41 protein-coding genes are annotated in these 47,058 nt (G+C 39.0%); 26 read left to right on the forward strand and 15 right to left on the reverse strand.

Annotation, left to right across the window (positions count from 1 at the left end; translation table 11 throughout):
* The 7 genes from V6260_RS17115 to V6260_RS17145 form a co-directional block, all read right to left on the reverse strand.
* Window positions 1-153 (reverse strand): calmodulin (locus V6260_RS17115; protein ID WP_341595387.1); only part of this gene is annotated, 153 nt, incomplete at its 3' end.
* Window positions 154-216: 63 nt separating this feature from the next.
* Complete coding sequence (locus V6260_RS17120) at window positions 217-429, reverse strand: EF-hand domain-containing protein (protein ID WP_341595353.1); 213 nt, start codon at window positions 427-429, stop codon at window positions 217-219.
* Between the two features lie 465 nt (window positions 430-894).
* Window positions 895-1,548 carry a flagellar brake protein gene (locus V6260_RS17125; RefSeq protein WP_341595354.1) on the reverse strand — a complete coding sequence of 218 codons (654 nt, stop codon included), beginning with the start codon at window positions 1,546-1,548 and terminating at the stop codon, window positions 895-897.
* Between the two features lie 41 nt (window positions 1,549-1,589).
* A complete protein-coding gene (locus V6260_RS17130; RefSeq protein WP_341595355.1) occupies window positions 1,590-3,041 on the reverse strand; it encodes a TrkH family potassium uptake protein in 1,452 nt (483 codons plus the stop codon).
* A gap of 99 nt (window positions 3,042-3,140) precedes the next feature.
* Window positions 3,141-3,755: a YigZ family protein gene (locus V6260_RS17135; protein WP_341595356.1), complete on the reverse strand. Its 615-nt coding sequence runs from the start codon at window positions 3,753-3,755 to the stop codon at window positions 3,141-3,143.
* 85 nt (window positions 3,756-3,840) lie between these two features.
* Window positions 3,841-5,163, reverse strand: a complete 1,323-nt coding sequence (pepQ, locus tag V6260_RS17140; protein WP_341595357.1) for a Xaa-Pro dipeptidase — start codon at window positions 5,161-5,163, stop codon at window positions 3,841-3,843.
* 114 nt (window positions 5,164-5,277) lie between these two features.
* On the reverse strand, window positions 5,278-7,164 hold the full coding sequence (locus V6260_RS17145) for a transglycosylase SLT domain-containing protein (protein ID WP_341595358.1): 1,887 nt from the start codon (window positions 7,162-7,164) through the stop codon (window positions 5,278-5,280).
* Window positions 7,165-7,356: 192 nt separating this feature from the next.
* Between V6260_RS17145 and fadB the strand changes: the two genes are divergently transcribed.
* The 3 genes from fadB (at window position 7,357) to tusA (ending at window position 11,223) form a co-directional block, all read left to right on the forward strand.
* Window positions 7,357-9,516, forward strand: a complete 2,160-nt coding sequence (fadB, locus tag V6260_RS17150; RefSeq protein ID WP_341595359.1) for a fatty acid oxidation complex subunit alpha FadB — start codon at window positions 7,357-7,359, stop codon at window positions 9,514-9,516.
* Between the two features lie 4 nt (window positions 9,517-9,520).
* Window positions 9,521-10,690, forward strand: coding sequence for an acetyl-CoA C-acyltransferase FadA (gene fadA / locus V6260_RS17155; RefSeq protein ID WP_024597185.1), 1,170 nt, complete (start codon window positions 9,521-9,523; stop codon window positions 10,688-10,690).
* 293 nt (window positions 10,691-10,983) lie between these two features.
* Window positions 10,984-11,223, forward strand: a complete 240-nt coding sequence (tusA, locus tag V6260_RS17160; protein WP_004335190.1) for a sulfurtransferase TusA — start codon at window positions 10,984-10,986, stop codon at window positions 11,221-11,223.
* Window positions 11,224-11,412: 189 nt separating this feature from the next.
* Here the strand turns inward: tusA and V6260_RS17165 are convergent, their stop codons facing one another.
* The 7 genes from V6260_RS17165 to dnaA all read right to left on the reverse strand — a co-directional run bounded on the left by V6260_RS17165 (window position 11,413) and on the right by dnaA (window position 21,107).
* On the reverse strand, window positions 11,413-11,862 hold the full coding sequence (locus tag V6260_RS17165; RefSeq protein ID WP_341595360.1) for a hypothetical protein: 450 nt from the start codon (window positions 11,860-11,862) through the stop codon (window positions 11,413-11,415).
* Between the two features lie 75 nt (window positions 11,863-11,937).
* On the reverse strand, window positions 11,938-14,007 hold the full coding sequence (gene glyS / locus V6260_RS17170) for a glycine--tRNA ligase subunit beta (RefSeq protein ID WP_341595361.1): 2,070 nt from the start codon (window positions 14,005-14,007) through the stop codon (window positions 11,938-11,940).
* 1 nt (window position 14,008) lies between these two features.
* A complete protein-coding gene (gene glyQ, locus V6260_RS17175; RefSeq protein WP_341595362.1) occupies window positions 14,009-14,911 on the reverse strand; it encodes a glycine--tRNA ligase subunit alpha in 903 nt (300 codons plus the stop codon).
* A gap of 138 nt (window positions 14,912-15,049) precedes the next feature.
* Entirely contained in the window at window positions 15,050-17,476 is a 2,427-nt protein-coding gene (gene gyrB / locus V6260_RS17180; protein WP_341595363.1) for a DNA topoisomerase (ATP-hydrolyzing) subunit B, read from the reverse strand.
* A 12-nt stretch (window positions 17,477-17,488) separates the two neighbouring features.
* Window positions 17,489-18,583 (reverse strand): DNA replication/repair protein RecF, encoded by a 1,095-nt coding sequence (recF, locus tag V6260_RS17185; RefSeq protein WP_341595364.1) that lies wholly within the window; start codon window positions 18,581-18,583, stop codon window positions 17,489-17,491.
* Window positions 18,584-18,598: 15 nt separating this feature from the next.
* Window positions 18,599-19,702, reverse strand: coding sequence for a DNA polymerase III subunit beta (gene dnaN / locus V6260_RS17190; protein WP_341595365.1), 1,104 nt, complete (start codon window positions 19,700-19,702; stop codon window positions 18,599-18,601).
* Between the two features lie 13 nt (window positions 19,703-19,715).
* Window positions 19,716-21,107: a chromosomal replication initiator protein DnaA gene (gene dnaA, locus V6260_RS17195; RefSeq protein ID WP_341595366.1), complete on the reverse strand. Its 1,392-nt coding sequence runs from the start codon at window positions 21,105-21,107 to the stop codon at window positions 19,716-19,718.
* Between the two features lie 518 nt (window positions 21,108-21,625).
* Here dnaA and rpmH point away from each other — a divergent pair.
* The 21 genes from rpmH to glmU all read left to right on the forward strand — a co-directional run bounded on the left by rpmH (window position 21,626) and on the right by glmU (window position 42,514).
* Complete coding sequence (gene rpmH, locus V6260_RS17200; protein WP_004335215.1) at window positions 21,626-21,760, forward strand: 50S ribosomal protein L34; 135 nt, start codon at window positions 21,626-21,628, stop codon at window positions 21,758-21,760.
* Window positions 21,761-21,767: 7 nt separating this feature from the next.
* Window positions 21,768-22,190, forward strand: coding sequence for a ribonuclease P protein component (rnpA, locus tag V6260_RS17205; RefSeq protein ID WP_341595367.1), 423 nt, complete (start codon window positions 21,768-21,770; stop codon window positions 22,188-22,190).
* A gap of 131 nt (window positions 22,191-22,321) precedes the next feature.
* Complete coding sequence (yidD, locus tag V6260_RS17210; protein WP_341595368.1) at window positions 22,322-22,597, forward strand: membrane protein insertion efficiency factor YidD; 276 nt, start codon at window positions 22,322-22,324, stop codon at window positions 22,595-22,597.
* Between the two features lie 8 nt (window positions 22,598-22,605).
* Window positions 22,606-24,240, forward strand: coding sequence for a membrane protein insertase YidC (gene yidC / locus V6260_RS17215; RefSeq protein ID WP_341595369.1), 1,635 nt, complete (start codon window positions 22,606-22,608; stop codon window positions 24,238-24,240).
* Between the two features lie 158 nt (window positions 24,241-24,398).
* Complete coding sequence (mnmE, locus tag V6260_RS17220) at window positions 24,399-25,763, forward strand: tRNA uridine-5-carboxymethylaminomethyl(34) synthesis GTPase MnmE (RefSeq protein ID WP_341595370.1); 1,365 nt, start codon at window positions 24,399-24,401, stop codon at window positions 25,761-25,763.
* 358 nt (window positions 25,764-26,121) lie between these two features.
* Complete coding sequence (locus V6260_RS17225; protein WP_341595371.1) at window positions 26,122-27,300, forward strand: acyltransferase; 1,179 nt, start codon at window positions 26,122-26,124, stop codon at window positions 27,298-27,300.
* 1,076 nt (window positions 27,301-28,376) lie between these two features.
* On the forward strand, window positions 28,377-28,826 hold the full coding sequence (mioC, locus tag V6260_RS17230) for an FMN-binding protein MioC (protein ID WP_341595372.1): 450 nt from the start codon (window positions 28,377-28,379) through the stop codon (window positions 28,824-28,826).
* Window positions 28,827-29,254: 428 nt separating this feature from the next.
* Window positions 29,255-31,144, forward strand: coding sequence for a tRNA uridine-5-carboxymethylaminomethyl(34) synthesis enzyme MnmG (gene mnmG, locus V6260_RS17235; protein WP_341595373.1), 1,890 nt, complete (start codon window positions 29,255-29,257; stop codon window positions 31,142-31,144).
* A 15-nt stretch (window positions 31,145-31,159) separates the two neighbouring features.
* Window positions 31,160-31,780 carry a 16S rRNA (guanine(527)-N(7))-methyltransferase RsmG gene (rsmG, locus tag V6260_RS17240; RefSeq protein WP_341595374.1) on the forward strand — a complete coding sequence of 207 codons (621 nt, stop codon included), beginning with the start codon at window positions 31,160-31,162 and terminating at the stop codon, window positions 31,778-31,780.
* A gap of 14 nt (window positions 31,781-31,794) precedes the next feature.
* The gene (locus tag V6260_RS17245) at window positions 31,795-32,580 is read left to right on the forward strand and encodes a ParA family protein (protein ID WP_341595375.1); all 786 of its coding nucleotides are present in this window, start codon (window positions 31,795-31,797) and stop codon (window positions 32,578-32,580) included.
* Window positions 32,581-32,600: 20 nt separating this feature from the next.
* The gene (locus V6260_RS17250; protein WP_341595376.1) at window positions 32,601-33,527 is read left to right on the forward strand and encodes a ParB/RepB/Spo0J family partition protein; all 927 of its coding nucleotides are present in this window, start codon (window positions 32,601-32,603) and stop codon (window positions 33,525-33,527) included.
* Between the two features lie 142 nt (window positions 33,528-33,669).
* Window positions 33,670-34,050, forward strand: coding sequence for an ATP synthase subunit I (locus V6260_RS17255; RefSeq protein WP_341595377.1), 381 nt, complete (start codon window positions 33,670-33,672; stop codon window positions 34,048-34,050).
* 15 nt (window positions 34,051-34,065) lie between these two features.
* Entirely contained in the window at window positions 34,066-34,923 is an 858-nt protein-coding gene (atpB, locus tag V6260_RS17260) for a F0F1 ATP synthase subunit A (RefSeq protein ID WP_341595378.1), read from the forward strand.
* Window positions 34,924-34,982: 59 nt separating this feature from the next.
* Window positions 34,983-35,225 carry a F0F1 ATP synthase subunit C gene (gene atpE / locus V6260_RS17265; protein WP_008112128.1) on the forward strand — a complete coding sequence of 81 codons (243 nt, stop codon included), beginning with the start codon at window positions 34,983-34,985 and terminating at the stop codon, window positions 35,223-35,225.
* A gap of 41 nt (window positions 35,226-35,266) precedes the next feature.
* Window positions 35,267-35,737, forward strand: a complete 471-nt coding sequence (gene atpF / locus V6260_RS17270; RefSeq protein WP_341595379.1) for a F0F1 ATP synthase subunit B — start codon at window positions 35,267-35,269, stop codon at window positions 35,735-35,737.
* 16 nt (window positions 35,738-35,753) lie between these two features.
* A complete protein-coding gene (atpH, locus tag V6260_RS17275) occupies window positions 35,754-36,287 on the forward strand; it encodes a F0F1 ATP synthase subunit delta (protein WP_341595380.1) in 534 nt (177 codons plus the stop codon).
* A 14-nt stretch (window positions 36,288-36,301) separates the two neighbouring features.
* A complete protein-coding gene (gene atpA, locus V6260_RS17280; RefSeq protein WP_341595381.1) occupies window positions 36,302-37,843 on the forward strand; it encodes a F0F1 ATP synthase subunit alpha in 1,542 nt (513 codons plus the stop codon).
* Between the two features lie 60 nt (window positions 37,844-37,903).
* Entirely contained in the window at window positions 37,904-38,764 is an 861-nt protein-coding gene (atpG, locus tag V6260_RS17285; RefSeq protein WP_008112136.1) for a F0F1 ATP synthase subunit gamma, read from the forward strand.
* Window positions 38,765-38,797: 33 nt separating this feature from the next.
* On the forward strand, window positions 38,798-40,183 hold the full coding sequence (gene atpD / locus V6260_RS17290) for a F0F1 ATP synthase subunit beta (protein WP_008112138.1): 1,386 nt from the start codon (window positions 38,798-38,800) through the stop codon (window positions 40,181-40,183).
* Between the two features lie 13 nt (window positions 40,184-40,196).
* Window positions 40,197-40,616, forward strand: a complete 420-nt coding sequence (locus V6260_RS17295) for a F0F1 ATP synthase subunit epsilon (protein ID WP_341595382.1) — start codon at window positions 40,197-40,199, stop codon at window positions 40,614-40,616.
* 539 nt (window positions 40,617-41,155) lie between these two features.
* Complete coding sequence (gene glmU / locus V6260_RS17300; RefSeq protein ID WP_341595383.1) at window positions 41,156-42,514, forward strand: bifunctional UDP-N-acetylglucosamine diphosphorylase/glucosamine-1-phosphate N-acetyltransferase GlmU; 1,359 nt, start codon at window positions 41,156-41,158, stop codon at window positions 42,512-42,514.
* Window positions 42,515-42,542: 28 nt separating this feature from the next.
* On the opposite strand, the gene V6260_RS17305 is transcribed toward glmU, so the two are convergent.
* Entirely contained in the window at window positions 42,543-43,385 is an 843-nt protein-coding gene (locus V6260_RS17305; protein WP_341595384.1) for a LytTR family DNA-binding domain-containing protein, read from the reverse strand.
* Between the two features lie 144 nt (window positions 43,386-43,529).
* Between V6260_RS17305 and V6260_RS17310 the strand changes: the two genes are divergently transcribed.
* Both V6260_RS17310 and V6260_RS17315 read left to right on the forward strand, forming a co-directional pair.
* Window positions 43,530-44,759: an acyltransferase family protein gene (locus V6260_RS17310; protein WP_341595385.1), complete on the forward strand. Its 1,230-nt coding sequence runs from the start codon at window positions 43,530-43,532 to the stop codon at window positions 44,757-44,759.
* Between the two features lie 83 nt (window positions 44,760-44,842).
* On the forward strand, window positions 44,843-46,636 hold the full coding sequence (locus V6260_RS17315; protein WP_341595386.1) for a choice-of-anchor I family protein: 1,794 nt from the start codon (window positions 44,843-44,845) through the stop codon (window positions 46,634-46,636).
* Window positions 46,637-47,058: the final 422 nt, after the last annotated feature.

Consider the following 47,058-nt stretch of genomic DNA (forward strand, 5'->3'; position numbering starts at 1 on the left):
GAACATGCTCATTAATTTTGCGTCTACTGATGCTTCTGCTTGGCTTATTGTGCCATTGCCATCTATATCTAATGTATCGAAATCTGTTGCTGCAAACACGGCTGAAGAAGATGCTAGTGCCACAAGTGCTAATGCTTTATTTAATGTTTTCATAACGTGTACCCTTCAATTTTTGGAGTAATGTGGGGCTCTTACTACCACCCCAGAGTTTTAAGCTTATGCTTGTGAAAACTCTTCTTTAGATATTTCGCCGTCTTGGTCTGTATCAAGTTCAGAGAACATGCTCATTAATTTTGCGTCTACTGATGCTTCTGCTTGGCTTATTGTGCCAGTGCCGTCTACATCAAGTGTGTCAAAATCTGTTGCTGCAAAAGCAGCTGAAGAAGATGTAATAGCGATAAGTGCTAAAGTTTTATTAATGCGTTTCATAATATGTATCCTTCAAATTTATGTGTGTGTGATTAAGTATTTCACTTTGAATCACGATTTAGTTCAGTACATCTAAACTATTACAACTTAAATGCCAACATTGAAAAGACACTAATTTTCAATCAGTTAAAGGCAAGGCGTACAACAAAGAGGAGTTTTTAAAGTTATTATTGTTGCCCTTTAGCAACACGTTTTAAAAAAGATAAATTAAAACCTTTAAAAACATATGGTTATATTTATATAAAAAGATACATGTTTAAATGTATGGTTTTAAAAAGAGGGAATTTAAACAATAATTGAGATAAATTTTAATAACGTAGCTCTAATAACAAAAAATGAGCTGTAAAAAAGAATGCGTAATTAATTGTTTTATAAGAATAATAAATTTAATTATGGAAGAGAAAAGAGACATTCTATAAATACTGACGTAAAACGCCTTTTTGTTGCAAAAAAGCGAAAAACTATTTATTCAACGGGGGAGTCAAGCGCAGAAGGGTCTATAAAATGCTCTTTCATGAAGGCTTTCATTTCGTCTTCGCTTGCTAGTAGCTTAATTCCACAGTGCACGCCTGCGCCATGTTTTTTAACACTGCAAATTTCACCCTCAAAATCTTTATCACGATTATTAAGTACTACAGTGCATTGCACATCTTTCAGGTTTTCATCCTGCTGACCGCCTCTAACATCAAACATTATACCAGTAATCGAAATATCTTTAATAATGCCTTCAAGTACTCGATCGTCACTCAGTTTTAGTTTTGCGGGCAATAAGGTAGGTATACGCGTCTGCGAGCGTAGCCCAAATAGCTGCACTTGCTTGGGGAAATGAATAAATATTAGCTTTGTCGGATGGAACGCTATTGACATAATTTGCTGTCGAAATGCAATAACTTGCCCTCCAATTAACGCCCTTACAATAACGGAAACCCCATCATTCAAATAATCACCGGCTTTAATTAATCGTTTGGAATTTGGATAGTTTAAAATAATAAACTTATCATCTAGCAAGCCAATAAATTCTGTTTTTAAGCGTTTACTATCTGTTGGAGTTAAGATTTCCAAATCTATCATACTGCCGCTAACTAACTTATGCAGTTTATCTAAATTTGTTACTAACATATATTTCCCCCAAGATATTAGTAAAGGTTAGGTTATAAATTTTATCCACGCCAAAAAGTAGGTGTAAATAGTACTAATAAAGTGAATATTTCTAAACGACCAAACACCATTGCAATGGTAAGCAACCATTTAGCACCATCGGTTATAGCGCCATAATGCGACGCTACATCCCCCAGACCTGGACCTAAGTTATTTAAACAAGCAGCAGTGGCTGAGAACGCAGTTATGTTATCCATACCTGTTCCCATAAGCGCTAACATAATAATAATAAATACCAACGCATACGCAGAGAAAAACCCCCACACGGCTTCTACTACTTTATCCGGCAACGCCTTTCGACCTAGCTTGATTGAATATATAGCCCGTGGGTGTACCAAACGATTGAGCTCACGTACGCCTTGCAAGTAAAGTAAAAATACACGCACGACCTTCATTCCACCACCGGTAGAGCCCGCACAACCACCTATAAAGCTCGAAAATATAAGTAAAATAGGTAAAAACAATGGCCATGTGGAAAAGTTATCTGTAGCAAAGCCTGCTGTTGTACTCATTGAAACCGCTTGGAACAATGCTTGATCTAGAGTTTCATCGCCATTAGCAAATATTTCATTCGATGAAAGTACGGTAAAACAAATAACCACCAGCGCTAATTGAATACACAAAAACACCTTAAACTCAGGGTCTCGTATATATACCCGGATGTTACGGCTAGCCACAGCAGCGTAATGCAAGGAAAAATTAACAGCGGCAATAATTAAAAAGAACACACAAATAAAATTAATTACAGGGCTATCAAAGTGTCCAATAGATGCGTCATACGTAGAAAAGCCGCCGATAGCGACAGTTGAAAATGCATGGCATATAGCATCGAACCACTCCATTCCTGCAACCCAATAAGCAAGCATGCACGTAATAGTCAATGACACATAAATATACCAAAGATGCTTTGCTGTATCGGCTATACGCGGGGTCATTTTGGAATCTTTTACAGGTCCGGGTATTTCAGCACGGTATAATTGCATTCCACCAACACCTAGCATCGGCAGTATCGCTACAGCTAGTACAATTATACCCATACCGCCAAACCACTGGAGTTGCTGCCTATAAAATAATATTGATTTAGGTAGGTATTCAATACCTGTAAGTACTGTGGCGCCAGTGGTAGTTAAGCCAGAAAATGCTTCAAATACCGCATCGGCGAGTGATAAATTAGGTTCTTGTAAAAATATAAGCGGCAAGGACGCAAACGCCCCAAGTACCAACCAAAACAAAACAACAATTAAAAAGCCTTCACGTGCTTTTAAGTCACCGTTTTCATGGCGGTTTGGGTAATAAGCCATCATGCCAATAACAACACTAAAGATAAATGCTAAAACAAACGGAACACCACCACCATCTTTGTATATTAAAGACACCAGTGCTGGAGGCACCATGGTAATACTAAACAGCGCAACAAGTTGGCCAAGAATTTTAATGATGGTACGAAATTGCATTTAGCTTACCGCTTTTATTATTAGTAAATTCAGGCCGATTATTCATCCCAGCCAAATTAAATATAGTGAGTATGCATTACATGCAACTTGTGTAGATTATTACTCTTTAATAGTTAACTCAACTGCGCCGTGACTTAAATCAAAAATATCTTTGATTGCTTGCAGAGCTTCGCGGCTATCTATTGTAATCACCCATTCAATATTAGCAGTAAATTGCTTATCAATATTAAGCACTTGATACTTTGTTTTTAATAACTGTTCAATCGCGCCTTGCATGCTGTACTCACTACTCCCGGTAATTTCAATACTGGGAACTTTAAGCACCGTTTGCAGTTTTACTAGTGCATTATTTAATGAGCCACCATAAGCACGTACTAGTCCGCCCGTGCCTAACTTTATGCCCCCAAAGTAACGTGTTACCACAGCAGTGATCTCGCCAAGGCCCGAACCCACCAGCACATTTAGCATAGGTTTCCCTGCAGTGCCATTGGGTTCACCATCATCCGAAAAACCATAAACATGGCTGCCACCGGGGTTGCCTGCCACATGTGCCCAGCAGTTATGACGGGCATCGCTATACTTTTCTTCAATACTTTTAATGAATGCTTTTGCTGAATTTAAATCAGGTGTGTGTGAAATGTGGACAATAAACGTACTTTTTTTTATTTCTTCTTGATGAAAAACGTCAGCTGCAGGATATTTATATTCAGACATATTTAAAGCTCAATTAAAAATGGGGCCTAAAGGCCCCGTTCATATGCATATTTTAACGCTTATTCGCTAACTCGTCTTATAGAAATTAATCGAGCTCTAAATTACGCGTCATATTCTCTAGGCTACCTTCATGAACAATAATGTTATCTTCAATACGAATGCCGCCAAATGGTTTAAACGACTCTACCTTTTCCCAATTAATAAACTGCTTATTATCGGTTTGCGCTAAATCACCAAGCAGTGAATCAATAAAGTATAAACCAGGCTCAATAGTAAATACTTGGTTTTCTTCGATCATACGAGTACAACGCAAGAACGGATGCCCTTCAGGCGATGGTTGATGTGTGCCCTTTTCGTCACTCATAAAACCGCCCATATCATGTACTTGTAAACCTAGGTGATGCCCAAGTCCATGCGGAAAGAAAGTAGATGTAATTTTACGCTCAACAATTTCCTCAGCAGGTAGATTAACAATTTTAAAGTCACTAAGTATTTGTGCGATACGGTTATGACATTCAACGTGCAAATCACCGTAAAGCATACCTGGCTTTAAACCTTTACCTAATTCGATTTGCTGAACTGTCATCGCTTGTACAAGCTCAGCAAACTCACCCTGCTTTTTAAAATCATACGTACGGGTAATATCAGCGGCATAACCATTAAAGTTCGCACCGGCATCAATTAAAAATGAGTTATGAGTGTGTGGCGCTTTTGGATCAAAGTGCGTGTAATGCAAAATAGCGCAGTTTTCGTTAAGCGCAACAATGTTGCCGTACGGCATTTCGTTTTCGCTTTGACGTGTCGCCATTAAGTACGCTTGCTGAATATCGAACTCGCTACCACCATTAAAGAATGTATCGCGCGCAGCTTTATGCCCGTCTACCGCAATGCGGTTAGCGTTGCGTAAACATTCAAGCTCGTACTGCGTTTTATAAGCGCGGTGGTAGTGAAAATAGTTAAGTACAGGCTCAGGGTTCATAATACTAAAACCAAGCGCTTGAGCTACTTCGATATATTCACCCATATAGGCGTATTTAGCTTTATCGTATGGTAATAATTTTTCTACTTGATCAGGCTGTAGTAATAGCTCTATATCAAAGTACTCAGCCCAAAAATCGCGAGGCTCGTCTGGCACTTTATGCCAAAAATCTACTGGGCGATAAAATATTAATTTTGGCTTGTCACTACCATTTACCACAATCCAGCAATGAGGATTATCAATGACCGGTAACCATGCTTTAAACTGTGGATTAACTTTAAATGGATAATACATATCATCTAAAAACTGGCGCTTAGCTTGGCCTGAATGAATTACTAATCCTTCTAACCCTTCGCTATTACAAATTGTACGAGTACGCTGTTGCAGTGTTGCAATATGTTCGGCGTATAAAACGGCTAATTTATCCATTGTTAATCCATCTGTTAAATCTAACTTGCGCTGAGTCTACCACTTATCCGCTCAGCGCTCAAAAAAGGGGTATCTAAACGCATTAGATATCCCCCTACTTTAAACTTATATTTACTAACCGCCCATTTTCATTTCCAGTAGCGGCGCTAATACATTACCTTCTCGGCCCATTCTTGTATGGTAAACCTGTCTGTACGCAAATACATTTTTTACGTAATCACGGGTTTCACGATATGGAATAAGCTCTACCCACAACTCAGCTGGAATAGCGTTATCGGGTAACCAACGCCTTATACGATGATAGCCTGCATTATAAGAAGCCGTAGCCAGCACTTCATTACCGTGGTTTTTCTTTTTTAAGTACTGTAAGTAACTAGTACCTAATCTAATATTTGTTTTAGGTTGGTATAAGCGACTACTCGACAGGCTACCTTTATTTACATACTCAGCAGTACTTGGCAGCAATTGCATTAAACCACGCGCATTAGCATGTGAGCGGGCACCTGGCGCAAACGAGCTTTCGCGCCTTGCAATAGCAATACTCCAGGCAACATCTATCTTGCTACGTTTACTATAGCGCTCAAATACATCTTGAAACGCAAACGGAAAACGTTGTTCTACGTTATCCCACGCTTTGATTTTTGCTAAAGTAAAAATAGTACTGTCGTGCCAACCTAAATCGGTAGATAGTTGTGATGCTGCTAGCTTTTCTTCATCGCTAGACGTATCAGTTAAATAATTCCATTCCCGTCGTGCTGAAGTAAATCGTTCCAGACTGTAAAAAGCTTTTGCACGCTTAAAACCTGGTGCATTACTCACCTTATCTACCACAGCTTGCTCGACTGTTAAGGGTTGGTTATTTAAATTAACAGGTAATCCTAATCGGGCTGCTGCTAAAAAACCGTAATAATCGCGATTAGTCGCTACTCTCGCCCATATTTTATCCGCTTCTTGCTGCTCGCCACGTTTTGCATAGCTATAAGCTAACCAATATTGTTGACCAAGACTTAAATTCTCTTTACCTGTAAAAAATGCTGCAATCCCCTCCCAATCTTGAGTTTTAAGCATATTTCCAAGCTGCCATTGAATAAGTTTATCGTCCAGACGATCTTTTGGTACTTTGTTTAGCCAAAAGCGAGCTTGTTTATGCCCGCTTGAAGCAAGTGATAATGCAAAAGTGTAGTAAACATCCGCCTTAGAATACTCGCTATAATTGAACATTTTATCTAGCTTTTCCCACGCCTTTAAAGCTAACTCTTTATCGCGCCATACTAAACGTTTAATGCCATAAAGTGCTATTTGACCTTCTTTAACAGACTTATTCTTGTAGCGATACAGCCCAGCTGAAGCACTTGGATCTCGACGAACCTTTAAGTAAAGATCAGCTAAGTAACTTTCATTTTTAGGTAGTAGCGTTTTTAAATAAGGAAGTAAGCTCTGTGTGCCGCCCTCTGCTGCTAATGTAATACGCTGCCAAATAACGTCCTCTTTCATATAGCCTTTTTTACGCCACTTTGAAAAAAGCGAATCACATTCTTTAGGTTGTGATTTACCAACAGCCCATAAGTCAGTCACCTGATTAAAAATAGCTTTTTCAGGCGCTCCAAAATCAAGTTGAAAATCTAAATAGGTACAGGTAAGTTCAGGATTAGACGTTTTGCGATAATTACGAATATACGCAGCCTTTTTATTTTTCTTTTTTAGATACTCTAACCATGCTTTGCGCACAGGCCACTCAAGCGGTGTATGCTGATATATATTTAAGTAGTCTTCTATTTCTGCCTGGTATTTAAGGCTAGGATGACGCTGCCAATATGTTTTTTCAACATAGGGCTTTAGCGGATGATTAAGGCTGTTAACTACGCGTTTAAAGTCTTGATAGCTTCCATATCTAACTTTCTTCTCGGCACTTAAGAATGCGTCATTATCCGAACTTGCTTCGGCAGAGTGAAGAGGGAAAAAGAATGCAGCTGCCGCAATGCTTAGTAAATATTTTTTCATAATATCCTTTAATAAAAATTAAAGTAGTGAATAAAAACTTTTCAACCACCTTAGCACCAAACCAGCTATATTTTAACCAATCGATTGTAACCGAGTTAAATTTTTCGTTGCATTTTTAATTTAAAGCAAGCACACTGATTGAAATGCAAACTCATCGTACCAGTCTTAGTTCGTCAACTAGGGAGAATAATAATGTTATATAAAAGCGATTCCTTTGAAGTTAGCTTCCTAAAGGAAAACATCGCCGAGTTTAAGTTTTGTGCTGCAGGTTCTGTAAACACATTATCTCAAAAAACTCTTTCAGATTGCGCAGCAGCATTAAAAGAATTAGCCGCCAATCCTGATATCAAAGGCATGATTTTCACCAGTGATAAAGATCACTTTATTATTGGTGCCGACATCTTCGAATTTTTACCTACATTTACTAAACCAGAAGAAGAATTAGTAGTGTGGATCAAAAATGCGACCGATATTTTCGACGCAATCGAAGATCTACCATTCCCAACACTAAGCGCTATAAATGGTATGGCACTTGGCGGTGGGTGTGAGTGGGCACTTGCTACCGATTATCGCGTTGCAAGCGAAACTGCTAAAATGGGCCTACCAGAAGTTAAACTTGGCATAATGCCTGGTTTTGGCGGTACAGTGCGCTTACCACGGGTCATTGGCGCTGATAACGCAATGATGTGGATTACCTCTGGATCTGAAAATCGCGCAGCCGATGCATTAAAAGTTGGTGCGTTTGACGCCGTAGTTAGTGCTGACAAACTATTAGAGTCAAGCATATCAACGCTTGAGTTAGCGATTACAGGCAAGCTAGATTGGCAGGCAAAACGCAACGTAAAACTACAGCCACTTAAATTAAACCGTGTTGAGCAAGGCATGAGCTTCGCTATGGCAGAAGGTATGGTAATGGGTAAAACCAAAGGCCACTATCCAGCTCCGGTTATGGCAGTACGTACAATTAAAGCAGCGGCAAACTGTACTCGCGATGAAGCAATGGCAATCGAAAATGCTAACTTTGCAAAACTAGCGCGTACTAACGAAGCTGCTGCACAAACCGGCATTTTCTTAAATGACCAGTTCATTAAAGGCAAAGCACGCAAACTTGCTAAGCACAGCGATGTAGAAATTAAACAAGCTGCTGTATTAGGCGCAGGTATTATGGGCGGCGGTATTGCATACCAGTCTGCTTATAAAGGCACGCCTATTATAATGAAAGACATCCAACAAGATGCGCTTGATTTAGGTATGGGCGAAGCATCTAAATTGTTAGGTGCAAAAGTTAAGCGTGGCCACATGCCAATGGAAAAAATGTTGGCAACACTTAGCAAAATTAAACCAACGCTTAACGATGCAGACCTACAAAATGCCAACATTATTGTTGAAGCAGTAGTAGAAAACCCTAAAGTTAAGCAAGCAGTATTAGCTGACCTTGAAAAGAACATGCCTGAAGGCACTGTACTTACATCAAACACATCGACTATTTGTATCGACTTGCTTGCAGAAGCACTCGATAAACCAGAAAACTTCTGTGGTATGCACTTTTTCAACCCAGTGCCAAAAATGCCGTTAGTAGAAATTATCCGCGGTGCAAAAACCTCAGATAAAACAATTAACGCAGTAGTTGATTACGCCCTTAAACTTGGCAAGTCACCTATCGTTGTTAACGATTGCCCTGGCTTTTTTGTAAACCGTGTTTTATTCCCTTACTTTGCAGGTTTTAGCAAATTAGTGGTTGAAGGCGCTAACTTTGCAAAAGTAGATAAAGTAATGGAAAACGTATTTGGCTGGCCAATGGGCCCGGCTTACCTACTTGATGTTGTAGGTATTGATACGGCTTATCATTGTACTGGCGTAATGGCAGACGGTTTCCCTGAGCGTATGGCACGTGCAGAAAAAGATCCGGTCACTGTTTTTGCTAACGAAAAACGTTTTGGTCAAAAGAACAAAGCGGGCTTCTACAAGTACGAAACAGACCGTCGTGGTCGTCTTAAAAAATCAAGCGATGCAACAGCAGTTGAGCTATTAGCACCAATCACTGATGCACCTAAAGAATTTGATAAACAAGAAATCATTGACCGTTGTATGATCCCAATGATCAACGAAGTACTACTGTGCTTGCAAGAAGGTATTGTTGCCTCTCCGCAAGAAGCGGATATGGCACTTGTATACGGCGTTGGTTTCCCTCCATTTAGAGGCGGTGCGTTCCGTTACTTAGATCAAACTGGTTTAGCTAACTTTGTTGCAGCAGCAGACAAATATGCTCACCTAGGTGCGATTTACCAAGTATCTGAGCAAACTCGCAAATGGGCCGATGAAGGTCGTGTTTTCTATAAGGTGGAAGGTTAATATCATGAATAATCCAGTAATTGTAGATTGTATCCGCACACCAATGGGTCGCTCTAAAAGTGGTGTATTCAAACATAAACGTGCTGAAGACTTAAGCGCACATTTAATGAAAGGCTTACTAGATCGCAACCCTGCAGTTGATCCAGCATCAATTGACGATATTTATTGGGGTTGTGTACAGCAAACATTAGAGCAAGGCTTTAACGTAGCACGTAACGCATCATTACTTGCCGGTATTCCGCACAGCGTTCCTGCTGTTACGGTTAACCGTTTATGTGGCTCTTCTATGCAAGCATTGCATGACGCAGCACGCGCAATAATGACAGGCGCTGGCGACACTTACCTAATTGGTGGTGTTGAGCACATGGGTCACGTACCTATGACTCACGGCAACGACTTTCACCCAGGCTTAGCAACATCAATTGCACAAGCGTCTGGCTCTATGGGCTTAACAGCAGAATACCTTGCAACGCTTCATGGCATTAGCCGTGAGCAACAAGATGAATTTGCTTACCGTTCACATCAACGTGCACAAGCTGCAACTGTTGAGGGCCGTTTCCGTCGCGAAATTTTAGCAATGGAAGGTCACGATGCAGATGGTTCGCTTATCTTAGTTGAAGACGACGAAGTAATTCGCCCAGAAACAACTGTAGAAGGCCTATCAAAGCTTCGCCCTGTATTTAATCCTGCATCGGGTACAGTAACAGCCGGTACTTCTTCTGCACTTTCTGACGGCGCATCTGCAATGTTAGTAATGAGCGAAGAAAAAGCAAAAGAACTTGGTTTACCAATTCGTGCACGCATTAAAGCAATGGCAGTCGCTGGTTGCGATCCATCAATTATGGGTTACGGCCCAGTACCAGCAAGTAAAAAAGCACTTGCTCAAGCCGGTATTACAATTGATGACTTAGGCGTAGTAGAGCTTAACGAAGCCTTTGCAGCTCAATCATTACCTGTAATGAAAGATTTAGGGCTAATGGATGTTGTTGACGAAAAAGTGAATTTAAATGGCGGCGCAATCGCACTGGGCCACCCTCTGGGTTGCTCGGGTTCGCGTATTAGCACATCGCTTATTCACTTAATGGAAGACAAAAATGTACGATACGGTTTAGCAACTATGTGTATTGGCTTAGGCCAAGGCATTGCAACTGTATTTGAACGTGTTCAAGACTAATTAGTTTAAACATGTAAAACCATCTTGGTGATTAAAAAGGCGAACTGATTTTATTCAGTTCGCCTTTTTTATTAGCTTCAATTTATGAAAACGACCCTTTATCAAACAAGCATGTAACAGCGTAATTATGTGATTGGGCGTATTATTAAATAAAGCATTTTAAAACTGCTAAAAGCATTAAGTAAAATAGTTAAATTACGCTTAAAATTGCGTTAAACTGCCAAACTTATTAATTGCTATACCTAAGCACTCGCGTACACAGCAACCACTTTAATTAAACAGGCCAATTTATTATGAGCTTTGATAATCCCGATCACCAATTAGATGCTATAGGCCTTCGCTGCCCAGAGCCAGTAATGATGGTACGTGCTGCTATTCGTAAAATGAATGACGGTGAAACGTTATTAATAACCGCTGATGACCCATCAACCACTCGTGACATTCCGAGTTTTTGTACGTTTATGGATCACACGCTGGTGGCTAAAGATGCAGAAGAAGCACCGTATAGGTATGTGGTGAAGAAAGGACTTTAGGTTGGGTAGAGTCTTACGAAACCCAACGTATTTAATAACCACCAAAATAGTTTTATTCGTCACACATGTTGGGTTTCGCTTCACTCTACTCAACCTACGAAATCCCCTTGGTGTTAATGCTGAATAAACACTATAACGTTCTTGTCACAAATCCATTAATTCACTCGAGCAGCTTTAAAAATACAGCTATCACTTCTTCGTTATCGTCACTTGTGGCTTATCGTAGTCACTGTAATCAATGCTTACTATGTACGTGCCTTTAATCGCTGGTGTATAACTAAAGTAATTATAAATAGTATTACAGTCGGCAAGCGCTGGTTGGCCGAGTTTTAGTTCTTGTCCTGCAGGTTGAGTGTCGCTATAGCCACAGTTGTAACCTTCACTAAAATCGGCATCGGCTATTTTAAATTCGTACACTTTACCAGGGCTCGAAAATTTAACTTGTGCTTGATAAAGCGCAGGGCCAACTGCCGCAAACTGATACTGGGATTCTGCATCCCACAATGTAAAGTCGCCACGTAAGTAAATTGTGCGGTCAAGCTCTTGCTGTGGTAAAACATCATTAATCGAAATTTGGCTTGTACAGGCAGTAAGTAAACTAGCGATTGCTAAGGTTAAAATTCGTTTCATAGAAATCATCAATGGGGTTTCCTTTGCATACAGTGAAAACTAAAAAGCCAGCAAAACGCTGGCTTTTAAAATTGCTAATCGGTGTTATTTTTGTAAAACAGAAATATCTGCAATACCTAAAAACAATCCGCTTAACTGGCTCAATAGCGCTAGACGATTTTGCTTAACAGCTTCATCGTCGGCCATAACCATTACGTTGTCAAAAAAGTTATCAACACTTTGACGAATACCTGCCAATTGGCTTAATGCTTCTTGGTAGTTTCCATCTGCGTAAAGTGGTGCAAGGTCAGTGGCAAATTTTGCTACTTGTGATGCCAATACTTTTTCAGCGTCGTCGCTTAATAAGCTCTCATCAACACTACCTTGGCTGGTAATGTCGTTTTTAGCCAGAATGTTACCTACACGCTTATTAGCTGCTGCAAGCGCTTCTGCAGCGTCTAATGTACGGAAGTGGCTAACGGCTTTAACACGGCGATCAAAATCAACAGGTTTAGTCGGACGACGTGCAAGCACTGCTTGAATTACGTCTACTTCAATACCTTCATCTTGATACCATGCGCGGAAACGCCCTAACATAAATTCAAATACATCAACTGATACATTTAGATTAGTTAACTTATCGCCAAACAAGGTTTGTGCTTTTGCTACTAGGTCTAAAATATCAAGCGGAAGCTCTTTTTCTACCATGATGCGTAGTGCACCAATAGCAGCACGACGAAGCGCAAATGGGTCTTTATCACCTTTTGGTGCTTGACCTATACCAAAAATACCCACCAGCGTATCAAACTTATCTGCAATTGCTACTGCGCAGCTAATTAGGCTTGTAGGTAAGTTATCGCCTGCAAAGCGTGGCATGTATTGCTCGTTTTGCGCAACGGCTACATCTTCAGCTTCACCATCATGGCGAGCGTAATGCATACCCATAACACCTTGTACGTCGGTAAATTCCATTACCATTTCGGTCATTAAGTCAGTTTTACTTAATAAACCAGCACGCTTTGCAAGGTCTTTGTCGGCACCTAATTGCTCTGCAATGTAACCGGCAAGTTCGCTTATACGTACAGACTTATCTTTAAGCGTACCTAACTGCTTTTGGAATAAAACGGTATCAAGCGACTCTAAACGGCTTTCTAATGTTTTCTTTTTATCAGTTTCAAAGAAGAACTGTGCATCGGCTAAACGTGGGCGCACTACTTTTTCGTTACCTGATATAACCACACTTGGATCTTTACTTTCGATGTTAGATACAAACAAAAACTTATTTAAAAGTTTGCCGTTTTGATCTAATAACGGGAAGTATTTTTGATCGTCCTTCATGGTGTAAATTAGCGCTTCGGCCGGTACATCTAAAAATGCTTCTTCAAATGTAGCAGTTAAAGTCACTGGCCACTCTACAAGTGATGTTACTTCTTCTAGTAAATCTTCATCCATCGCGACAACAGCGTTAACTGCGCTTGCAGCTTCTTCTATTTGTGCACGAATTTGCGCTTTACGTTGCTCGTAATCAGCAATAACGTAAGCAGATTTAAGTACGTCAAAAACGTCATCTGCATGGTTAATGCTAATTTTTTCTGGGTGATGAAAACGATGACCCTGAAGCTGGTTAGTTATTTGCTTACCAAGTATTTCGCCTTCAAGTAACTCACCACCAAACAAAATAGTTACTGTATGCACAGGGCGAATAAATTGTGTTTTATTCGCGCCCCAACGCATTGGCTTAGGAATTGGTAATTTACTTAACGCTTTAGTAATTGCACCTGTCATTAACGCTTTAGTTTCTTGCCCTGCTACTTTAGCAATGTGTAATAACCATGCGCCTTTATCGGTTTCAAGTGTTTGTGCGTCTTTTACTTCAATACCACAACCACGTGCCCAACCCATTGCTGCTTTTGTTGGGTTACCTTCGCTGTCAAATGCGGCTTTAGTTGCTGGACCACGTTTTTCAACTTCTTTGTCTTGTTGCTTAGCTTCAAGCGATTTTACTTGTAAACCCAAACGACGAGGCGATGCATACCAACTTACACCTTGGTGTGATAACTCTAGTGTTTCTAGCTCTTGAGTTAAATTTGCAGCAAAGGCTTCTGCTAATTTACGCAGTGCTTTTGGTGGCAACTCTTCTGTGCCAATTTCTACTAATAAATTTTGTGCTGACATTTTACTTATCCTTACACAGCGGGAAACCAAGCGCTTCACGTGCATCGTAATAACTTTGTGCACACGCCTTAGATAACGCACGAACGCGTAAAATATAACGCTGGCGTTCTGTTACCGATATTGCGTGGCGTGCATCTAATAAGTTAAATGCGTGCGATGCTTTCATTACTTGCTCGTATGCAGGTAGTGGTAAGTTAGCTTCAATTAACTTTTGGCTTTCTGCTTCACACTTATCAAACTGTGTAAATAAGTCTTCTACGTTTGCATGTTCAAAGTTATAAGTAGATTGCTCAACTTCATTTTGATGGAACACGTCGCCGTATGTCACGCGCCCTAGTGGGCCGTCAGCCCATACTAGGTCGTAAATGCTATCTACGCCTTGAATGTACATTGCTAGACGTTCTAGGCCGTAAGTAATTTCACCTGTTACTGGTGAGCACTCTAAGCCACCTACTTGTTGAAAGTAGGTAAACTGTGTTACTTCCATACCGTTTAACCAAATTTCCCAACCTAAACCCCATGCGCCTAGCGTAGGTGATTCCCAGTTATCTTCTACAAAGCGAACTTCGTGAGTAAGAGTATCAATGCCCATTGCCGCTAAAGAGCCTAAATAAAGCTCTTGGATGTTATCTGGCGATGGCTTAAGTACTACTTGAAATTGGTAGTAATGTTGTAAGCGATTTGGGTTCTCACCATAACGGCCATCCGTAGGACGACGACATGGCTGAACGTACGCACTCGACATTGGTTCTGGACCAATCGACTTTAAAAATGTTTGCGGGTGAAATGTCCCGGCGCCCACTTCCATATCAAGTGGTTGAATAATGACACAGCCTTGCTGCGCCCAATAATCCTGTAAAGCCAGGATCAAACCCTGAAAGGTTTTTACGTCATATTTTTGCATATTTGGCTTTTTACTATCTAAGAAGTAGCGTGAAAATTACCCTTAGTATACCGTGTGTACACTCAGGTTTTAAGCAGTTTGTGTAATTGAAAAATAAAAAAAGGAGCCATTAGGCTCCTTTTCAATATATTTATTCTTTTATACGTCTAGGTTAACTACACGTAATGCGTTAGTTTCTATAAACTCACGGCGAGGCTCAACTTGGTCGCCCATTAGTGTTGCAAACAATTGATCTGCAGCAACTGCGTCTTCAATAGTTACTTGCAACATGCGTCGAGCATCTGGATCCATTGTCGTTTCCCACAGTTGGCTAGGGTTCATCTCACCTAATCCTTTATAGCGTTGAATATAGATCCCACGTTTAGATTCTGTGATCAACCATTCCAAAGCATCCACAAAGTTATCAACAGGTTTTGTTTTCTCACCGCGTTGAATATATGCACCTTCACCAAGGATATTTGCAATGTTAGTACCAGTCACAGCAATGCGTTGGTAGTCACGTGATGCAATAAAGTCATGGTGAAGTACGTGAGCTTTATCAACACCGTGCTGACGAATATTCACAACCGGGAAGTATAGATTACGCTCAGCGTCATGCTCAGTACCCGCATGGAAAATTGTTGCATCTTCATCACGTTCAATCAGGTCATCAACAAGTTCTTTAGTCCAAGCAATTACTTTAGCTTCGTCTGAAAGGTCACCCGTTTTTAGCTCGCTTTGATAAATTAGGCGTTCCATTACCGTATTAGGGTATTTACGTTTTAGACGTTCAATTACTTTAACTGTATTTTGGTAATCATGAACGATTTTCTCAAGTGCCTCACCTTCAATGGCACTTGCATCTGCACTTGTATAAAGTGATGCATTATTTAGTGCTAGTGAAGTTAAGTAATCAACGAGTGCTGGATCATCTTTAATATAACGCTCTTGCTTACCTTTTTTCACTTTATAAAGTGGCGGCTGTGCAATATAGATATACCCACGTTCAACAATTTCCGGCATTTGACGGTAGAAGAAAGTAAGTAGTAACGTACGAATGTGAGAACCATCCACGTCCGCATCGGTCATGATAATGATACGGTGATAACGTAGTTTTTCAGGGTTGTATTCATCGCGACCAATACCACAACCTAATGCAGTAATTAGTGTAGCTACTTCTTGTGAAGATAACATTTTGTCAAAACGCGCTTTTTCTACGTTTAAAATTTTACCTTTAAGCGGAAGAATAGCTTGGTTTTTACGGTTACGTCCCTGCTTGGCTGATCCGCCAGCAGAATCCCCTTCCACTATATATAGTTCAGATTGGGCTGGGTCTTTTTCTTGGCAATCTGCAAGCTTACCCGGTAAGCCAGCTAAATCCATTGCGCCTTTACGACGTGTCATTTCACGTGCTTTACGCGCCGCTTCACGAGCACGAGCAGCGTCAATAATCTTACCGACAACAATTTTGGCATCCATTGGATTTTCTAATAAGAAATCAGTGAATTTTTCAGCCATTGCTTGTTCAACCGCAGATTTAACTTCGCTTGATACTAGCTTATCTTTGGTTTGTGATGAAAACTTAGGATCTGGAACTTTAACGCTAACAACTGCAGTTAAGCCTTCACGTGCATCATCGCCCGTTGCATTACTGGTTGTTTTAGCTTTTTTGTTAAAGCCTTCTTTTTCCATATAGTTGTTCAGTGTACGTGTTAGCGCAGATCTAAAACCGGCTAAGTGAGTACCACCGTCACGTTGTGGAATATTGTTTGTAAAACAGTAGATGTTTTCTTGGAAGCCATCGTTCCACTGCATTGATACTTCAACGCTGATACCATCTTCTTCACGTTCGTGAGTAAAGTGGAATACACCTTTATGCACTGGAGTTTTATTACGGTTTAGGTATTCAACAAATGCCTGAATACCACCTTCGTATTTAAAGTGGTCAGATTTATTTTCTTCACGCTCATCACTTAAAATGATACTAACGCCAGAGTTTAAGAATGAAAGCTCGCGTAAACGCTTAGCTAAAATATCGTAATGAAAATCTAGGTTTGTGAATGTTTCACCGCTTGGCCAAAAGCGTAATTCAGTACCTGTTGTTTCAGAGTCGCCAATAATAGCTAGTGGTGCATCTGGCACACCCATAGTATAAAACTGCTGATGAAGTTTACCTTCACGGCGAACTGTAAGCTTTAACTTTTCAGAAAGTGCATTTACAACTGAAACACCAACACCGTGTAAGCCGCCTGATACTTTATAAGAGTTATCATCAAACTTACCACCAGCATGAAGTACCGTCATGATAACTTCGGCTGCTGATACGCCTTCTTCTTCATGGATAGAAGTTGGGATACCACGACCGTTATCTCGTACTGAGACCGAACCGTCTAAGTGAATAGTTACATAAATATCATCACAATGACCTGCTAAGGCTTCATCGATAGAGTTATCAACTACTTCAAACACCATGTGGTGTAAGCCTGTGCCATCATCGGTGTCCCCTATATACATTCCAGGACGCTTTCTTACTGCGTCTAATCCTTTAAGTACTTTAATACTCGACGAGTCATAATTCTCAGACATGGTTAATCCCACTTATCTTGTTATTAGGTTGCCATGTTTCACGTGGAACATTTGTAGTTCTCGTTTCATGGGTTCCACCACAGCAGAAATACTTTCAGATAAAATTGAAGAAATAAAAATTTGAGAACTACAGTGAGCAAGTAATTGCCCCACTTTCTCTTTTGTATCTTCGCCTAACTCCGAAGGTAAATCATCTATTAGCAATATAGATTGCTTATCTGTCTCTGACTCAATTAAACTATTTTGCGTTACTTTTAACGCATACAATAGCAACTTTAATTGACCGCGTGAGAACGTGTTCTCCACGCTGTTGCCAGCGACACTAAAACTAAAATCAGCCTTATGAGGCCCTTTACTTGTAAATCCTTGGCGAGAATCTCGCTCAAAGCTTTGCTCTAACGCCTCGTTAAGAGATTCAGTCTCTTTCCATCCAGCGTTATAGCTAATTTCTAAATCGCGTATAAGCATTAATTCTGCACACATTTTATCAAAAAATTGCTGCTTAAACCTACTTATATACGCCATTCTTAATTTATTTATTTGTTCAGCCAGTCTAACAAATTCTTTGTCCCAAAACCTAATTTGGTCAAAATAATTCTTAGGCTTTGTTTTAAGTAGCGCGTTGCGTTGTTTTAATACTTTATTAAACGACTGCCATAAATAAAAAAACTCATGTTCCACGTGAAACAAACCTAAATCTAAAAACTTTCTGCGTTCTTTCGGGCCACCAAAAAATAAAGAATAGCTCTCAGGCGTAATTATTTGTACCGGCATTAATTGCGCAAGCTCAGACATTTTCCTACTTGCTTTGCCTTGGATTTTTAAATTAGTTTCACCACTTTGGGTTTTGCTAATACCAATGGGGATCGATAAATCATGAAGCGCTTTACGCCCATGAATTACAAATTGTTCTTGCTGATGCGAAATAATGCTTTTATGTTTTGGAGTTCTAAAAGATTTGCCGTGAGAAAGGTAATAAATAGCTTCTAAAAGGCTGGTTTTTCCACTGCCGTTTTCACCATAAATTATGTTAACGCCGTTGACTGGTTCTAGCGTCAATGCCTCAATATTACGAAAATATTTGAGGCTCAAATGACTTAAGCTCATTATATATTTATAGTCTTATAAGCGCATTGGCATAACGACATACATAGCTTCTTCATCACCTGCACCTTCAATAAGTGCACTGCTATTTGAATCGGCTAATGTAAATAAAACATCTTCAGTTTTTAATGTGTTTAAAACATCAAGTACATAAGACACATTAAAACCAATTTCTAAATCATCACCTTCGTAGTTTACTTCTACCACCTCTTCAGCTTGCTCTTGCTCTGGGTTATTAGCTGTAATTTTAAGTAAACCGTTTGAAAGATTTAATCGTACTCCTCTAAATTTTTCGTTAGATAAAATAGATACGCGTTGAAAAGCATTTCGTAACCACTCGCGGTTAGCTGTAATCACTTTGTCACCACCACGTGGTAATACACGGCGGTAATCAGGAAAACGCCCATCAACCAATTTACTGGTAAACGTGAACTCAACATCAATAATACGAATATGGTTAGCACCAAACTGAATTGTTACTAATTCATCATCAGCAACCATAAGGCGCATAATTTCTTGCACACCTTTACGCGGTATAATTAATTGGCGCTGTGTATTAAGTGATTGCGTCAGCTCTTTTTGAGCAATAGCTAAACGGTGGCCATCAGTCGCAACTGTTTTTATATCAGTGTTATCAACCTCAAACGACATACCATTTAGGTAGTAGCGTACGTCTTGATTAGCCATCGAAAAATGTGTGCTTTCAAGTAATTTACGAAGCTCTATACGAGTAAGTTGAAACTCAACTTCACCATCCCACTGCTCTAAATTAGGAAAGTCTTCAGCAGCTAGCGTAGTTAATGAAAAGCGACTTTTGCCACTTGTTAAAAGTAGCTGATGTTCTTGCAGACTTAAAGTAAGGTCTGAACCATCAGGTAGACTTTTACAAATATCGAGTAATTTTTTAGCAGGTAAAGTTAATTTTGTATCAGCAATATCTTCACCTACAAAAACGCCTGCAACCAACTCAATTTCAAGGTCTGTCCCAGTCATTGAAAGTTGCCCATTTTCTACCACTAGCAATACATTAGATAAAATAGGCAATGTGTGTTTACGCTCGATTGCTCCTGATACTTGTACCAATGGCTTTAAAAATTGTTGTCTTGATATTGTTATTTGCATAGTAAAGTCAGCCCTAAGATGACAATGTTCTTATTAAGTTTTGATAATCTTCTTTAATTTCATGGCTCTCATCGCGTAACGATTTGATCTTACGACATGCATGTAATACGGTCGTATGATCGCGGCCACCAAATGCATCTCCAATCTCAGGTAAACTGTGATTAGTTAATTCTTTAGATAACGCCATAGCAACTTGGCGTGGCCTTGCTATAGAGCGGCTGCGGCGCTTAGATAATAAATCTGAGACACGAATTCGATAATACTCTGCTACTGTACGTTGAATGTTATCTATGGTTACAAGCTTGTCTTGTAGAGCAAGTAAATCACGCAGTGCCTCTTTTACAAAATCGATAGAAATAGGACGACCAGTAAAGTTAGCATTAGCAATTACCCTATTAAGTGCACCTTCTAACTCTCGTACGTTTGAGCGCAATTTTTTGGCAATAAAAAAAGCAACTTCGTGTGGTAAGTTAATCTTACTTTGCTGGGCTTTTTTCATCAAAATAGCAACGCGAGTTTCAAGCTCTGGTGGCTCAATTGCAATCGTTAATCCCCAACCAAAACGCGACTTAAGACGGTCTTCGACCCCTTCAATCTCTTTAGGATATCGGTCTGAGGTTAAAATAATTTGTTGGTTACCTTCAAGCAATGCATTAAAGGTATGAAAAAATTCTTCTTGAGAACGCTCTTTATTAGCAAAGAACTGAATGTCATCGATCATCAATGCATCAACACTACGGTAATAACGTTTGAACTCTTCTATCGCGTTATTTTGTAGTGCTTTAACCATGTCTTGTACAAAGCGCTCAGAATGCATGTAAACAATTTTAGCATCAGGCTTATTAGCCATAATGCCATTACCTACTGCATGTAATAAGTGAGTTTTACCTAAACCTGTTCCGCCATATATAAATACAGGGTTAAAAGCAGAGCCTGGATTATCAGCAACTTGAGTTGCTGCAGCTTTTGCTAATTGGTTAGATTTACCTTCAACAAAGCTATCAAAGGTATAGTTTTCTTTTATATTAGATTTATAACCTGACTTAGGAGCAGGTTCAACAACAGGCTTTTGTTCACGAGGCTGTTGTTTTTCAGTTGTTTGCTGAGCACTTGGCGCTGATTGAGTTTCAACAGCTGGCGCAACTTGAGTGTTTAATAAAGGCTTACTACCTACATCAAAACGTAGCTCTGGTGCTTCTACACCACAAATTTCTACTAATAATTCGTTAATTCTATTTAGGTACTTTTCTCTAACCCAATCAAGCACAAAACGATTAGGTGCATAAATAGTTAAGGTATCTTCGGTACTTTCTGCTTGAAGTGGTCTTACCCACATACTGAATTGCTGCGAAGGCAGCTCATCTTGCAATACATATAAACAACTTTGCCAAACCGACAGATACACAGTTAAACTCCCAGAGATATAATTTTTATTCCCGCACATCATTAATGATTATAAATCATACATTTATCGCGTTCAAATGGTCCAATAAGCGACCCAAGACCGCGTATTATGAAGGCACTTTATCCACAAGTAAAAGATTGATTTTTATAAAATTGTTGATATTGATGTATAAAATCATTAACAAACTGATTTAAAACAGTTTTTATTTTAGATCCGAAGAGGGGATCATAACAAAATAACACCAAGATCGCGAACCAAATTTACGATCCAATTTTCTTTTCCCCCGCTTTTATTCACTTTTTATACAAGGGCTGTGGAAAACTTCTTATTTATGATGATCCTAACAGATCGCCCTACACGATCCCTTTATGAGTCATAAGTAGACTATATACTGCGAACGTAATTATGATTGACTTTGTGTTACTTACTCTATAATATCTCGCGCTCGCAATGGCACCTATGCCAGGATCGCGACCTGTATAGGATGTTTTAACTTTAACCGATCGGATGGGATTGTTATGAAAAGAACTTTTCAACCTAGCGTTTTAAAACGCAAACGTGCACACGGCTTCCGTGCTCGCATGGCAACTGTAAATGGCCGTAAAGTATTAGCACGTCGCCGCGCTAAAGGCCGCAAAGTTCTTTCTGCTTAATTTATAAGTGGAAGACTTTAGCTTTGGCAGGGAGTTACGTCTGTTAACTCCCTCGCATTACTCTCGCATATTTAATGAACCCGCTCGGGCTGCAACTCCTTTCTTTACTCTATTAGCTAAACCTAATGACCAAGAAAAACCTCGGTTAGGTCTTACTGTTGCTAAAAAACGTGTTAAAAAGGCATGCCAACGAAACCGTATTAAACGTCTTGCTCGCGAAAGTTTTCGTTTAAATCAGCATAACATTGATAATATAGATATTGTGCTTATGGTTAAAAATGGTATTGATGATCAGTCTAATGAAGAATTAACCAAACAGCTTACTAAATTATGGCGAAAAATTAACGAACGCTGTAAACCAGGTGCTCCTAAACCGCCACCTTTTAAGAAACGCCCAAACAAATCAGCTAAATCTAACAAACAAACCTAATTGCAATAGAATTGCAAAGTTAATTAATGTATCTTTAGCTCACCTTTTAATCATGCGTTTAGAATTTCTAATTGAGTATTTAAATACATGATATCTATCTCACTAAACTTATTAAGTAGGGGCATAACATCATGAGGTTATTTAAACCACTTGTTGCTTTACCGACGTTTTGTTTAGTGCTATTTATTCGCGGTTATCAAAAGTGGATTAGCCCGATGTTAGGTCCGCATTGTCGTTTTAATCCGACCTGTTCTAGTTATGCTATTCAAGCAATTAAATTGCATGGAGCGCTAAAAGGGAGTTGGTTAGCTTTAAAGCGCATATTAAAATGCCATCCTTTACATTCAGGTGGGGATGACCCCGTCCCTGAAAAATTAACCCATATTAACCACCAACACGAGAAATAAGAGCTGTTATGGAATCGCAACGCACGTTTTTATTCATTGGCTTACTGCTAGTATCGTTTTTATTATTCCAAGAATGGAATAATGACTACAATACTCCAAAAGCTGATCCAAGTGCCACAACACAAACACTACAAACAAATTCACCAGAATCGGATGACTATATTCCCTCATCGTCAGATTCTAATTTACCCGTTTCAACAAATTTAGCTAAACGTTCAGTTATTGAAATTACGACTGATGTTTTTAAAGTTAAAATTGACACCAAAGGCGGTGATATTGTTGAAGCAGACTTACTCCAATACGAAGAAGTAAAAGGTGAAGAAACACCATTTATGCTTCTAGGTGAGTTTGATGGCAATCAGTACTTTTCACAAAGTGGCTTAATTGGCTTAAATGGCCCAGATGCATCAGCAAATGGTCGCCCTACTTATCAAGCAACGCAAAAAGCCTACACACTAAGTGGTGATGAACTACGCGTACCTCTTACTTATGTTGATAGTAATGGCGTAAACTTTACTAAAACGTATGTATTCAAAAAAGGTCAGTACGATGTAGGACTAGAATACAAAGTTAACAATACCACTAGCGCTCCTGTTCAAGTACAGCTATACACGCAAATTAAACGCACTGTACAAGAAAAAGGCAGTATGGTTGACCAAAACTATTTAGGGTCTGCATTCGGCACGGATGAAGAACCATACGAGAAATATAGTTTTTCAGATATGGCTGACAAAAACCTAAATAAAAATACCCAAGGTGGTTACGTTGCGTTTATTCAGCATTACTTTGTAAGTGCATGGGTACCTAAGCAAGACGAAACACATACTCTTTATAGCTTAATTACAAAAAGTAATGCAGCTATTATTGGTTCTAAAGCAGAACCTGTAAACATACAAGCAGGCAGTGAACAAACACTAAGTGCTATTTACTACATGGGTCCTAAAGAGTCTGATATTCTTGAAGCGATTCACCCAGACTTAGACTTAACTGTAGATTACGGTTGGTTATGGTTTATTTCACAGCCTTTATTTGTACTACTAAAATGGTTACACAGTATTTTAGGTAACTGGGGTGTAGCAATTATTGCCATCACTATTATCGTTAAATCGCTAATGTACCCACTAACTAAAGCACAATACACCTCAATGGCTAAAATGCGTGCCCTTCAGCCAAAAATGGCTGCTCTTAAAGAAAAATATGGTGATGACCGTCAAAAATTCGGCCAAGCTACAATGGAAATGTACAAAAAAGAAAAAGTTAACCCTATGGGCGGCTGTTTCCCTATTTTATTACAAATGCCAATTTTCTTAGCGTTATTTTACGTATTCTTAGAGTCTACAGAACTTCGCCATGCAGAGTTTGTACTTTGGTTGACTGACCTTTCAGCACAAGACCCATACTACGTATTACCAATATTATTTGGTGCAAGTATGTTTGTGACGCAAAAACTACAACCAATGACGGTTACCGATCCAATGCAGCAGAAAATGATGACCTTTATGCCGGTTATCTTCTCTGTATTCTTCTTATGGTTCCCATCAGGTTTAGTTCTTTACTGGTTAGTGTCTAACCTTATTTCTATTGTCCAAATGTTAATCATCTACCGTGGCATGGAAAAGAAAGGAATTAAAGTAAGAGGCTAGCGCCTATACCCAACATCAAGATGGTTTGGGTATATTACTATAAAGGCGACTTCGGTCGCCTTTTTTATTGCCTGTTTTTTACCACAGCTATTCGCTACAAATAAATCGATAGGTTACAATACGGCCATAAAGTTACTCATCGTTGGCAAATTAATAGCATGATCAATCAAGATACAATTGCAGCACAAGCAACAGCACCAGGACGTGGTGGTGTTGGTATTATTCGCGTTTCAGGTGGCCTTGCTAAAAGTGTCGCTGAAAAAATAGTAGGTAAAATACCTAAAGTTCGCTATGCCGATTATGTGCCATTTAAAAGCCTTGCTGGCGAGCAGCTAGACCAAGGTATTGCCATTTACTTTGTAGGTCCAAATTCATTTACTGGCGAAGATGTACTTGAACTGCAAGGACATGGCGGCCCTGTTGTACTAGATATGTTACTTAAAGAAATTAGTAAAATAGAGGGCGTTCGTTTAGCAAAGCCTGGTGAGTTTTCTGAACGCGCATTTATGAACGACAAGCTTGATTTAACACAAGCAGAAGCTATTGCTGATTTAATTAATGCTACAAGCGAGCAAGCCGCTAAAAGCGCGCTACAGTCTCTCCAAGGTGAATTTTCTAAACACATAGAAACACTGGTAGAAAAAGTAATTCACTTACGTATGTATGTAGAAGCGGCAATAGATTTTCCAGATGAAGAAATTGATTTTCTATCCGATGGTAAAGTGTCAGGTGACTTAGACGCTATTGTTACTCAGCTTAATACTGTAACCAACCAAGCCAAACAAGGCAGCATCATGCGCGAAGGTATGCGAGTTGTTATTGCAGGCCGCCCTAATGCGGGTAAATCAAGCCTACTTAACGCTCTAGCCGGTCGTGAAGCTGCAATCGTAACAGAAATAGCCGGTACCACTCGCGACGTACTACGAGAGCATATACATATAGATGGTATGCCACTGCATATTATAGATACAGCAGGTCTACGCGAAAGCCCAGACAGAGTAGAGCAAATAGGTATTGAACGTGCATGGGATGAAATAAACCAAGCCGATCGCGTTTTATTTATGCTTGATGGCACTGACACTATAGATACTGACCCGCACAAAATTTGGCCTGAATTTATGGCAAAATTACCAGAAGGTATGGGGGTTACGGTCATCAGAAATAAAGCTGATTTATCGGGCGACATAGTCGGAATGGAGCAAGAGCAACAATACCCGGTCATCAGCTTAAGTGCTAAAAATGCTGACGGTATTGAACTTGTTCGCGAGCATTTAAAAGCCTGTATAGGCTTTCAAGGCGCAATAGAAGGTGGATTTATGGCGCGCCGTCGTCATTTGGATGCACTAGAAAGTGCTGCGTATCATCTAGATACAGGTAAAACGCAGTTAGAAATGCACGTAGCCGGCGAAATATTAGCCGAAGAGCTACGCCTAACGCAGCAGTACTTAAACGAAATAACCGGTGAATTTACCTCAGACGACTTACTTGGCAAAATATTTAGCTCGTTCTGTATTGGTAAATAACAAATAACTAGCCCTGAATAAAATTGTAGGGCTAGTTAACGTATAATTTAAGAGTTATCAAATACTAAGTGCAGTATTCATTATAAAGTAATAGCGTTTTTAGCAAAGTAATTTATAGAAATATCAAAAGTGAAATTTTGGTTAATTAATCTCAAAGACCATAGTTATAAAAATAAACTTGTCCTAATCAGCCCTCTCTTTGCAGTAAAAGTCCCCACACAAATCTATACTCGCGACATAATCTATAGACATTCTGAAATAAAGGTAACTCTGGTATAATTAGTCAATACAAGTACAACACCTCATAGCATATACTATTTATAAGCTGTTATTGAATACTCAAAAAGGAATGAACTATATGGAACAACCTAAACATTTAGCAGTAGAATCCATAAGAGGTTTTGCATGTTTTATGGTCGTTTTATCCCACCTAAGCTTAATATTTTTTCCTTACTTACATTCTTTTGGCGGTAAAACAGATCCAGCTATAAACCCTTTTCAAAGCTTTATTCATGAATCTCCCCTGGGTTTTTTTTATTCGGGAACATCTGCTGTTTTTATTTTTTTTGTTCTTAGCGGATACATTCTAACTAAAGTAGCTATTAAAAATAATAATTCGAAAAAAATAATATCAATGACTATAAAAAGATACCCAAGACTAATGGTTCCAGCTTTAGCCTCATGTATCCTAGCATATTTTGCATTTCAGCTTTTCGAATTACCAAGCGCTTTATTACCTGACTATGGAGATTTCTCTTCATCTTTAATTGGCGCTATTTATAGTGGGGTAATCGATGTATTTTTCTTATCAGGGCAAAGCTTATACAACCCAGTACTCTGGACAATGAAGATTGAATTAATAGGTTCATTCATTATCTTTTTTCTTTGTTTTAATAAAATAAAAATAAAATTACCGTATTTACCAGCCCTATTTATTATTACAACCCCTCTTCTTGTCATTTTTAAAATAATTAATCCAGATCTTGGGTTAGGAATTTTTTCATTTGTTATTGGGTATTTATTTTGTATTCATGGAAGAATGATAAATAAAAAATTATCATTTACATTATTTTTCATTGGGTTGTATTTAGCTGGAGCTCATAATGAAAGCTTATCATACCTACCTATAATTAGTATTCTCGGTAATATGACTTACAAGTTATGCAACTTCGCATCTGGCTTTTTTATTGTTTACGCTATTATTTTCAACAAAGAATTTAACACTTTGCTTTCAGGAAATCTTGGTGTTTTTATGGGAAAAGTTTCCTTTTCGGTTTATCTGATACATATGCCTATACTAGCAACATTAGGAGTGTTTACCTTTAATATCTTCTTTGACTACTTCAATCAATATGCAGTAGCTGCTATTTTATCTTCTATTGTGTCTATACTATCTACTTACACAGCATCTTTACTCTTTTATAAAGCTGTTGATTTACAAGGTGTTAAATTTAGTAACTTTATAGGTAATTCAGTGACTCCTATAACTCTAAAACTTAGTAAGTTAATAAAAAATCGCATAACAGCAAAAATCTAATGCTAATAAGTAAAAGCTACTTTTGTTCAATGAATGTAGCTTTTTGTTCTTACATTCAAAGTTATAAAAATAACGCTAATGTAAAAAAATTAGCTAAAAATCATTTTAAAATAAGATACTTAACTGTAATTTTAATCATTATTTCTCAATTTTTTCATAACTAAATAAGGTGAATTTTGTATACCATGACGCCTAACTAACGCTACCTTGATCAGCAGATTTCAGACTCCGCCCCATCGCTATTTGTATTTACTACATATCCATTAATCCCAGAACCAGAAATAAAAGACTGTTTACTACAAGTTATATCTAGGGCTGAACAAACCTTATTTGGTATAAATAAAGCTAATAGTAGCCAATCTATAACGTTATTTTTATAGGTAATTAATTAAAGTTTTGAGTTATTTAACATCAAAATTAGCTTAATTTTTAATAAAAAAACAGTATTTATCTAGGTAGTTCAAGCTAATGATTCAGCGTTAAATAATAGATATTATTTACTCCACCTACAAAGCACACAAAAATAGTAGATCTTAATACCCATAAAATTAAAAAATGCTGAGATCACTTATCCACAAAATCTAATTTTTAGCTCAAATTAATAGTCAATAGAGCTACCACACTTGAAAAAACCTAACGTTTTATTAAAAACTATCTGTTTATTTGCTTATTTTTAATTGATTTCGTTAGATCTGCTTAATTAGATCATTTAATAAAATTATTTTCGATCTAAATTTAAGGTTATCAACAACCTTTATATCCACATTATGCTTTTTATGCCTAGATTTACAATTAAGCCTTTTGCCAAATTTTAATATCAATAACTTAGCGAGTATTAAGCAACCTAAAAGTATATTTAAACAGAGCTTCCCCTACTGTTATCCACAACTTGATCAGAAGATTGCATTTAAAGATGTTTTATCAAAAACTTTCATATCAACAACTTAAGTGTGTTTTTTTAAATGAGAGTAAAATTAGCACAAAAATAGTTATACCAAAAAGCACTCTTAACTTTACTGTTACCCTAACTCGGTTATCATAGGCAACAATTAAAACCAATGTGATCACTAATATTCATGAGTTCAGTAAATCTTATTGTTGGCAGCCAAATGGGATCAGCCGAGTATGTTGCAGAGCAATTAAGTGATGCGCTTAATAATCTTGGTATTACTACGCAACTACATGATCAACCTGAATTTAGCGATATTGATCAAAAAAATACTATTTGGTTAATTTGCACATCAACTTATGGCGCAGGGGATTACCCTGAAAACTTTATCAGCTTTGTTAAAGATGTTACTCAAACTAATGATTTATCTGAATTAAGATATTCAGTAATCGCCTTAGGCGATACCAGTTATGACACTTATAACCAAGCAGGACGTAATATAGATGCCTTATTAACTCAAAAAGGCGCTACAAAAGTAGCAGAACGTTTAGAGCTTAATATTCTCGATGAGGCACTACCAGAAGACACAGCATTAGCATGGTTAGACTCTTGGGTAGCTCAGGCAAGCTTAAAATAGAGAGATCAAGTGAAAAGTTATATATAAAGTTACCCACAATTTACTAATAATTTAATAGATATTGTGGATAAATATTGAATAAACTGCATTTTAAAGTATGCCTATCCATGGGATAAGATCCAATTGATTCAGCCCTGTGTATAAAGTAGCTTTTTGATCAGAGCTTGTTTGCTGGATGATCCGATCATATTAACACCTTTAGATCTGATCTAATTTGATGTTTTAAATAAAGTTCTAAACCTTATCAACAGAAAAGTCGATCAGTAGTAGTAATAGTATTAAAAGATCTCTTTAAAAGATCCTTTATATTATTAGAGATCACATACTTAGATCTTGCTCTTTGTTTAATCATTTATCTTCTGCCAATTTCTAGGTAGAATACGCTCCCTTTTGAAGTTTACCGGTTTGATTTAAGTAGGATCCAATTAATGATTTTTCACGAAAATTTTGACGTTATCGTAGTAGGTGGTGGGCATGCTGGCACTGAAGCCGCATTAGCGGCTGCCCGTATGGGGATGAATACCCTGCTACTGACTCACAATATGGATACCCTTGGTCAAATGTCTTGTAACCCAGCTATTGGTGGAATTGGCAAAGGTCATTTGGTAAAAGAAATTGATGCGCTTGGCGGTGCAATGGCACAAGCCATTGACAAAGGTGGGATTCAATTTCGCACATTAAATTCTTCAAAAGGACCTGCTGTTCGTGCAACTCGAGCACAAGCAGATCGCGCTTTATACAAAGCAGCTATTCAGACAACGCTACAAAATCAAGATAACCTTAAAATTTTTCAACAATCATGTGATGATCTTATTGTTGAAAACGATCGTGTTATTGGCGTAGTAACTCAAATGGGTTTACGTTTTAGTGCTCCAAGTGTTGTTTTAACCGTGGGTACTTTTTTAGGTGGCCAAATACACATTGGTTTAGAAAATTATAAAGGTGGTCGTGCAGGTGATCCGCCATCAATCGCATTAGCAGAACGTTTACGCGAACATCCTTTTAGAGTAGATCGTTTAAAAACAGGCACTCCACCACGTATTGATGCACGTACCGTAGACTTTACAAAAATGGAAGAACAACCTGGTGATATGCCAACACCTGTATTTTCATTTATGGGTAAACAATCAGATCATCCACAGCAAATACCGTGTTACATCACTTACACAAATGAAAAAACACATGATGTTATTCGTAAGAACTTACATCGCTCACCTATGTACTCTGGTGTTATTGAAGGTATTGGTCCACGCTACTGTCCGTCAATTGAAGATAAAATTGTACGTTTTGCAGATAAAGATAAGCACCAAATATTTGTTGAACCTGAAGGTTTAACATCATACGAATTATATCCAAATGGTATTTCTACTAGTTTACCGTTTGATGTACAACTTGAGATTGTGCAATCTATTTCTGGTTTTGAACATGCACATATTTGCCGACCTGGTTATGCAATAGAATATGACTACTTTGATCCTCGTGATTTAAAACAGTCTTTAGAGACAAAATTTATCGAAGGATTATTTTTTGCGGGTCAAATTAACGGCACTACCGGTTATGAAGAAGCGGGTGCACAAGGCTTAATTGCAGGTATGAATGCTGCGTTGAAAGTGCAAGGTAAAGATTCTTGGACGCCACGTCGCGATGAAGCTTACGTGGGTGTATTAATCGACGACTTAGCAACACTGGGTACGAAAGAGCCGTACCGCATGTTTACTAGTCGTGCCGAATACCGTTTACTACTTCGTGAAGATAATGCAGATATTCGTTTAACTGAAAAAGGCCGTGAGCTGGGATTAGTTAATGACGAACGTTGGCAGGCATTTAACGAAAAAATGGAAGTAATTGAAAAAGAAAAACAACGGATCAAAGATACATGGATTCATAAGGATCACGTCGTTGTTGATCAAGTAAATGCATTACTAAAAACACCATTAACCCGTGAAGCTAGTTTAGAAGAATTACTCCGTCGTCCAGAGATTCGTTATAACGATCTTATGGCTATTGATGGTTTAGGATCTGAATTTACAAACACTGCAGCACTTGAACAAGTTGAGATCCATACCAAGTATGCAGGCTATATTGCGCGTCAACAAGATGAGATAAATAAACAGCTTCGTCATGAGCAAACAATTTTACCGAAAGAGTTTGATTACAAAACTGTATCAGGTTTATCAAATGAAGTAGTTGCTAAGCTTATTGAATCACGTCCAGACACTATTGGGCAAGCATCACGTATTTCTGGTATCACCCCAGCGGCGATTTCGCTATTATTAGTGTATCTGAAGAAGCAAGGTTTATTACGCAAATCTGCGTAATTATAAGGGTACATAGTGTTACAGCAACAATTAACTACATTGTTAGCGCAAACTGATATTGCGCTAACAGAAAAACAGCAGCAACAGCTGATTCGTTACGTTGAGTTATTAGATAAGTGGAATAAAGCTTATAATTTAACTTCGGTACGCTTACCTGAAGAAATGATGATTAAGCATATTATGGATAGCTTAGTTGTTGCGCCTCATTTACCCGGTCATCATTATATTGATGTTGGTACGGGCCCTGGTTTACCTGGTATCGTTTTAGCTATTGCATTACCTGATACACAATTTGTATTACTAGATAGCTTAGGTAAACGTGTACGATTTTTAATGCATGTTAAACATGAGCTTGGTCTTGATAATGTAACCCCTGTTCAGTCAAGAGTTGAAGAATATCAACCAAGTGTTAAATTAGACGGCGTACTAAGCCGTGCATTTGCTTCATTACAAGATATGGTTGACTGGTGTTCGCACTTAATTGATCATTCTGGTAAATTTATAGCGCTTAAAGGCGTGTTTCCTAGTGAAGAACTAGAGTCATTACCCGCTGGCGTTAAGTTTGAGCAAAAAATTGAATTAGAAGTACCTAAGTTAGATGCACAACGACATTTAATTATTCTTTCTAAAGACTAGGGATCAGAGACACAGTGGCAAAAGTCATCGCATTAGCAAATCAAAAAGGTGGAGTGGGTAAAACTACAACCGCTGTAAACCTCGCTGCGTCTATGGCTGCAACGAAACGTAAAGTGCTGTTAATTGATCTCGACCCGCAAGGTAATGCAACTATGGGTAGTGGCGTAGATAAGTACGGTGATGTACCAACTATCTATGATTTACTTATTGAAAATAAACCTATAGAAGACGTTATTATCGAAGAAACGTCTGGCGAATACCATATGATTGCTGCAAACGGTGACGTAACTGCTGCAGAAGTTAAACTGATGGAGTTATTTGCCCGTGAGGTGCGTTTACGTAACGCGCTTGAAAAAATTCAGGAGCAGTACGAATTTATATTTATTGACTGTCCACCTTCTCTAAATATGTTAACTGTCAACGCAATGGCCGCAGCTGATTCTATTTTAGTGCCAATGCAATGTGAGTATTATGCACTTGAAGGGTTAACCGCATTAATGGATACCATTACGCAACTTGCTAAGTTGGTTAACCCTAACTTAAAAATAGAAGGCATACTTCGTACTATGTACGATCCGCGTAACAGGTTAGCGAATGATGTATCAGAACAATTAAAACAACATTTTGGTGATAAAGTATACCGCACTGTAATACCACGTAATGTTCGTCTAGCAGAAGCCCCAAGTTTTGGTGCTCCTGCTATGTACTATGACCGGGCATCAAGTGGCGCTAAAGCATATTTAGCACTTGCTGGTGAAATGTTACGCAGAAAAGAAAAAGTAGCGTCAGTTGTCGCCTAACTTTGAGGTAAAAGAATAATATGTCTGCTAAAAAACGAGGTTTAGGCCGAGGGCTCGATGCTCTTTTAAGTTCATCAAAGCCTACACCGAACGCAAGCAAGGAACAAGACACATCAAATGTGACTAAAACTGTACAAAATATAGCTGAGTCAAATAACAGTGAGCTACAGAAACTCCCTATTGAGTTTTTACATTCAGGTAAATATCAGCCGCGTAAAGATATGTCTGAAGAAGCGCTAGAAGAGCTAGCAAGCTCTATTCGCTCACAAGGGATTATTCAGCCAATTGTAGTGCGCCCTGTTGCACACAATAGTTTTGAGATTATAGCGGGTGAGCGTCGTTGGCGTGCAGCACAAATAGCTAAGCTTGAAACTGTACCTTGTATTATTAAAGATGTACCAGATGAAGCGGCTGTGGCTATAGCACTGATAGAAAATATTCAGCGTGAAGACTTAAATGCCATGGAAGAAGCGGTTGCGTTAAATCGCTTACTCAATGAGTTTGAACTAACACATCAGCAAGTAGCAGACGCCGTTGGTAAGTCACGTACAACAGTAACCAACTTGCTTCGTTTAAATAACTTAAACAGCGATGTTAAAATTCTGTTGGAACATGGCGATATTGAAATGGGCCATGCACGTTGTTTATTAGCCCTAGAAGGTGAATCACAATCAGACGCTGCGCGTTTAGCTGTTGCCAAAGCACTCACCGTTCGTGAAACTGAAAAACTGGTACGTTCTATTTTAGAACCGGTACCAGCAAAAGAAGTGGTAGAGAAAGATCCTGACGTGAAGCAGTTAGAACAACAGCTTGCTGAAAACCTAGGTGCCAAAGTTGAAATAAATTACAATAAAAAAGGTAAAGGTAAGCTTGTTATTTCTTATACTAATTTAGACGAACTTGACGGCATTTTAAATCGCATTAATCAAGACAATACCCACCATTAGTTTTCTACATGTCTAAAAAGAGACATTTGTAGTTATTTCGTGTTACAAAGCCTCTACTCAAGTTGCAAAACTGGCAGGATTAAGTATAATTTCGCCAGTTTTCACACCCTAACAATTAGAACGCAATAAAGGTTAACTAAACGTGACTGATAAGTTAGCGAGTCCATATCGACTTGCGGTATTAAAGTTAATTTGCCTTCAGGGTGTTGTAGTATTAGTTGCTGCTGTAATTATTTGTTTTAGTTCGGGAGTCAATGCCGCGCTTTCATCATTCGCTGGTGGAGTTGTCGCAGTACTTCCGCACTTTGTATTTGGTCTTTATGCATTCAGACATATGGGTGCAAGCCGAGCAAATCAAGCGTATACCTCGTTGAAACGCGGTAACGGATTAAAATTTATGCTAACAATTGTATTGTTTGCGCTAGTACTGAAGCATTTCCCGGTAATTTTATTACCTTTTTTTAGTACTTACATACTGGCGCTCTTTACTGGATTGTTCGCACCCGTTTTTTTTAAACATTAACTTTTGGGATATAACATGGCAGCAGAAGAAGTTACTCTATCTGGCCATATCCAGCACCATTTGACCAATGCTAAGATGTGTTCGACCGATACAGGTCTCGCCTTCAATAAAGCATGTACGGATAGTGGTTTCTGGACATGGCATATAGACACCCTCGCATGGTCTATCGGTTTAGGTCTTATATTTTTATGGATCTTTCGTAGTGCCGCTAAAAAATCAACACTAGGTGTACCTGGGAAATTTCAATGTTTCATTGAAATGGTAGTAGAGTTTGTTGGTGACAACGTACGTGATACTTTCCATGGTAAAAGCAAGCTTATTGCACCATTAGCATTAACAATATTCGTTTGGATATTTTTAATGAACTTAATGGATTTGATACCAGTTGACTTTTTACCTGCATTAGCTGGCTTTGTTGGTGAAACAGCGTTTGGTATGGATTCACACGATGTGTACATGAAAATTGTACCAACCACTGATATCAACATGACAGCAGCACTTGCGCTAGGCGTGTTCATTCTAATGATTGGTTACTCAATTAAAATTAAAGGTATTGGCGGTTTTATTAAAGAACTAACACTTCACCCGTTTAGTTCAAATAATATGGCACTACAAATCCTTTTAATCCCATTTAACCTATTACTAGAACTTATCGCACTGGTTTCTAAGCCGTTTTCATTAGCACTGCGTTTGTTTGGTAACTTATATGCAGGTGAATTAATTTTCATCTTGATCGGCGCTATCGGGTTTATGCAATTACCATTGCATTTTGTTTGGGCTGTATTCCACATCTTAGTAATTGTATTGCAAGCATTCGTATTTATGATGCTAACAATCGTATATCTAAGTATGGCTAGCTCAGATAATCATTAATTTTACATTTACAATTTTACTTTACTTTTAACTTTACAATTGAAACTTTGGAGAAATAAATGGAAGCTTTAGAATTATTAAACGGCTTAAAATACATCGCAGTAGCTTTACTAATTGGTTTTGGTGCAATCGGCACAGCAATTGGTTTTGGTAATATGGGCGGTAAATTCCTTGAAGCATGTGCGCGTCAACCTGAGCTTGCACCATCGCTACAAGTTAAAATGTTTATCCTTGCTGGTCTAATCGATGCTGTAGCAATGATTGGTGTTGGTATCGCGATGGTATTGTTGTTCGTACTTTAATTTTATTTTTTGAACAGCTTACTATTTAAGGAGGAGCGGTTGTGAACTTAAACGCCACTCTTATCGGTGAATTAATTGCGTTTACGGTGTTCGTATTATTTTGTATGAAATACGTATGGCCACCACTAAACGGTGCAATTGAAGCTCGCCAGAAGAAAATCGAAGATGGTTTAGCTGCCTCTGATAGAGCCGAGAAAGACTTAGAACTAGCGCAACAGAAAGCTGCACAGCAGCTTAAAGATGCAAAGGCTCAAGCGGCTGATATCATTGATCAAGCTAAAAAGCGTGCCGTGCTAATTGTTGACGAAGAAACTGTTCGTGGACAAGAAGAGCGTGAAAAAATTATTGCTCAAGGGCACTCTGAAATTGAATCAGAGCGTAACCGTGTGACAGAAGAGCTACGTAAGCAAGTAGCAACTCTGGCTGTGGTTGGCGCAGAAAGAATTTTAGAGCGCGAAATCAATCAAGCCGCACATAGTGACATCGTTGAAAAACTTGTCGCTGAGCTGTAATTAGGAGGGTATGAGCATGTCTGAATTGACTACTATCGCTCGCCCATACGCTAAAGCGGCTTTTGAACTTGCCGTTGAAAAAGGCGCTATTGAAAGCTGGAATGACATGTTGTTCTTTGCTGGCCACGTTGCCAGCAATGAACAGGCATCTACCATTTTAGCTGGATTGCCTACTGCTACTGCACAAGCTGAGTTATTTATTAACTTATGCGGTGAGCAGCTCAACGAACAAGGTCAGAACCTAGTTAAGGTGATGGCTGAAAATGGACGTTTGATTGCACTACCTGAAGTTGCTCATTTATTTTCTGCTTTAAAAGCAGACTATGAAAAAGAAATCGATATTGATGTGGTTTCGGCAACACCTCTAGCTGCGGCGCAGCAAGAATCACTGGTAGCGGCACTTGAAAAACGTTTCGCACGCAAAGTTAAGCTGAATTGTAGTGAAGACGCTACAGTGATTGGCGGCCTTATTATTAAGGCAGGTGACACTGTAATTGACGGCTCTTTACGCGGTAAATTAAATCGCTTAGCCACAACACTACAATCGTAATTGGGAAAAAGAGCATGCAACTTAATTCCACTGAAATTTCAGATCTGATCAAACAACGTATTGAGCAGTTCGAAGTTGTAAGTGAAGCTCGTAACGAAGGTACAATTGTATCTGTTACTGACGGTATCATTCGCATCCACGGTCTAGCTGACTGTATGCAAGGTGAGATGATTGAGCTTCCTGGCAACCGTTATGCTATCGCACTAAACCTTGAGCGCGACTCAATTGGTGCAGTAGTAATGGGTCTTTACGCTGACCTTACAGAAGGCGTAAAAGTATACACAACTGGTCGTATCTTAGAAGTTCCTGTTGGTGCGGGTCTACTTGGTCGTGTTGTTAACACACTAGGTGCTCCTATCGATGGTAAAGGCGCTTTAGATAACGACGGTTTTGAACCTGTAGAAAAAATTGCACCAGGTGTAATCGAGCGTCAATCTGTAGATGAGCCAGTACAAACTGGTTACAAATCTATCGATGCAATGATTCCAGTTGGTCGTGGTCAGCGTGAGCTTGTTATCGGTGACCGCCAAACAGGTAAAACTGCACTAGCAATCGATGCAATCATCAACCAAAAAGACACAGGCGTTAAGTGTGTGTACGTAGCGGTTGGTCAAAAAGCATCTACTATTGCTAACGTAGTACGTAAATTAGAAGAGCACGGTGCACTTGCAAATACTATCGTAGTTGTAGCATCTGCTTCTGAATCTGCGGCACTTCAGTACTTAGCACCGTTCTCGGGCTGTACTATGGGTGAATACTTCCGTGACCGTGGTGAAAACGCATTAATCGTATATGATGATTTATCTAAGCAAGCTGTTGCTTACCGTCAAATCTCATTGCTACTTAAGCGTCCACCAGGCCGTGAAGCATACCCAGGTGACGTATTCTACCTTCATTCGCGTCTTTTAGAGCGTGCATCACGTGTAAACACTGATTACGTTGAAAAGTTCACTAATGGTGAAGTGAAAGGTAAAACAGGTTCATTGACGGCATTGCCTATCATTGAAACTCAAGGCGGTGACGTTTCTGCGTTCGTACCGACAAACGTTATCTCTATCACCGATGGTCAGATCTTCTTAGAAACTGACTTATTCAACTCAGGTATCCGTCCGGCAGTAAATGCTGGTATCTCGGTATCGCGTGTTGGTGGTGCTGCACAAACTAAAATCGTTAAGAAACTAGGTGGCGGTATCCGTCTAGCCCTAGCTCAGTACCGTGAATTAGCTGCGTTCTCGCAGTTCGCATCTGACCTTGACGATGCTACTCGTGCTCAACTTGAGCATGGTGAGCGTGTAACAGAGCTAATGAAGCAGAAACAGTACGCGCCAATGTCTGTTGCTGAAATGTCTTTGTCGTTATTCGCAGCTGAGAAAGGTTACTTGCAAGACATCGAAATCTCTAAAATCATGGATTTCGAAGCGGCATTACTTTCTTTCGCAAATAGCACATACGCAGAGCTTATGGCTCAAATCAATGAAACTGGTAACTACAACGCCGAGATCGAAGCGCAGCTTAAAGAACTTCTAGAGAAGTGCAAGTCTACGCAAACTTGGTAATTTAGTTATTAATGGTGCGCTTTAGTCCGCTAAAGCACACCTTGATTCGGAGAGAGAGTCATGGCCAGCGGAAAAGAGATTAAAAGCAAGATCGGCAGTATTAAAAATACTCAAAAGATCACTAGCGCAATGGAAATGGTTGCTGCGTCTAAAATGAAAAAGGCGCAAGAACGAGTGGCTTCAAGCCGTCCATACGCTGAAAAATTACGTAAAGTGATTGGTCGTGTTGCTCAAGCAAATCTTGATTTTACTCACCCGTTCTTAGAAGAGCGTGAAGTAAAACGAGTTGGTTATATTGTTATCTCTACTGACCGTGGTCTATGTGGTGGTTTAAACTCTAACGAGTTTAAAAAAGTCGCATTAGACATTAAAGCGTGGAAAGAGAAAGGCGTAGATGCTGATTTTGCTACTTTAGGTAGTAAAGCAGCTGGCTTCTTTCAACGTTTTGGTGGTCAAGTGCTTGCTAAAAAAGCAGGTCTTGGAGATAAGCCTTCAGTACAGGACGTAATTGGTCCGGTAAAAATAATGCTAGATGCATTCTCTGAAGGTAAAATTGACCGTTTATTCCTGGTATATAACAACTTTGTTAATACCATGAAGCAAGAGCCAATAGTAGATCAGTTACTCCCTTTGCCAAAAGCTGAAGAAGAAGTATCTACACATGCGTGGGATTACTTATATGAACCAAACCCAGAGGCTATTTTAGAGTCTTTGTTAGTACGTTTCATTGAGTCTCAAGTATACCAAGGTGTAGTTGAAAACGCTGCCTCTGAACAGGCTGCCCGCATGGTTGCAATGAAAGCTGCAACTGATAATGCCGGTGACCTTATGGATGAGTTACAGCTTGTATATAACAAAGCTCGCCAAGCAGCAATCACACAAGAAATTAGTGAGATTTGTTCTGGTTCAGCAGCAGTTTAATGCTTCAGGCAAAGATTAACGAGAGGAATAGACATGAGTTTAGGTAAGGTCGTCCAAATTATCGGCGCCGTTGTGGATATCGAATTTCCACAAGACAGCGTGCCAGCCGTATATGACGCGCTAAAAGTAACAGATGGCGATTTAGCTGGTTTGACTTTAGAAGTTCAACAGCAGCTAGGTGGCGGTGTGGTACGTACTATCGCACTAGGTACTACAGACGGTTTACGTCGTGGTGCTTCAGTAGAAAACACAGGCGAAGCAATTCAAGTTCCAGTTGGTACTAAGACCCTAGGTCGTATCATGAACGTACTTGGTGAGCCAATTGATGAAGCAGGTCCAATCGGTGAAGATGAGCGTATGTCTATCCACCGTGCAGCACCTACTTACGAAGAGCAATCAAGCTCAGTTGAACTTTTAGAAACGGGTATCAAGGTAATCGACCTTGTATGTCCATTTGCTAAAGGTGGTAAAGTTGGTTTATTCGGTGGTGCCGGTGTTGGTAAAACCGTAAACATGATGGAACTTATCCGTAACATCGCAATCGAGCACAGCGGCTACTCAGTATTCGCAGGTGTTGGTGAGCGTACACGTGAGGGTAACGATTTCTACCATGAAATGAACGATTCAAACGTACTTGATAAAGTATCGCTTGTATACGGTCAGATGAACGAGCCACCGGGTAACCGTTTACGCGTAGCGTTAACTGGTCTTACTATGGCTGAAAAGTTCCGTGACGAAGGTCGTGATGTACTTTTCTTCGTAGATAACATCTACCGTTACACACTTGCGGGTACAGAAGTATCTGCACTACTTGGTCGTATGCCATCAGCGGTAGGTTACCAGCCTACACTTGCTGAAGAAATGGGTGTGCTTCAAGAGCGTATCGCATCTACTAAGACGGGTTCAATTACTTCAATCCAAGCGGTATACGTACCTGCGGATGATTTAACAGATCCATCTCCAGCAACAACGTTTGCTCACTTAGATGCAACAGTAGTACTTTCACGTGATATCGCATCACTAGGTATTTACCCAGCGGTAGACCCTCTTGATTCATCTTCACGTCAACTTGATCCACAAGTAATCGGTGAAGAGCATTACGGTATAGCGCGTGGCGTTCAAACAGTTCTTCAGCGTTACAAAGAACTTAAAGACATCATCGCGATTCTAGGTATGGACGAGCTTTCTGACGAAGATAAGCAACTTGTATCTCGTGCACGTAAAATCCAGCGTTTCCTATCTCAGCCATTCTTCGTGGCAGAGGTATTTACAGGTGCGCCAGGTAAATACGTTTCACTTAAAGACACAATTGCAGGCTTCAAAGGTATCTTAAACGGTGAGTTTGATGATATGCCAGAGCAAGCGTTCTACATGGTTGGCTCTATCGAAGAAGCTCAAGAAAAAGCCAAAAGCATGTAATTAGGAGGGTAGTATGGCAGCTATGACTGTACATCTTGATGTAGTAAGTGCTGAAGAGAAATTATTTTCTGGTTTAGTAGAGTCTATTCAAGTATCTGGTAGTGAAGGTGAGTTAGGTGTAAACGCCGGTCACGCCCCACTACTAACTGCCCTTAAACCTGGTATGGTACGTTTGGTTAAGCAATTTGGTGAAGAAGAGCTCATCTATATTGCTGGCGGTACATTAGAAGTTCAACCTAATATAGTGACCGTACTTGCAGATACAGCTGTTCGTGGTGAAGACCTGGACGAAAAAGCTGCAGAGCAAGCTAAACGTGACGCAGAAAGCCAAATGGCTAATGCGTCCGCTGCTGAGTTTGATTATCAAAAAGCAGCTATGCAACTAGCGGAAGCTATTGCACAACTTCGCGTAATCCAACAATTACGTAAGTAAGCCTATCCGGTTTTAAAAAGCCCACTTGATGTGGGCTTTTTTGTGCCTGTTTGGATGACACTAATGATTTTTCCGAAAGCTTTAGTGTGACGCCAAAAAAAGTGTTTGAGATTAGCAGAGCAGAAGATGTTATTCGAGATGTAAATTTTTCGAGTTCAGGAAACATTTTATCTTTAGCAATGATAGATCTAGTTAACAATGAGCTTGTGAGACTTTCATTAGAGAAAAGCGATTAATTTGAGTATGTGTAAGTGATATGCCTGCTAGTAACTTTCACGCATATGGCAAACATATACTTAACGCCGATGAATTAGTTAAATAAAAATGAGCACCCCACAGGTACTTCATTATAATTTTTACTTATATCCTTAACCAATCCTCGCTACAATAACGCCATTCAATTAAGTCTATTTTTTCAGTCAAGATTCAGTGCTAGTAAAATAAGCTACTGAGTATTTGCACAAGAAGTGGTTTACGTAATCTTCTGATTAAACATAAGACTTATTTAGCTAAAACAACGAAAAAAGGAAATTGTTTTAATGGCTCTAACAACAGTTATTCTTGCTGCGGGTAAAGGTACTCGTATGCGCTCTGCTCTACCTAAAGTTCTGCACAACGTTGCAGGTAAACCAATGGTGCAGCATGTTATTGATAATGCAATGGCATTAGGTGCAAGAACCACAAACTTAGTTTACGGACATGGCGGCGAACTATTACAAAAACAACTTGCCGATAACGATGTAAATTGGGTACTCCAAGTAGAGCAACTTGGTACTGGCCACGCAGTAGCGCAAGCTAACTCTCATATCAATGATGAAGACACGGTATTAATTTTATACGGCGATGTACCACTAACAAAGCAATCAACACTAGAGCGTTTATTAGCTGCAACACCTAAAAATGGTTTAGCGGTATTAACAGTTAATTTGGTTAACCCAAATGGTTACGGCCGTATGCTACGTGAAAATGGCAAGCTTGTTGGTATTGTTGAGCAAAAAGATGCAAGTTCAGAGCAGTTACTTATTAGCGAAGTAAACACCGGCATTATGGCGGTTAACGGTAAGCTTTTAAAAACATGGTTAGGCAATCTATCTAACAATAATGCACAAGGCGAGTACTACTTAACAGATGTCGTTGCAATGGCTCACAGTGAAGGCGTAGAAATCACGTCAGCTCAGCCAGATCATGCAATGGAAGTTGAAGGTGCAAACAACCGCGTACAACTTGCAGGCTTAGAACGTGCTTATCAAGCATGGCAAGCAGAAGAGTTAATGTTAAATGGAGCCACCCTAGCCGATCCTGCTCGCATTGATGTACGTGGCGACGTTAAAACAGGCGAAGATGTATTAATTGATATTAACGTTATTTTTGAAGGTAACGTAATCCTTGGTAATAACGTACAAATTGGTCCTAACTGTGTCCTTAAAAACTGCACCATTGGCGATAACGTGGTAATAAAAGCGAATACCCTAATTGAAGATGCAAGTGTCGCTACTAAATGTACGCTAGGTCCTTATGCTCGCTTACGCCCTGGTGCGGTAATGGAAGAAGACTCCCACATTGGTAACTTTGTTGAGATGAAAAAAACTCGTTTAGGTAAAGGCTCTAAAGCTAATCACTTGAGTTACTTAGGTGATGCCGAAATTGGCGAAAAAGTGAATATTGGCGCGGGTACTATTACCTGTAACTACGATGGGGTTAATAAAGCAAAAACCATTATTGGTGATAACGCCTTTATTGGCTCTAACTCATCGCTCGTTGCACCAGTAAACATTGGTGCAACTGCAACAATTGGTGCAGGCTCTGTGATCACCAGTACCGTTGAAGATGAGCAGCTTGCAATAGCACGCTCTAAACAGCGTAATTTAACGGGTTGGAAACGCCCAGTTAAAAAATAATAATTAGAGGCTACTTAGGTAGCCTTTTTTATTTTAGTTGAAGTTTAAATTGCTCTTTATAGCGTCTAGATAGGTTTAGTACTTTACCTGTTGTTAGTTTTATTTCACTGTCGCCACTGGGGAGTGGTGTAATGGACTCCACTTTATCGAGTTTAACGCCATGGCTGCGGTGAATTCTACAAAACCCCTGTACTTCAAGTTGTTTGCTCAATGCTGTAAGCGTTGCCCTTAACGGATATATACGTGAGCCTATATGTAGATTTACATAATTACCCGACGATTCAAGCCAATCAACATCCTCTATTTTTATAATGAATTCCTTACCGAGCTTTTTAACTAATAAGCGATTTATGGTCGATGTTATTTGCTGTTCATTTTCTTCAATTGCAGAGGCTTCACCTAGCAATTGCTGCATCACATATTGATATACTTTGATAAGTACGATGAAAAACACAAAGCTTATAACGTCTTTCTGGTATTCATAAATAAGCTCAAACCAACTAAGTCCAAAGTTGTAAGACCCATCATTCAACAAATATATGAATTTACGAACCCCTACCATAATGCCAACGTGTAACATGCTAAATATAATAGAGGCACCAAAGTACATACATAAGGAAGCCGTAATATTTTGCCAATTAAAAGGTAAGCGTCTTAAAAGCCAAATTAAAATAGGGAATATAAGTAAAGTACTCAAGGCACTTGAATACTCCCAAACAAATGGTTCCCACATTGAAAAAGTTAAAGCGCCTCCTCTTTGGGCTTCCATTATTTGGGTTGTAGCGTTTACTGTATTATTAATTAATACGTAAGCACACAGTAATACTGATGCGTAAATGCTTTGAAAACGTTGAAAGTGCTGTAGGTTCATAAATGTATTCTTATTGCTGACGTGGCACGCTTATCCCTGTATACCACCTTTTATCACTATTGCTTGTAATATAAGCACTTGTAGATAGTTTTAGCGAGAGCTTTGGGTATGAATAACGCATAAAATTCATAAAGTAGTTAAAGCATGAGCACTCAAGTACAACAATCTTCATTAGCTAATTCGCGTAAATATTATCTTGATTGGCTTAGGGTAATCGCATTTGCGTCGCTAATTTTTTATCACATAGGCATGTTGTATAGCGAAAACTGGGCATTTCATTTTAAGAGTAATTACACATCGCAGTATATTGAATATTTAATGCTGGTGTTTTCACCTTGGCGGATGTTGCTCATTTGGTTTATATCGGGCGTAGCACTGCGTTTTATGATTGATAAAGTAAGCGGCTTTAAGTCTTGGTTATTGCTCACTTTAACTCGTTCCATTTTTTTACTATTACCCTTGCTGGTGGGGTTATGGCTAATAGTGCCTTTACAGCTGTTTGCAGAAATGTCACAACAAGGTGTTATTAATATTAGCTACTGGCAATTTTATTTAGCTTTTATAGAGACGAATAATACGCTTTTTATTAATTATCAGTCTGGTGTGTGGCCGAATGTGGATGTAAATCACTTATGGTATTTGCGCTCGTTGTGGCAATTTATGCTGATCATTATTGTTTTAACTTTTTTTGCACGCTTGCCCTTTATTGCGCCTTTAAAAGTATTTGTTAAAGGCTGTGTGTCATTTGGGCTTTTAATTACCTTACTTATTGTTGCCGTACTATTTACAAGACATTACTTAACTGGCGATTCAATTAGAGAGACTAACGGCTTAATACTGTTACTCGCAGGATACATGCTCGCTAAAAACACTTACTTTTGGAACTGCTTAAATAAAAACTTGGTAGTACTGGCTTTGAGTTTTGCGATTTTGTTCGTACTTATAATATTAAGCTATCAAAAGGCGTTTACTCTTCCTCATTTTATTTTAAGCGGTAGCTACAATATTCAACGTGTTGTAGGTGTATTTTTTGTACTTGCGCTCGCTCACCGATTTTTAAATTTTAATACCTACTATTTAAAGCAGCTCAATGCATGGGTGTTTCCCTTTTATTTATTGCATCAAAGCATTTTGATTATTTTGTGTTTTTTACTACAGCCTTTAAGTTTAGGGCCTGTTGCTGAACCATTCATCATTATTTTAGGGACTTGGTTTTTTTGTGGTGCTTTTACATGGGGTATAACACGCATTGATGTATTTAGACCTTTTTTAGGAGTTGCAATTAAACGAGAGTATTCCTCGACTGTAAAAATGATTGGCTATAAGACCGCTTTAATTTTAATTACTCCGCTAGCGTATAAGCTAATTACTTAAGCTAAGAGGCTGTATTAAAATTGCCATAATCTTGTCATGCCTGTGTGTTGATATTTAGCAAATACAATACTAAGGAAAATCACATGTTTAAAAAATCAATTATTGCGCTGTCGCTTATATCTGTTCTTACTGGTTGCTCACTTGATGGTGACGATGGCCAAAACGGCTCCCAAGGATTACAGGGAGAGCAAGGCGCAAATGGCATTAATGGGATAAATGGTGTAAATGCTAATTCAGTATTAAATATTAGCCTCGTAGGAAGAGGAGTATTAAATGCACAAAGTCCAGAAGGTGCCGCTGAAATAGTTGCTTACCAAGCATCTAAAAAATGGATTTACGCTATTAACAGTTCAGGCGATGACGCTGTTATTAATATTTTACCCGCCGACACCTTTGATACTGCCGCACTCGTTAAAGATAACGAAGGTGTTATCAGCGCCACAAATTTAACGTCCGTTATTACGCTGTCTTTAAATGAGCATACCCAAGGCGATGCAAACAGCATTGCTATTGATGAAAATAATAATTTACTAGCGGTCGCAATGGCTGCTAAAAGCACGGGTGATACAGGTCAAATTGCTTTTTACGATATAAGCGGCGACTCACCTGTATTTATTAAAAATATAACGGTCGGATTTTTACCAGACATGGTGACGTTCACCCATGATGGCGCAAAGGCAGTGGTTGCTAACGAAGGTGAACCAAGTGGCGACTACAGCGTAGATCCTGAAGGTTCTATTAGTATTATCGATATAACAAATAATGTAATAGCTGATACGGCAATAAATATTGATTTTAAAGCCTTTAACAACCAACAAACCGAACTAGAAGCGCAAGGGGGAGTTTTTGCAAACCCAAATGGTCGTACTATTAACGGTAATCTAATAAATACCACCGTAGCTATGGATTTAGAGCCCGAGTACGTTAGCATTTCTAAAGATAACAAATACGCTTATGTATCTATTCAAGAAAACAATGCACTTGCAATAGTTAATCTACAAGACAACAGCCTTGAGCTAAAGGGCTTAGGCTTTAAGGATTGGTCAAGCCTACAACTTGATGCCTCAGATAAAGATGGCGGCGTTAATTTTAAATCATACCCAGGGCTCTATGGTATGTACCAGCCCGATACTATCTCAAGCTTTAGTTGGAAAGGCGCAAATTTTATAGTTTCGGCCAACGAAGGTGGCGCAAGAGAATACTTTTTTGATACAACGGATGAAGCAGACTGTATAGCAAAGGGCGGACTTGATTACGATAAAGACGACGGCTGCTTAGCTTATATAGATGAAAGCCGTGTTGAAGATTTAACCCTTGCTGCTAATTTTGATTACTTAAATAACAACAATAACGATATTGGTCGTTTAAAAGTAAGTACAGTAAAAGGCGATACTAATAACGATGGCCAATACGAATCACTTTATGCCTACGGTGCACGTTCGTTTACTATTTGGGACAGTAATGGGCTGGTGGTGTTTGATTCAGGTGACGATATAGCACGTATAACAGCATCTGTGCATGGTGAATCATTTAACAATAATGAAGATGAAAACAAAGGTGACTCACGTTCAGATGATAAAGGCGCAGAGCCAGAAGCGCTGACTATTGGTAAAATTGACGATCGTACATTTGCTTTTATAGGTTTAGAACGTATGGGCGGTATTATGGTTTATGATATTAGCAATCCATATAATGTGCAGTTTGAAGACTACTTCTATAATAGAGGCTTAATTAAAGACGCTAATATTACAGGCGATTTAGCGCCTGAAGGAATGGTATTCGTTCCAGCAGAGCAAAGTGCAACAGGAAACCCACTCTTAATCGTTGGAAATGAAATATCAGGCTCCATTGCCGTATGGGAAATAGCATCTAAATAAATCTTTAATTTTAAATAAAGCTGTGTGTTGCTTGTTTAACATACAGCTTAGTTTAAACCTTACTAATGCATCATCAATAGATACATATATAGTGCGTATTTTTTAAACTAAAAGTATCCTGTAGCCCTTTATTTGTATAGCTTTCATACTAAATTCATTTAATTGTCAAAAAGCTGAAATAAAACATTGACCCCCGCTCGAATCTCCCTATAATGCGACCCCACTGAGACGGGAAACGCCAACGCATAGCGAGGCAGTAGCGGCTCAGAGAGTTAAATAAAACTTCGGTTTTAAACCTTCCAAAAGAAAGTTTAAAACAAAGTATTGACTCGAAAAATAAAGGGTGTATTATTCGCATCCCTTGAGACGCTAAAGCGACTCAAAACGTTCTTTAACAATATAAAGCAATCATCTGTGTGGGC

The sequence above is a fragment of the Pseudoalteromonas aliena genome (assembly GCF_038155085.1).
GTDB classification, from domain to species: domain Bacteria; phylum Pseudomonadota; class Gammaproteobacteria; order Enterobacterales; family Alteromonadaceae; genus Pseudoalteromonas; species Pseudoalteromonas aliena_A.

What these genes read in the sequence shown, in the direction of transcription:
- V6260_RS17120 (WP_341595353.1), bottom strand. Translation starts at nt 429, where the DNA reads ATGAAACGCATTAATAAAACTTTAGCACTTATCGCTATTACATCTTCT.
- V6260_RS17125 (WP_341595354.1), bottom strand. Translation starts at nt 1,548, where the DNA reads ATGTTAGTAACAAATTTAGATAAACTGCATAAGTTAGTTAGCGGCAGT.
- V6260_RS17130 (WP_341595355.1), bottom strand. Translation starts at nt 3,041, where the DNA reads ATGCAATTTCGTACCATCATTAAAATTCTTGGCCAACTTGTTGCGCTG.
- V6260_RS17135 (WP_341595356.1), bottom strand. Translation starts at nt 3,755, where the DNA reads ATGTCTGAATATAAATATCCTGCAGCTGACGTTTTTCATCAAGAAGAA.
- pepQ (WP_341595357.1), bottom strand. Translation starts at nt 5,163, where the DNA reads ATGGATAAATTAGCCGTTTTATACGCCGAACATATTGCAACACTGCAA.
- V6260_RS17145 (WP_341595358.1), bottom strand. Translation starts at nt 7,164, where the DNA reads ATGAAAAAATATTTACTAAGCATTGCGGCAGCTGCATTCTTTTTCCCT.
- fadB (WP_341595359.1), top strand. Translation starts at nt 7,357, where the DNA reads ATGTTATATAAAAGCGATTCCTTTGAAGTTAGCTTCCTAAAGGAAAAC.
- fadA (WP_024597185.1), top strand. Translation starts at nt 9,521, where the DNA reads ATGAATAATCCAGTAATTGTAGATTGTATCCGCACACCAATGGGTCGC.
- tusA (WP_004335190.1), top strand. Translation starts at nt 10,984, where the DNA reads ATGAGCTTTGATAATCCCGATCACCAATTAGATGCTATAGGCCTTCGC.
- V6260_RS17165 (WP_341595360.1), bottom strand. Translation starts at nt 11,862, where the DNA reads ATGATTTCTATGAAACGAATTTTAACCTTAGCAATCGCTAGTTTACTT.
- glyS (WP_341595361.1), bottom strand. Translation starts at nt 14,007, where the DNA reads ATGTCAGCACAAAATTTATTAGTAGAAATTGGCACAGAAGAGTTGCCA.
- glyQ (WP_341595362.1), bottom strand. Translation starts at nt 14,911, where the DNA reads ATGCAAAAATATGACGTAAAAACCTTTCAGGGTTTGATCCTGGCTTTA.
- gyrB (WP_341595363.1), bottom strand. Translation starts at nt 17,476, where the DNA reads ATGTCTGAGAATTATGACTCGTCGAGTATTAAAGTACTTAAAGGATTA.
- recF (WP_341595364.1), bottom strand. Translation starts at nt 18,583, where the DNA reads ATGAGCTTAAGTCATTTGAGCCTCAAATATTTTCGTAATATTGAGGCA.
- dnaN (WP_341595365.1), bottom strand. Translation starts at nt 19,702, where the DNA reads ATGCAAATAACAATATCAAGACAACAATTTTTAAAGCCATTGGTACAA.
- rpmH (WP_004335215.1), top strand. Translation starts at nt 21,626, where the DNA reads ATGAAAAGAACTTTTCAACCTAGCGTTTTAAAACGCAAACGTGCACAC.
- yidD (WP_341595368.1), top strand. Translation starts at nt 22,322, where the DNA reads ATGAGGTTATTTAAACCACTTGTTGCTTTACCGACGTTTTGTTTAGTG.
- yidC (WP_341595369.1), top strand. Translation starts at nt 22,606, where the DNA reads ATGGAATCGCAACGCACGTTTTTATTCATTGGCTTACTGCTAGTATCG.
- mnmE (WP_341595370.1), top strand. Translation starts at nt 24,399, where the DNA reads ATGATCAATCAAGATACAATTGCAGCACAAGCAACAGCACCAGGACGT.
- V6260_RS17225 (WP_341595371.1), top strand. Translation starts at nt 26,122, where the DNA reads ATGGAACAACCTAAACATTTAGCAGTAGAATCCATAAGAGGTTTTGCA.
- mioC (WP_341595372.1), top strand. Translation starts at nt 28,377, where the DNA reads ATGAGTTCAGTAAATCTTATTGTTGGCAGCCAAATGGGATCAGCCGAG.
- mnmG (WP_341595373.1), top strand. Translation starts at nt 29,255, where the DNA reads ATGATTTTTCACGAAAATTTTGACGTTATCGTAGTAGGTGGTGGGCAT.
- V6260_RS17250 (WP_341595376.1), top strand. Translation starts at nt 32,601, where the DNA reads ATGTCTGCTAAAAAACGAGGTTTAGGCCGAGGGCTCGATGCTCTTTTA.
- atpB (WP_341595378.1), top strand. Translation starts at nt 34,066, where the DNA reads ATGGCAGCAGAAGAAGTTACTCTATCTGGCCATATCCAGCACCATTTG.
- atpE (WP_008112128.1), top strand. Translation starts at nt 34,983, where the DNA reads ATGGAAGCTTTAGAATTATTAAACGGCTTAAAATACATCGCAGTAGCT.
- atpH (WP_341595380.1), top strand. Translation starts at nt 35,754, where the DNA reads ATGTCTGAATTGACTACTATCGCTCGCCCATACGCTAAAGCGGCTTTT.
- atpA (WP_341595381.1), top strand. Translation starts at nt 36,302, where the DNA reads ATGCAACTTAATTCCACTGAAATTTCAGATCTGATCAAACAACGTATT.
- atpG (WP_008112136.1), top strand. Translation starts at nt 37,904, where the DNA reads ATGGCCAGCGGAAAAGAGATTAAAAGCAAGATCGGCAGTATTAAAAAT.
- atpD (WP_008112138.1), top strand. Translation starts at nt 38,798, where the DNA reads ATGAGTTTAGGTAAGGTCGTCCAAATTATCGGCGCCGTTGTGGATATC.
- V6260_RS17295 (WP_341595382.1), top strand. Translation starts at nt 40,197, where the DNA reads ATGGCAGCTATGACTGTACATCTTGATGTAGTAAGTGCTGAAGAGAAA.
- glmU (WP_341595383.1), top strand. Translation starts at nt 41,156, where the DNA reads ATGGCTCTAACAACAGTTATTCTTGCTGCGGGTAAAGGTACTCGTATG.
- V6260_RS17305 (WP_341595384.1), bottom strand. Translation starts at nt 43,385, where the DNA reads ATGAACCTACAGCACTTTCAACGTTTTCAAAGCATTTACGCATCAGTA.
- V6260_RS17310 (WP_341595385.1), top strand. Translation starts at nt 43,530, where the DNA reads ATGAGCACTCAAGTACAACAATCTTCATTAGCTAATTCGCGTAAATAT.
- V6260_RS17315 (WP_341595386.1), top strand. Translation starts at nt 44,843, where the DNA reads ATGTTTAAAAAATCAATTATTGCGCTGTCGCTTATATCTGTTCTTACT.